Below are 57671 nucleotides of genomic sequence, written 5' to 3'. Positions count from 1 at the left end.
GCATTGATTTTGCTCAGGTCCAGCGCATTGTGCAGACCCCGTTCCACGGCTTCAACTTCACCAACCGCGTCGACTATCAGCGCGGCAATGACAACTTCATGGCCCGTTACCTGTTTAATCGCGGAAACAACTTCAACATTGATTTCGGTGATGGAGCTGCCGGCTATCCGGTAAGCGTTCCGGCGTTGAGCCAGGCCATCCTGGTAGGTTGGACGCATAACCTCTCCAGCAGAATGGTCAATGAGATGCGTGTAGGCTTCAACCGCCTCAATGTTGACTTCGGCGGCAATACCCTGGGCTCCGTTCCCACTGCTGACGCGGTAGGCACGGCGGTTTCAAGGATCACGTTCCGCACCCCCGGCTTCCTTGCTGTGGGAACCGCAAATAACCTGCCCCAGAGCCGCATCGTCAACACGTGGCAGGCGCAGGACAACTGGAACTTTGTGATGGGCAAGCACACCTTTAAAGCAGGCGTGAACTATACCTTCCAGCGTTCACCCAATGTCTTCTTGCCCAACCTCAATGGTGTATTTCAGTTCCAGAACTGGGGCTCCCTGCTGACCAACACCCCCAGGACCCTTGCTCTGGCAGCGGGTGATCCGACGCTGGACTTCCGTGAGCATGACACCTTTATTTATGCCGGAGATGACTGGAAAATCGGCCAGCACCTCACCGTGAACCTGGGGCTCACTTGGTCTTATTACGGCCAGCCCGCGAACCTGTTTAACCAGATTACAGTTCCGCGTGAGTCCAACCCGGCAACCGCCCTGTGGGCCAGTACCAGTTCACCGACCACCACAGGTGACCCGGCTAGCCCTATCAATGGCCAGGCGATTCCTCTTTCCGCCCGCACATTTCCAACCTTCCCGGCGCCCAAGAACAGCTTTGGTCCGAGCGTAGGCTTCGCCTATTCTCCCCAGTGGGGCGGCTTCCTGACCGGCAATGGAAAGACAACCATCCGCGGCGGATATCGTCTGCTCTATGACCCGCCGTTCTACAACATTTACATCAACATGTCGTCTTCAGCGCCGGAAGTGTTCCTGCAGTCATTTAGCGGAGCCGCGGCCGCCAGCAAGCCGCTGCCTGCGGTCCCGAACGGCACGAACGTACGGTCACTCTATAGCAGCTTCCTGGCGAAAGGCGTCTTCGATCCGCGCCAGTTTGCGGACACCAGCTTGTCTCCGGACTTCGGACCTGATCGTGTTCACTCCTGGTCGTTGGGTTTTGAGCGCGAGCTCAGTAAGAATTCCGCCGTCGAAGTTCGTTACGCCGGCAACCACGCACTCGATCTGTTCCAGAGCGTCAACGCAAATCCGTTCGTTGCCGATCTGCTGACGGATTTCCCGAACCTGGTGCCGGCTGGCATAACTCCTTGCCCGGCCAGTCAGGCGGTTGTAGCCTCTGCTGTCGGACGAGTTAACTGCAACCAGGGCATCCAGCGCAACCGCATTAACGGCGGCAGCTCGGATTACAATGCATTGCAAACCGAATTCCGCGCCAACAATCTGTTCAAACAGCTGACAATCCGCACCGGTTACACGTTCGCCAAGACGTTGGACAATGTGTCCGAAATCTTTGCGACGTTTGGCGGCGCCACGACTGTTCCGTTTGCACAGAATCCGTTCAACACCAATTCCGGGGAACGTTCGTTCTCAGGTCTGGATATTCCTCACCAGTGGACAATCACCGCTACGGAAGAGATTCCCTTCTTCAAAGAGCAGCACGGGTTTATTGGACACGTGCTGGGAGGATGGGTAGTGAATGCTAATTATGTTCTCGCCTCCGGACAGCGCTACACGCCTGCACAACTGGGTGATGCCGCGTTTGGCTCGAATGGCGACTATTTTGACGCGAACTTCCTCATCGCCTTCAACGGCGGCGGCGTCGATCAGGCACGGCCATTCCTGGGCAACCTGAGCGCTCCGCAAACCAGCGTCGGCGTGTTCTGCGGTGATCTGCCCACGGTGACTGGCATTTCTTGCCCGGCCGGCTTTACTGATACTTCATTGATCAGTATGACGGCTATTGGCCAGACTTGCTTTAATAACTCCAACAACCCTGCCACCCCGACCACACCCTGCAACTTCGTGAACGTCACGAATAACCAGGTGCGGTTTATCATCAATGCTGCCACGGCGCAGGGTGTGTTTGGCACGCCGTTTGGCAATACTCCGCGCAACGTGGTGCAGGACGCGATTTCCAACGTCGCCAATGCATCGGTGTTGAAGCGCTTTAGAATAAGCGAACACAACTCGTTTGAATTCCGCGCCGATTTCCAGAACGTATTTAACCACCAGAACTTCTCCAGCGTTGATCCGTTCCTGGATGACGCAGGACAGTTTGGCTCGTTCAATGGTTTCGGTGATCCCAGGACCACAGCTACGGCCTATCCGGGATTCAATGGCGGTACTCGCCGCATCAACTTTGGTTTGACCTACCGGTTCTAACTTTCAGTTGATGTAACGAACCTTTCAGCCCGCCAGTTCGCTGGCGGGCTTTTTTATTGTTTCTCTGCCAATCAAATCCTGCCGCTTTTAGTAAAATCATCTCTGATGAGCAGCAACGGTCTTTCTTCCGGCACAATCAAGTTTCCGATCTACCTGGATAATCACGCCACCACGCCGCTCGATCCGCGCGTGCTGGAAGCCATGATGCCTTTTTTCACCTCGCGCTTTGGCAACGCTGCCAGCAACAGTCACTCCTTCGGATGGGAAGCCGCTGCCGCCGTGGAAAAAGCCCGCCGACAGATTGCCGCCTCAATAGGCGCATTGCCCCAGGAAATTGTTTTCACTTCAGGAGCCACTGAAAGCGATAACCTGGCCCTGAAAGGCGTGGCGGAAGGTTGCCGCGAAAAAGGCGACCACATTATCACCGCCGTTACGGAGCACAAGGCGGTCCTTGATAGTTGCAAGCATCTGGAAAAAAGCGGCTGTCGTGTTACGTACCTGCCCGTTGGCCGTGACGGCCTCATTGATCTCGACCAACTCAGAGATGCGTTCACGGATCGCACGATCCTTGTCAGCATCATGGCCGCCAACAACGAAACAGGCGTAATCCAGCCTATTGAAGAAATCGGCCGCCTCTGCCGTGAGCGCGGTGTGCTTTTCCACTCAGACGCCGTGCAGGCTCTGGGCAAGGTCCCGCTGGATGTCAACCGAGCCAATCTTGATCTGGCCTCCCTGACAGCGCACAAGCTTTATGGGCCCAAAGGTTGTGGCGCACTTTACGTCCGCCAGAACGTAGCCGGGCAGCTTGTTCCTTTAATCGACGGCGGCGGCCATGAAAACGGGTTGCGTTCCGGCACCCTCAATGTTCCCGGCATTGTTGGCTTTGGCAGAACTTGTGAAATCGCCCATGCAGAAATGCCGGAAGAGAGTTGCCGCATCGCTGGCCTGCGTAACCGTCTTCGCGATCGCCTTGTCGCAGGACTGGATCAAGTAACCATTAACGGATCCATGGAGCACAGGCTACCTGGTAATTTAAATATGAGTTTTTTGGAGGTTGACGGTGAAACACTGTTGACCGGTTTGAACGACGTTGCGCTTTCCAGCGGATCAGCGTGCTCCTCCGGCAAGACCCACGCTTCCTATGTTCTCAAGGCACTCGGCCTGAGCGACGAAGCTGCCGGAAGCGCGATACGCTTCGGCATTGGACGTTTCAACACTGAAGCAGAGATTGATTACGTTGCCGGCCGGATAATTGAGCTGGTAAAGAACCTTAGGGAAGTTTCTTCCTTGAAGTAGGATCTCCGGAGCGCACTTTTTTTTGAAGTCTCGAGCGGAGCTTTTTCCGCAGTCCCGAGCGGAGCGAGGGATCACTATGGCCTTCCAGGATCTCCCGGTCCTCCACGATGCCCAACAGTCCTTTGCATTTGCGTTCATTTGTCGGGATGCGTGGTCCTTGAAATCTCCATTAGCCAAAGGGTTCTCTCGCTCCGGCTTGAGATTACACTCCCACCGGCTGCGGCTCCGTTACTTTCGCCTCTCGCAAAAACTTGGCTGCTTCCTCCGGAGGTGTCGGGTTGATATAGAAACCGGTGCCCCACTCAAATCCTGCCGTCTTCGTTAGTTTGGGGATAATTTCCAGGTGCCAATGATAGAAGTCATTGGTATTTTCCTGCATGGGTGAGCTGTGCACCACCAGGTTGTAGGCTGGATTATCCAGCACGCGCACTGCCTTGCTCAGTACCGTGCGCAGCATGCGGGCCAGGTTCTCATACATCGTGGAAGGCGAGTTCTCAAACGCAGACTCATGCCTCTTGGGCAGGATCCACGTCTCAAACGGAAACCGCGGCGCGTACGGGCATAGCGTCACAAAATCTTGGTTTTCCGCCGCAACACGCACCTGCGCCTCTGTTTCCTGCCGGATGATGTCGCAGAAGATACATCGCTCTTTGTTGGCAAAATAACGCCGGGCGCCCTCAAGCTCTTCCACTACCTGCTTGGGCAGGATCGGCAGCGCGATTATCTGCGAATGCGGGTGCTCCAGGGACGCGCCGGCGGCTTCCCCATGGTTTTTAAAAACCAGGATGTATTTGAACCTTCGGTCCTGCTTCAGGTCCAGGATGCGGTCGCGAAACGCCCACAGCATGTCTTCCACGCGTTTTAGTGGCATGGTTGCCAGGGTTTCGCCATGATCGGGCGTTTCGATCACAACTTCATGCGCGCCTACGCCGTTCATCTTGTCAAACATTCCATCCGCTTGCCGGTCCAGATCGCCCTCAATTCCCAATGCGGGAAATTTATTGGGCACCACGCGCAAGTTCCACCCGGTGGTGTCCGGTCGCGTGTTCTCGCCGGGGCGATAAGCCAATATTTCTGGCGGCGTTGTGCTTTCATTTCCAGGGCAGAACGGGCAGAATCCGCCCTTTAGAACCACACGCTCGCGGGAAAAATCTCCGGGACGCTTGGAACGGTCAGTGGAAATAATCACCCAGCGTCCGGTAACAGGGTCTTTTCTCAGCTCAGGCACGGCTACTATCTTACAACTCTCACCGTTTATGGCGAAGGAATAGACCTGCCGGGCCAGCGTCGCGTCGTCTTTGCTACAATTTCGGTTTGCCTCTTCGACTCTACAATACGCTCTCCGGCAAGGTGGAGGAGTTTGCTCCAGCCGCGGACAATACCGTTCGCATGTATGCCTGCGGCCCCACCGTGTATGACTACGGCCATATTGGCAACTTCCGCACGTTTATTGCAGTCGATATCCTGCGTCGCTTCCTCCGCCAGAGCGGCTTCAAGCTACAGCACGTCATGAACATTACTGACGTGGATGACAAGATCATCCGCAATGCGGCGCGCGACAAGAAGACAGTCCAGGAGTACACGCGCAAATACGAAGAGGCATTTCTGGAAGATATGGGTTCTCTGAACATCGAGCGTCCGGAAAAATTGGTGCGGGCCACCGAACATATTAAGGAAATGGCGGAATTCATCGCCAAGCTTGAAAAGAAAGGTATTGCTTACCGCACTGAAGATGGTTCCTATTATTTTCGCATCGCCAAATTCCCTGAGTACGGCAAGCTCTCAAAGAAAGATTTCGCCGGCATGGAAGATGGCGCGCGCGTGGATGTGGATGAGTACGAGAAAGACAGTGCCCGTGATTTTGCCCTGTGGAAAGCCCCTAAGGAAGGCGAGGCCTTCTGGGAGAGTCCTATCGGGCCGGGGCGTCCAGGCTGGCACATCGAGTGCTCCGTGATGTCAATGAAATATCTGGGCGATAGTTTTGATCTGCATGCCGGCGGCGAAGACCTGACCTTCCCGCATCATGAAAATGAAATCGCGCAATCAGAATCGCTGACCGGCAAGATTTTTGCACGCCACTGGATGCACGTGCGCTTTCTTCTGGTGGAAGGCGAGAAGATGTCAAAGAGTCTGGGCAATTTCTATACTCTGCGCGATCTGCTGGTAAAAGGCCATAAGCCATCCGCTATTCGTTTCCTGCTCACTTCAGTTCCATACCGCAAGCAGCTGAACTTCACGTTTGCCGGCCTGGAGCAAGGCGCAAAATCCGTGGAGCGGCTGCGCACTTTTGATGCCCGTATTCGAATGTCTCAGCTTCCTGCGGGGAGCAATCCAGTTGCGCAGGAAGCGGCAGCCCAAGCTAAAAGGGAAATGCGCGCCGGCATGGAAGACGACCTGAACACCGCGTATGCCTCGGCGGCGATCTTTGACATGGTGCGCGAAGCCAACATCCTCGCTGATCGCGGCGAACTTCGCGAAGGCGACAAGACGCCCCTGCTGGAAGCCTTGCACCAATTCGATGAAATCTTTGCGGTACTGAAAGATGATGACGCGGAAAAGATGAAGGCCGCCATGGAATGGGCCCGGTCCCACGGCATCCTTAAAGACTCCGATATCCCAGATGCTATCTCAGATGCCGACGTTAATCTCCTGATCGAAGAACGCAATGCCGCCAAAAAAGCCCGCGACTTCGCTCGTTCCGATGCCATCCGCAAGCAGCTTGCCGACGCTGGGATCCTGGTAGAGGACACCAAGGATGGAACAAGATGGAAGAGGAAATAATGAAATTTGGTAAATGGGTAAATTCGTAATTTGGTAAATGAACACCGAAAAAAACATCGACAATCCAGCTTTTCAATTACCCAATTACCAAATCACTCAATTACCAATTCCCCTCAGTCTCCCGCCACATTCACAGTCTTCGGGCAAGTCTCTTCGCTCACTGGGATATCAATGGGTTCATGCTTTAGTCGTGACGTGTTAACGAGCGCTACCGAGGCGATAATAATCGCCGTCCCCAAAAGCATGTAAAGATCTACATGCTCGCGCAAAATAATCCAGCCCAGAAAGACTGCCACAATGGGATTCACGTACGCATAGGTCGCCACCTTTGGCGTAGGAACATGCTCCAGCAGATAAATGTAGGACGAGTAACCAATCCACGATCCGAACACCACAAGATATGCAATGCCGCTCAGCGCCGGTGTGCTCCAGTGAGTTTTCTGGAACTGTCCAGTCAGCAGCGCGATAACGCCGTTTATGGAACCCGCCAGCGTCATCTGCCAGGCAGCGGAAGCAAATACATCTACCGTCAGGTTGAAACGATGGGAAAACACTGATCCCAATGCCCAGAAAAACGATGCCCCAGCCAGAATCCCTGATCCAATGAGCTCAAGGTGACCCAGGTGCGTGCCAGCGGTAATCCGCGGCCACAGCAGCACCAGCAAGCCGACAATCCCTACCGCCAGCCCGATCAACCCTTTGGCGGTCATGCGGCCCGCGCGGAAGACCCATGCCTCAATCATTACGACCCAAATCGGCACCAGAGCCACGATCAGTGATGCCAGCCCACTGGAAACATACACTTCCCCCCAAAGCACTCCAATGTTGCCCGTGGAGAGCAGCAGAATCGAGATCACCAGCAGTTGCTTCAGGTCGCGGCGCGTGAGGCTGATTTTTCTTCCCATCAGCGCGCAGGCCACCAGCATGATCGGCCCCGCAATCAGATAGCGGACAGTCCCCGCCACATAGGGCGGCATGTCCCGCACAATCACCCGCATGGCCAGATAGGTGGAGCCCCAAAGGACATAGAGCAGGGCAAACGCCACAATGATTCGTGACCGATTTTGTGGGGCTGCAATCATGAGTTATCTATTCATCATGTGACGCTTCTGCCAGTCCTGTCGATGCGAAATAACTGGAAGGCACGAATCAAGCATGGAAATGCACTCTGGTAACCGTCAACCGCGTGCCATTTCGCGGTTGTTTTCAGGCTATAATAGAGATGCACATGGCTTCACGCAGCACATTGTGGTTCGCAACGCGCACGCCCAAGCGGTCTCTCGCGTGTTGGGTGGATTTTCTTGTCTGCCCTCGCCGCTACCTGGCTGTGCTGCCATCGCACGCCCGCGCCAACCTTTTCGCCGGCGACTAATCTTCCCCTACGTCCTCACTCTTTCATCGGCCTGAATGCTGTTAAACCGCTCAGGACCGAAGGCATCCACACGCAACCACTGAAAAGAGGATGAACATGGCAACGCAGACTATTTCCGCCGCCGGTCCCAAGATTCGCACCAAACTGCCCGGCCCCAAGGCGCAGGCCGTCCTGCAGGGCGACGCGCAGTATATTTCCCCTTCGTACACACGCTCCTATCCGCTGGTGGCCAAGCGCGGCCGCGGCGTGATTGTTGAGGACGTTGATGGCAATGAATTCCTGGATTTCTCCGCCGGGATCGCCGTAGTTTCCACCGGACACTGCCACCCCAAGGTCGTGGCGGCAATCCAGAAGCAGGCCGCCGAATTGATTCACATGTCCGGCACCGACTTCTACTACGAAAGTATGATCACGCTGGCGCAGCGCCTAAGCAAAGTTGCCCCCATGAGCGGCCCGATCCGCGCTTATTACGGCAACTCCGGCACAGAAGCCGTGGAAGCTGCAATGAAGCTGGCCCGCTATCACACCAAGCGCCAGGGCATCATCGCCTTTTACGGCGCGTTCCACGGACGCACCATGGGCGCGCTCTCACTCACCGCGTCCAAGGCGCAGCAGCGCCGCCGCTTTTTCCCCGTGGTCCCGGGCGTGGCGCACGTGCCATATCCAAATGTCTATCGCAAACCGGAAGGTATGACGGCGGAAGAACACATTGCTGAGTGCGTAAGCTTTATTGAAGACCGCGTCTTCAAGACCATCATGCCCCCGGAAGAATGCGCTGCGATCTTTATTGAACCGATCCAGGGCGAAGGCGGATATCTGCCTGCTCCTACGAAATTCATGCGCGAATTGCGCCGCATTTGCGATCAGCACGGCATCCTGCTCGTTGCCGATGAAGTCCAGAGCGGCGCGGGACGCAGCGGAAAATGGTGGGCCATCCAGCACACCGGCGTTGAGCCGGACATCATTACCATCGCTAAGGGAATTGCCTCCGGTATGCCGCTGGGCGTGATGCTGGCCCGCGCGGAACTTATGGACTGGGTCCCCGGATCGCATGCATCGACATTCGGTGGGAATCCTGTGTGCATTGAAGCTGCCATGGCGACCATGGACGTTCTGGAAAGCGAAGCCATCAAGAACGTGGAAGTTGTCGGCGAGCACATGATGAAGCGCCTGAGCGGCTGGGTAAAGACTCATCCCATGGTCGGAGACGTGCGCGGCCGCGGCCTGATGATCGGCGTGGAAATCGTAAAAAACAAAAAGACCAAGGCTATCGCCCATGACGAGCGTGACCGCATTGTTGAACTGGCATTTGAGCGCGGCCTGCTGTTTCTGGGCGCCGGTGAAAATTCCATCCGCATTGCGCCGCCGCTCGTTGTAACACAGGAACAAGCGGACATAGCCATGGACGTGCTGGAAGAGTGCATTGGCATCGTCGAGAAAGAAAACAAATAAGGACCCAGCCGCGAATTAGCGCGAAAACGCGAATCAAAAACAAGATTTGATATGATTCGTGTTCATTTGCGTTGATTCGCGGCTATCTTTATGTCTTCTTCAGGCACGCTTACCCGGCTCACGCTTCGCGCTCTTGATTCCTTCGCCCGGCTCTTGCCGCGCAAAGATTCTGGCCCGCAGCATCTCCACACCGGACGCCGCGGCGAGGAAGCCGCATACTTCCATCTACGCAAGCATGGCTACGTGATTATCGCGCGCAACTACCGAAGCCCGCGCAGCCGCAGTGAGCTCGACCTGGTTGGCTGGGACGGCTCAACCTTGTGCTTTATTGAAGTTAAGACCCGCACCACGCGCAACATAATGCCCGCAGAAGCCGCCGTGGATGCGGACAAACAGCGCGATCTCTCCCACGTGGCCCGTGAATTCCTGCGCAAGATCAAGAAAGACGCGCCATTCCGTTTTGACATTGTGAGCGTTTATTTCGAACCAGGTCTCGAGGCGGATATTGAGTTATTCAGAAACGCTTTTGTGATTGGCTAAGCCCGCCTTGCCTTCACCAACGGGTCATTAGATTTCAGTCCCATCGCAGGGCAAGATTTCGGCTGGAAAAGTCCACCATCAGGGTCTTCTGGCTATACGCCCGGAAGTAGCCCGGAATGGCAGTGTCATGGTCGTAGATTTGTCCTTCAGCGTCCACCTGTATGCGTACAGTATGCCGCCCCGCCGTTACCGGCAGCGTGATACCCAGGCTCTCATTCGCCGTGGGATTATGTGAAGACCTCAGCCGGGGACTTGCAATACCGTGCAGTTCATCGTGATAACGCAGGTCGCCATCCACCCATATATAAATCTCGCCGCTCTGGAATGGATACTGTCCCATAATCTGCAGCGTTGCCGGCTTTGAATGGTTAAAGCTCAAAGCCAAAAGACCGGCGCCGGCGATCAAGAGAAGTACTGCCGCCGTTAGATAGATCAGCAACGTTCTCCGGCTCCGTCCGCTTTTCTCTGCCGCGGCCTGAGGGGCCCGCGCAGTGGCCACGCCCGTTGCCGCATTCCCTTGCGATGATGAGATCACACCAATGTGCGGAACGACTTGCGTCTTCGCCGACTGAACTACCGAGCTCGGTTTCTTTCCTGCGCTCAGATCGTCCAGGTCTGCCGCCATTTCGCTGCCGCTTTGGTAGCGCATGGCAGGATCTTTGGCCAGCGCGCGGCTTAACACATAATCAACATCGATATTAAGCCCCGGCTCGATCTCGCTGGGCGGCGCAGGCTCCTTTGTTACCACCTGAACGCAGATTTCAGTGAGCGTATCGCCATCAAACGGCTTCACGCCGGTCAGTAGCCAGTAAGCAATCACGCCCAAAGAAAAAAGATCTGAGCGCCCATCCACTGCCTTGCCGTTGAGTTGCTCCGGAGACATATATGCTGGTGTCCCCACAACATGGCCGGGCAGAGTTGTTTCTGCCATTGCCACCTTGGCAATGCCAAAGTCTGCTATCTTCGGCTGGCCTTCAGCCGTAACCATGATGTTCGCGGGCTTGATGTCACGATGAACAATTGCCTGCCTGTGCGCGTAATCCAGGGCTTCAGCAATCTGCCGCAGCAGTTTTAGCGCGATCTCGCGTGGCAACTTCGTTGCCGCTGTCGCGGCAACCACACGGTCCAGCGAATCGCCTTCAACGCACTCCATCACAATGAATGGCGTGTGCGTTGCCTCGTCCTCACCCACATCATAGATGGTCACAATTCCCGGATGTGACAAGCGCCCCGCAGCCTGCGCTTCCCGGAAGAATCGTTGACGGTAATGTTCGGCATCATGCTTGGATGAAGCCGGAACCGCGATCGTCTTGATGGCCACTGTGCGGTCGATTTTTGGGTCGCGCGCGCGAAACACTGCGCCCATCGCGCCGCGTCCAAGCTCAGCGACGATCTCATAACGGCCTAGTTGGTGCATCGTTTCCATCGCGCAAATTGCCTTTGGGGGGACACCGGAATATGGCTCGGAATAGGCCCTAAACGGGGATTGCGCCGATCATAGCACGGGACATCAGCGCTATCTGCAACTTGGGCTAAACCGTTGGTGTATTGTCCGTTAGCGCAAAGAAAGGATTTTATGTGCTGCTGGCCGTGTCGTGGCTGTCCTGCTTGTTCCCAGCGGAGCGCAGGTCAAGCGCCAGGCGCAACACATAATGAACACCGGATATCGTAGTCAGGGCCACCGTGGCGTAAATGCTCCAGCGCTTCCCAAGGCGGGCCCAGTTTGAAAAATTGATCTGGTAGATGAGCGCCAGCGGCACACTCAAAATCTGCACCGCTGTGTTTGCTTTTCCGAACCAAGTCGGACGGAAGATCCTCATCGTTCCAGTGGCGTAGAGCAATGTGCAGACAATCAGGATGATAATGTCACGGCTGAACACAAGGATGGTGACCGGCCAGCGAATAATATGCGCTATTGAGAGCATCAGGAACATCGTGCTCAGCAACAGCTTGTCGGCAATAGGGTCAAGATATTGGCCCAACGTGGTTTTCTGTTTCAGCACGCGCGCCAGCAAACCGTCCAGGAGGTCAGTGATCCCCGCAACCACAAATATTCCCAGCGCCCAGGCATATTTCTGCTGCTGGATGGCCACCACCACGAATGGAACAAAGATCAGACGCAACAGCGTGAGCAAATTGGGCGCGGACTTCAGTTGGCGAAGCATCACTGCGGGTCCTGAAAAAATTTAGTCACATCAAATCCGGTCTTCGCCGCAAACTGATCCGCCAGAGACGGCAATCCCCCATTGCGGGCATCCACTTCCATTCGCTGCACGCGATGCATAGGGAAGAAAACGGTGTTGGCCGCCGTGGCTTCGCCTGCTTTTACCATCTGCATAAAATCGTCAAACGACTGCAAGTCCACTCCGCGCAAGCTGGCCCCTGCTGGCGTCAACGCCAATAGCATGCCCCAGAATTTTTCTCGCGGATTTTGCAGTGTAACCAGGACGAGCTGTCCGGAGTTCATTGTTTCTCGGGTCCTTGGGTGCGCCAGCGGCTTAAGCAGATTGCATGGGAAACGCACTTAAGGTTATCACGGGGCGGACCTAAGCGTTAACCGGTCTGGAGTTGTATTAGAGTGCTTCCGCACAAGGGGAACGGTTTCTCTACGCAGGAGGTTGACGCATGAGACCTCATCTGGCGCACCTTGTATTGGTTGCACTTGTGTTGCTGGCAAACACTTTCCGGCCGCGAACGCGATGACAGGAACCAGACGCGCCCCTTCATCGTGGATCTTTGGGCCAATGGGGATTGACGGTGAAGTGGTTTCGGGCGATCCACACAAACCCGGCGGCATTTATGTGATCCATATCCGCGAGCTGCCCGGGATGATTGTTCCACCCCATTTCCACCCTGAAGACGAGCACGTAACTATTGTCCAGGGCAAATGGGAGCCGGCCCATGGAGAAACCTTTGACCGCTCCAAGCTTCGGCCCTTCACGGTGGGTGCGTACAGCTTCATGCCCAGGCAAATGCCGCATTTCGCCTATTCTGAAGACGGCGCGATCCTGCAGGTTTTTGGCGTGGGACCGTTCAAACAGACTTTTCTGGGCGGAGAAAAGATCCTCAGCAAGTCCGAATGACCGTCAGGCCTTCAAGTTCGCAATCGGAGACAAAGTACGGCACAGCCGGGGTGAAGGAGTCGTCCTCGACGGGTGGGCCTGCGGAACAATCGTGCAGTACGAAGTTCAAAAAGGGGATGGAACGCTCTTTATGGGCGTGGAGGGAGATTTCGACCGCCGCTAAAGTCAGATGAGACTGCGCAGCTACACGGCTAACCTGCTGCCGGTACGAAGCGCGCTGCAGCCGCAGCCCTGATACATTGCTCGGCCATTCTTGCCGCGCCGGCGATATTTGGGTGCCCCACCGCTGATAGCAACACCTGGTTCTTCTGTAGATCGCCGGCCCCCACCAGTTCGTACGCCACGCGGCGTTCCGCCAAGGCGTGGTCCGGAGCCTTGTCTGGATCGTTCGATTCGCATTCCCACAATAACGACTCCGGCGCATATGCCGCGTTGGCTTCTTCCATGCCGGAATCGACGAAGATGGCACGTTGCGAGCCTGCCTCGCGGTTCACATGCTCCACAGCGCTCCGAAAAAGGCCGGTAGAGAGCTTCCAGAAGCGCACGCAATGCTCCACCACTTGATTGCGGAACAGGTCAGCATGAAAAAGTGGGCCAAATTTCACCCCATGGACCAGTGAATACAGGCTTTCCACGCCTTCAGCGCGGCTCAGATGGCTCAACGCGGGATAGTATCCAAGAAGCAGAATCCGGGCATTTGGGAATTTCTGCGCTGCCAGTTGCAGGATTTCCAGCAGATCGCGTCCGCAATGGTTGCGTATGTGCAACTCAAGCTCGTATTGAGGGATCATGGGATTGAAGACGCGCTGGATCTCCACGTCATTGATGCCGCCATTCATCAGCATCCATTGCACGCTCGCGGGATCGCCATTGAATTCCTGGAGCTGTTGCAGGATCGTTGGGAAAAAACATGGGACTTCGGCGGAGGGCATCGTGACCGTATATGAATCACGAAAACCAATTTTGGCCCCGGAATGGGCCAGCATCTCCATCTCCACACCTAAATGCTCCGCCAGGATGCTGGCGGTCTTGTGCTCATGCGCCAGACCCTGGCCCCAGAGAACCGAATCACCAATAACCAGAAGATTTTTCATGCCGATGGGGTCAGTCTATCAAGGTTTCTGCGAGATGGGACGCCAGCTTTTTCGAGGGGCATTTGGGCGAACTCTCAGCAAGAGATGTTAGAATAAAAGACGCCATCCTGTATCTCTAGGCCCGTAGCTCAGTTGGTTAGAGCGCTTCCTTGACACGGAAGAGGTCGATGGTTCGAGTCCATTCGGGCCTACCACTTAACTCATTGAATCTGCTGGGTAGGCAGCGGCAGTTTTTGGACGGATTGGCGAGATTCGTCAACATTAGTCAACAATTCCCCTAATCTCTGAACTGCCTCGCGCTGATGCGCGGGAATCTCGAATGTGTAGAAGTCGAGCGTGGTAGAGAGTTTGGAATGCCCTAACTGCGCTTGCGCGTCTTTCAGACTCCCGCCCACGAACTGCAATAACGTTGCGTGAGTCCGTCTGAAGGTGTGCCAGCTCAGCCAGGGAGCGCCGATCTTCTTTCCGGCGGGTTTTAGCTCTCTGTGAAGGATGTTTGTATCTCCGTACGGAGTCCCGTTGCTTGTCTGAAAAACCAGTCCGGGGCCGTCCGGGGTTTGTTGCTTTGCCCGATGCCGTTTCAGTGCTTCCACACACGGCAGGGGCAAAGGAAGTGATCGTTTGCTGTTTTTGGTTTTTGGAGTGTCCATCTGACCGCGATAGCACCTCTGGCTTACCGATAGGACGGAAGAGGAAAAATCCACATCCTCCCACCTGAGACCTAGAATCTCTGCGACTCGTAAGCCTGTGAGAAGCGCCAAAAGAACCATTGTGCGATAAGGCTCTCTTAGTGCGTCCAGCAGCACCGGGATTTGTTCCGCAGTGAGAATGTGCCTCTGTTTCACTGGTTTGTATTCCGGTAATTCCACTCCGCTTGCAGGATTTTCGCCCGCGAAATAGTTCCACTTTTTTGCTGTGGCAAAAATTTTGGACATCAGGTTTTTGAAAAGGTCGGCGGAAGCCGAACCTAATCCGCTCTCCAATTTCTTGAGCGCAAACGATTGAATGTCCAGAGTGCCAAGTTCGCAAAGGCGATATTCCCCAAAAGCAGGTAATAGATGGTTTTTGAGTGTGCGGCGATAACGCGTCTGGGTTGGCAGTTTCAAGGTCGGAAACACATTCGGAATAAAATACCGTTCGACAAATTCCCGAAAGAGTATTGTCGAATGGGGCGTGATCTTCCCTTGATTCAGCGGGCGCAGGAATTCCTCTGCAAGTTTCCACGCTTGTCGGCGTGTAAACTGGCGAACCGGGCCGATGACCTTGGAAGCCAATCGCCGGCCAATCGTTCCGTTTTCCTTTATGTAATCCTCCCGCCAAAGCAACTCCCAAACCTGATTTATTTTGCCGCGTATTCGCAAACTTCCTTTTTGATAGCGACGGCGTGCCATCTCTTTTTGCCAGCCTCCTAACTGGTCTGGCTGCCGTTGCTTTTCCGCGATTGGAAGTATATTCACGCTTATTCCAAAAAGAATTAAGAAATGTTTTTTGTTTTTGCAATTGGCCGCACGTTTTTTGCGTGCTTTTCCAGCATTGATAACAAAGCATTTACTCGCTCTTGTAATGCTGCCGCGATTCGCCTTGAGTTGCGATCCGCAGAGAACAATCCGCTCTTTGCTTTCAGTTTTTTGATTTGCTTTTTGAGTTCGTCAATTTCGGTGAGTATTGCGCCGATTTCAAACGGGGATTTATTTTCCCGAATTCCTTTTGAATTTCCCTTTTTCAATTGACGCACGAGTTTTGCAAGGCGGGAAATTCCTGTTTTGCGCCTGACAAACGCCTGGACTCCGCACTCGTCACAAATGAAGTATCGCTTCCCGTTTTTGTCCTTCCTTATTTCGAGGTCGGCTCTGCACAAGAAACATGGAAGATGAGCAGTCAAAGGGAAATCTCCCCAACGTTACGTTGCAGACCTCTCTTGAGCAGTCCATCGGCTAGGTTCGCTCTGCGCGGAATCCACTTAACAGAAACCTTCAGAGAATTTCTTCGAATCAGTCCTTTGATCTCAGTCAGCAATTCGCGCAAAGCGGAATCATGCACCTGATAACGTCCATTAAATTGTTCGGAGACAATTTGAGAATCTGTAAATACAAGGGCTGCGCTCTTTGGGGGTAATGAGCTGAGGGCCGCTAACAAGCCGTTGTATTCTGCTTGATTATTTGTCAGATGGTCTTTTTGAATAATTTCGCTCTTTCCGCTCTGCGGCTGTATCCACGCAAAACCAGAACCCTTGCCGTCTGGCCTTGCTCCGCTACCGTCAATGTGAATTTCAATGGGAACTGCATTTTTCATCTGATTACCTCTTTCTTCTGTGGAAGCCCGCGTGATAAAACGCCTTCTCGACAGGAGCACTTTGCACAAGGACAGTTTTTCCGGGAGCGGGCTTAGGAGTGGTCAGAGAGGAATCCATTTCGCCGACACGGAAATTCCAGTCGCACTTGTGTGCATCTCGGCCGATGTAACGCGAAATGTAAAACGCTGCTCCGCGTTCAAATGGGAGAATTCGATTCCATCCGGCTTTTTCCTGCACCCACTTCCAAAGCTCAGTACGTGAGTAACGGTCAAGCCCGCAAGCTGCCAATATTGCGTGTTGATGAAATCGGCCCCCGATTTCCCCAAACTGATCGGCGACCACATAGTCCACTCTTGTTCTGAGGTCGGATTCGAGATGGTTCACAAAACGCGTAAAAAAATTGTGCGCGAAGTCGGGATGCGGGCGGCCATTGCCACTAGTCGGAAAACCTCTCCGCCAGGGATAGTTGCGAGTGGCGTAAGTGATCGTTCCAAAAATCTGCCATTCTCCTGATACTGTTCTTGTTCCTAGCTCATCAATCCATTTCCCCATTGATTGCGCAAAGCAGCTCTTGCAAGTACACCCGTCCTGATGTGAATTCCTCAAATTCGGCCCACCTTTGGACACACCTGGGGGAATCAAGAATGGGAACAACTGTCGGGGCTTCGCCCCGAACCCCACCAAGGGGCTTCGCCCCCTGGACCCCCAGACAGACTCTTTGCCTCCAACCCCGGCAGTGCTTTACTTTCGTAGAACCCCGACCAGCATTCATGGCCCCTGCTGCCGTACGTTGTCACCCGTCGAATGGTCTGTCAGTCCTTCGTTGCGGGTTCTAAGGTTGAGCAGGGGCCGTGAATGATGCCCCAGCCCTAGGGTTATCAAAACGGAGGCTTGCGCTACCAAAAAGAAAGAAAAGTAGCGGAAGGCGACCCAATATCACAAAGAAAAGATTCTTTTGTTTGAAGGGTGATTAGGATTGTTGCATTCGCCGCGCCTGCCGTACCCGTTCGATGGAGGTACTGAAAGTCAGCCCATATTCCATTCCTGCCATGGCCTCCGCGAGCAACTTCGCACGAGTGGCGGGGCGTTTGCTCCGTCTCTTTAGGGTAGCGTCATGAAGTGCGAGTTCAAATTGCTTGTAGTAACTGAGCAAAAAGCCAGCAGCTTCCGGGTGATCCGCTTGCCAAAACATCACAGTTTCGAGCGCGGTCTTCTTCGTTGACTGTTCCAGTTGAGAGAGGATTTTTCCTATCAGAGGAGATAGAGAGTCGGCGACCTGGATGAGCCTGGGATAATCAGCAAGTTTCAACTTCGGCTGGCGACCTTGCGTACCCTTGAATGTTTCTGCCAAGTCCAGAAGAATCTTCCGTAAAGGAGAAAGATCGAATAACGAAAAAAGAGCCTTAGCTTGCTCGCGTGTCATGCCGTCGCGGGACTCAAGCTTTACAAGCCACGATTTCAAGCTCACTTTATCGTTTGTTTCGATACACCGTAAGAGGTCGATTCTTGCCTGTTCTGGAATCTCAGGCATACCCCAGGAACGCGCCACAAGTGACATGTATTCGGGATGAGACCACCCCTTGTTCAGCAGCCAGCGGAGAGTTGTGCTCTCTGAACTGAAAAATCTTTCTACAAATCGGTCTATGACATCCTCAGCTTCCGCTTCGGTGAGCAGGTTTACAGCCTGAGCAGATTGTTCAGAGTGGTCGGGCACGAGACCGTATGCTAACCTCTGATCCGGTAAAGAACCAACAACTGTGTCATAGCAGCGGGATTATACGCGAGTGGAAACTCATTAGAATGGCATTTTGTCGCATGGCTCCGAGAAAAACTCAAGTTTTAGTCCCTTCAAAAAGGTGGAACGGCTTTGAGTTTGTCTGTAAAAAATTGAAGGGAACGTGAAGCGTGTTTTTTTGGCGAGCGGGAACCAATCAGTTGCCACTTGAAGCCGACGTTACATTTGATTCAGGAATTCCAGCTAGTTTTTTCAGGTGAATGACACTATGCTCATAGTTAACAAGTCGTGTAAGAAGCTGCCGAATCAATAACGCCTTTCCAAAAGCGACCCCAATAATGGCGCTAGACAACGGTACCGCAGCAATCTTGTTATGCGTCATGAAAGACAATAAAAAGAAGATCCCAGTCCACAAAACCGCGGCATAAATAATCGAGACAATATTCCACAGGAAAAAGAGAATGAGCTGATAGCTGTCATTGTGAAGACGCTGCAAAAGGGCAAGGTCTCTTGCGAACTGCTGCTGATTGTATTCCTTGAATTTGAGCGGGCGCTCACGAAGGAATCGCTTGATTTCAGATGCATATATGGAAACGAGCGAGCTAAAAACAAACAGAATCAACGTAAAGACGATGGGATGATTCGAGGGCCATTTAATCAGCGAGTCCATGCCGCGCAATATACCACGGTTTGTCTTCGGCTATGCTCTTTTGTGTGCTGTATGCCCGAGACGGCGGGGAGATTCGCGGGATTAGGTAACCTTCTTTGGGTAGCCACTAAAACCAATACATTTTCTGACGTCATAACACCATTGAGCTAGCTGGAAATTTCCTGCACCGTCATATTCCTTGCTGGGTTCATGGGTCTTGTTGTTTACTGCTAAGGAATTAAGAGGCGGCCACCCTTGTTCATCGCACCATTCCGCGATGTCACGCAGAGGTTGGCCAATGTCTCTCCAGCCGATATGCGCATTTGTACCAATTGCCTGATAGGCGATAATCGCTTTTTCTACAGATTTCTGATTTACGTTTTTAGGCTCGCGTCGAAATCTCCTTTGGTGCTGAAGCAGTGCATTCGCTAGCTTCACGGCTCTGTCGCTCATGTGATGTGCCATAGATTTGCAGCCTTTCTTGTTGGCCGCAATTTTATGCTGCCCCCAAGTTACTCAGCAAGGGCAATCGCGCCTAGATGACTTTTATTCCAGATTTGTTGCTTGAAGAAAAAACCCGCCTGAGTGGGGCGGGTTGATTCTTTCCTTCGGCTTTTTTGTTCTTGCTATCTCTTGCGGCTAGATTTCTTGCGCTGTTTGGCGAGTTCCTTTTTTCGCTCTGCGGCCTGAATGAAAACGTCGTCAGGGTCTCTGAGACGTTTTTCTTCCGCTTGACGCACTTTGCCGAAACGGCCCCAGTCGTCAAGTTCGATTTGGTGCAAGGTCTCCAAGAATTCCTGATTACATTCTGCTTGTAATTCTTGGGTGAATCCTTGAAACAATCGGGTAGATTTGGACCTGAAAACTCCGGTTCGCTGCAACGTGTCGCAGTGTCCTACGATTGCTGCAAATGAGGAGTTAAGCTGGTATAGGGTGTGATAAATTTCTACTTTTTTGGTAACGTCAAGATCAGCCAAGGTGCCTCCACGTAGGTGCTTTGGTCAGGGGCGCGTTTCGGTCTCACCACCAAGCGCGTCCCGCTGTTTTTCATCTCAGGAAAGACCTTCCTAAAGACAGTTTCAATGTTGCAGAAATTGGCGACGAACTCAACAGAAAAACTCGTCAACAATTCGTCAACAAAACTCGTCAAAAAAGCGGTGTTTTGAGGGGTACTGCAATGCGGAAAACAACGGCAACCAAAGGGTTTTAGGTTAGTGACCTCGTTTTTGACACGGAAGAGGTCGATGGTTCGAGTCCATTCGGGCCTACCACTTAAATCATTGAATCTGCTGGGTAGGCATTGGCAGTCCGTCCGCAATATCAGATGACTTTAGACCAAATGCATTTTTCGGATTGGGTAACGCTCGGAGGAGAGTGCGTCTCTATTGCCTATGATCGGGTCGAAGATGATCCGCACCGAACAGGTTCTTCGTATTTATTCGAAATTAAGGATGCAGCCCACAATCGCGGTCAGAGACTTGTGCAGCTATATCATGCAGGGCGACCCGTTAAGCAGGGGATTGCTTCTGATATTGAATACAAAATAGGCATCAATGTAATTCGTCGTGCGCTGGATTCAAGAGAGCTGGATTTCGATGCTCCCTTCGATGAGGTCCAGTATAAAGAACTGAAAATTAAAAACTCTGATTTCGAGCCTCATGCCAAAGTGACGGATGCCGAACTCATGCAATACATAATGCACAAGGCGTATTGGCTCGGTTATAAGCTGAATCCTCGTGTGGGCTTATACACTGCGGAGTATGAAAATCATACTGATTACGATTATTTAGGAATTGAATATAGTGATATAAGGCGCGTCATTTGGCTTCTTACGCAACGGCGCTTGCTGGGTGGGAAAGGACAGGAGCGCGATACCCCACATGTTACTGAGAAATTGGTGAGCCTCTATGAGTCCAGTCATGGGACAAAGCTCGCCAGTGAATATGTATTTCCCAAGGGAACACAGTGGGACGCATACAAAGCAATTAAACAAATTCTGCAATCCGCGAAGCGGGAGATTTTTATTGTCGATAATTATATGAATGGTGATGTTCTTGATATGGTTGCGGCATTGCCTCACAAAATCAAAATTCGCTTGCTCACAGGAAAGGCCAATCCTGATTTTAAAGTTTCTGTCAGCCGTTTTAGAAGGCAATATCCGCAGCACCAAATAGAAGTACGCAAGCATTCTGCGGAAATTCACGATCGAACAATTTCGGTTGACAATGCACAATGGTACGCATTGGGGCATTCTCTCAATGGATTTGGTGGAAAACTGTCGCTGATAAATAAACTTGAAGATGTCAATGCCATTCAAACCCTTCGGAATACGCTTGAAAAGATATGGGCGGCTGCTTCATTAATTACATAATTTGCAATATGGAAATATTGGGATGGGTAGATACATGGCGAGTGGCTTTCTCCATGAGGCGTTCGATTTAATTGTTTGGGGAAGAGTGTATCGCTATATTCATCAGGCGAAGGATCGGCACGCGCAGCATGTTCCTGGCTTGCGCCATCGTGAAAAGGGCCATGAATGGTATCAATGTTTCGGCAGCAGTTGGGATTTTGAAAACCAGTTCCCGATGTGGCGACACACCGAGATTCAAAAATTAAGAGAGCGCGCGGGACCAGAGGCCGCTGAGGAAATGATGGCTTCGGATGCTCACGATTTGATTGACCGTACCTGGGATGACCTCTCTTCCACTGAAAGAACATACTGCGAGGGGTTATTCGTGTGGCTGATTTATAACCCAGATATTCTCTATTCTTGGGCTGGTGTGGATGTAATACATGGGCGCATATCCCGCGTTATTGGCGACGAACTGGTTTGGGAAGGTTCACCAGAAACAATCATCGAATATCGTGCACTACGACGTCGAATTTCCAAAAATCACAAACACCGCCTCGCAGAAGTGCTAAAACAGTGTGGAGATCAAAAGGCAGCTAGAGGAAAAATGCTCTATGTCCATCTTGAAAGGGAAAGCATTTTTTGCGGTCGGCCACAAGCATTTGGGAAAATCTAGAACACTCGCGTTCCTCACTAGCGGCAAACGAAAGCGATATTTTGAAATCAGGGAATCGAATTCTTTGTAAGGCGGATGTCCAATGACGATGTTCGGCATAGCTTCTTTTCGTTATTGAAGCGCCTTAAGCCTGAAGATCACGCTCACTTGTTGATAACGCTGTGTCCCACTTTTACGAATAAACGACAACGGACAAAACTCATTGCTGTTCTCATGGATTTTCGCAAACGGTATGAGCTGGTCTTCTTTGTATTACGTCATAATTTTAAGCGCCCCAAGAAGCTTATAAGTGATGAGGAAATTGAAATGCTCGAGAAATTTGGAAAGGTAAAAACCTTCATAGCCAAGGCCGAAGCCGCCAAAAGAGCAAGGGCATTTAAGAAATTTATACGGGCGAATATATGAACCTCCTGTTTTGATCTCTACCGCACTCTGCAAAAACTCGTCACCGAAACCGTCAATTTTCGGGGGCGTCTCATGATTGCGGCCTTAGAGAGGCGATTCGTGACGCTTCTTGCTATCACTCATGTTTCGATTTAATATGAGCGATTGAGTCCTCTGTCGCTCGTATACATCGATTTTGTGAGCGATAGACGGGCCTTCTATCGCTCATGACCTGGAATTGGCAAAAATCGGATTGGCCGGAGTTCAGCTGGGAAGCGGCTCGGCTGGCACTGGCGGAAAAAGAGTTCTTGATAGCCGGCGGCAAACTCGCGGGCACGGTCAAGCACCTGGACAAGGAAGAGCGCGAACACATTACCGTGGACTCGATGAGCACGGAGGCGATAACGACCTCGGAAATCGAGGGCGAACTGCTGGACCGGGCAAGCGTCCAATTTTCCATACGCAAGCAGCTTGGCTTGGCCGCCGACAAACGGAACGTGCGGCCCGCCGAGCGGGGCGTTGCCGAAATGACGGTCGATCTATTTCGTTCGTTTGGCGAGCCCATTTCCAAAGAAATGCTTTCTGGCTGGCACCGCATGCTGATGAGCGGCCGCCGTGACCTCACAGATGTCGGCCGCTATCGCACCGGCAGGGAGCCGATGGAAATAGTTTCCGGGCCTCTGGGAAAGACAAAAGTGCATTTCCAGGCTCCACCGGCGGACCAGGTGCCCGGCGAGATGAAGCGATTTATTGCCTGGTTTAACCGGACTGCCGCGGGAGGACCAGAACCCTTGCCTGGGCTCACCAGGGCAGGAACCGCTCATCTTTACTTTGAATGCATCCATCCGTTTGAGGACGGAAATGGACGAATTGGGCGCGCGCTGGCGGAGAAAGCGCTGGCACAAAGTCTGGGCCAGCCTACGCTTACCGCTCTGGCGGCGACGATCCTTGCACGGCGCAGAAGCTACTACGATGCGTTGGAAGCCGCAAACAGACAAACCGAAATCACCGGATGGCTGGCCTGGTTTGCAGGCATAACGATAGAAGCCCAGAGGCGAACGCTTGCCATGATCGAATTCCTGATCGACAAAGCCAAACTATTTGAGCGCCTGCGGGGACAGATGAACGAAAGACAGCAAAAGGCATTGCTCCGTATGTTCAAGGAAGGCCCGGATGGATTCAAGGGCGGACTTTCAGCGGGCAAGTACGCCAGCATCACCGGTACGTCCCCGGCTACTACGACGCGCGATCTTGCAGATCTTGTCGAAAAAGGCGCATTGGTCCGCATGGGAGAATTGCGACATACTCGCTATCAACTCGGCATCCCGCTCCATGCTTCCAAGCGTATTGAAGTCAATGATCGGGGTGAGCTGGTGGAAGTATAGACTTTTCAACCCCTAGTGGATTGAGATGATTGCTTTCATCGTTATCGCCAATCGATAAGAATTTTTTCCGGAGACAACTGCCATGAGCCAAACAAATGAAAGCCTCCAGAGACTGTATCTGGAAGACCTTCACGTGGGCCAGCGATTTGTCTCTGGCAGCCACTACATGGATGAATCTCAAATCAAGGAGTTCGCGCGACAGTTTGACCCGCAGCCTTTCCACCTTGATGAAGGAGCTGCGAAAGCCAGCATATTTGGCGGACTGGCCGCCAGCGGATGGCACACTGCCGCCGTCGCGATGCGCCTGCTCGTGGATGGCGGTCTGCCGCTGGGCAACGGCATTATCGGCCTGGGCGGCGATCTGGCGTGGCCCAAACCAACGCGTCCCGGTGACACGCTGCACGTGGAAAGCGAGATCCTGGAAATAGTGCCTTCACGTTCCAAGCCAAACCAGGCCATCGTTAAAGTGAGAAGCATCACGTCGAACCAGAATGGCGAAGCGGTACATTCATTCACTTCAAAGTGCCTGGTATTCAAACGCCCGCAGTCGCCTGAGTGATGATCCTGGCGCTGCGCTAGAATGCTTGGGTGAAAAACAGTGTTCGCGTTGTCGCAAAAGTCCATCGCCGCTTCAAACCCATCATCGTTATGTGCCTGTCGATTGGGGTCGTCTCATGGACGTGCACACATCCATTGATCGCAAGTGCATTTCAGAAAGGACCAGCCATGAGTCATGCCAGTGGAACGTTCGAAGTAAAACTTGTGCCTCAAACAGATGACAAGAATGGCGACGCCACACTTGGCCGGATGACAATTGACAAGCAATTTCACGGCGATCTGGAAGGAACCAGCAAAGGCCAGATGCTCACGGGCATGACCGACGTGAAAGGGTCAGCCGGTTACGTGGCAATTGAGAAGGTAAGCGGAACATTGAAAGGCCGCACCGGCACTTTCATCTTGCAGCATACGGGAACCATGAACCGGGGCTTGCCGCAACTGACGATCACCGTGGTGCCTGATTCCGGAACGGGCCAACTGGCAGGAATAACCGGAGATTTTAAGGTCATCATAGCCGACGGCAAACACTCGTACGAGTTCGAGTACACACTGCCTGAATCTCATTGAGTTGCTCGACCCGCCGGAATCGCTATTCAGTCGGCTACTTGTGAATAAAGCGACCAAATTCCCACGCCGGCATCTAAATTGTCTCTTCACTGGCGATTAGCGAAAGCAGTTCTGAATAACTGAACGTAGGTTGTTATGGCGAAACCGATTTTGCTTTGTATTGACGACGATTCTGATGTTTTGCGAGCCATTGAACGCGACCTGCGTTCGCATTACGGCGCCACTTATCGTGTGCTGGCGAGTGATGCTCCTGAAAAAGCTTTGGAACTCTTGAAGCAATTGAAAGTGCGGAATGACAACGTGGCCCTGCTCCTGGCCGATCAGCGCATGCCCAAAATGGATGGCGTCGCTTTTCTTCAGGAAGCAATGCATCTCTTTCCCGACGCCAAGCGCGCCTTGCTTACTGCATACGCCGATACGAATGCCGCCATCAGCGCCATCAACCAGGTCAACATCAATTATTTTTTCCTGAAGCCCTGGGACCCGCCGGAAGAGCACCTCTATCCGCAATTGGATGATCTGCTCGATGATTGGCAGGCTTCTTACCGTCCCACGTTTGAGGGAATCCGTGTGCTGGGCACCCGATGGTCGCCGCGTTCTTATGAGCTGCGCGATTTTCTGGCGCGCAATCGAGTTCCCTATCAATGGATTGACGTGGAAATTTCCGCCAATGATCCTGAAACCAAGCGGTTGCTCGAGGCGCTTGGCTCCGAATCCGCAAGCCTTCCGGTTGTGCTGTTCCCTGATGGCACAAAACTTCTTGAGAGTGTTCCGGCTGAAGTCGCGCAGAAAGTAGGCTTGCGTACTCGCGCGCAGACTGATTTTTATGACCTTGCAATCATCGGCGGCGGGCCTGCTGGCCTGGCTGCTGCGGTTTACGGCGCGTCTGAAGGCCTGCATACGGTAATCGTGGAATGCGACGCTCCCGGCGGCCAGGCAGGTATGAGTTCGCGAATTGAAAACTATCTCGGCTTTCCGAACGGCTTGAGCGGCGGCGACCTTGCGCGTCGGGCCGTGGTGCAGGCCAAACGCTTTGGCGTGGAAATTCTTTCGCCGCAGGAAGCCATCGGCGTTCGGACGGAAGGCTCTTATCGCATCATCAAGCTAAAAGACGAGAGTGAAATCTCCTGCCACGCCTTGATGGTGGCCACAGGAGTCCAGTGGCGCAGGTTGGATGCTCCCGGCATTGATCGCCTTCAGGGCGCTGGAGTTTATTACGGCGGCGGTTCTACTGAAGCTCTCTCCTGCAAGGGTGAAATAGTTTACGTGGTTGGCGGCGCAAACTCAGCCGGCCAGGCCGCAATGAATTTTTCCAAGTATGCTGAGCGTGTGGTGATTCTGGTGCGCGGCGCTTCTCTTGGCAGCACCATGTCACAGTATTTGATTGAGCAGATAGAGCAAACACCCAATATCGAGCTTTGGACCCACGCCAACGTCGCAGAAGCGCATGGTGAAACTCACCTGGAAGAAATTTCTGTGCTCTGTTCAGATACAAACAAAGTTGAGCGTGTGCCCGCCACTTCAATGTTCATCTTTATTGGCGCTCTGCCGCGGACAGACTGGCTGGGCGACCTGGTGGAACGAGACGAGCGTGGCTTTATCCTGACCGGCCCTGATCTTATGTGGAATGGCAAACGCCCAAAGAGTTGGGCTTTGGAACGCGATCCGTTCCTTTTAGAAACGAATATTCCTGGGCTGTTCGCCGTGGGTGATGTCCGGCACGGTTCAGTCAAGCGCGTCGCTTCTGGAGTCGGCGAAGGCTCTGTGGCGGTGCAATTCATTCATCAGTACTTGAGCAAGGTATAGCATGGTTCAAAAATCAGAGCTGCTTCAGGTGCCGGTATTCGCTGATTTGCCGGATGATCAGATTGACTGGTTCATCAGCCAGTCACAGGAACTCACAGCGAAGGCAGGGGAAACGTACATTCATCAGGGCGACCCCGCGGACTCGATGTTTGTATTCCTTGATGGACAGTTGCAAAGCCGGGGGGAATTTGGCGGCGAGACAGTTTTCTTTAACAGCAAGGCCGGCGACATCGGGGGCGTGCTGCCTTTTTCCAGAATGAAATCCTACCCGGTGACTGGACGTGCGATTACTGATGCTCGCGTGCTGCGTTTTCCAGTGGCAGCTTTCCCGCAGCTCATACAGAAAATGCCTGAGCTTACGCAACGGCTTGTGGGTCTCATGTCTGACCGCATCCGCGAAACCACACGCGTTGAGCAACAACGGGATCGGCTGGCTGGGCTGGGCAAGCTTTCCGCCGGGCTGGCCCACGAGCTAAACAATCCTGCATCGGCCGCTAAGCGCGCCACCAGCCAGCTCCGCGCCACCATGAAGCGCATTAAGGACGCGAGCCACGCGCTGGGTGCGCACGATCTCACCGCCGCACAGAGAGCCGAGATCGAAAAGCTGGAGGCTTCACTTGTCCAGCAGGACGGGCCGCCGCCGGATACGCTCACCATCAGCGCGCTGGAGGAAGAAATCGAGTCCTGGCTGCGCGCTCACGAACAAGAGGATTTGTGGCAGCTTGCGTCAGATCTGGCACATAAAAACATTCAGCCCGCGGCTTTGGATCGTTTATTCGCTACGCTCGATGCTGACACTGCGCGTGCCGCCCTGATGAGGATTGCAGCTTCCATGGAGATCGCAAACCTGCTGAACGAGATTGAAAACAGCACCTCGCGAATTTCCGATTTGGTCCGTGCAATCAAGGAATACACCTACATGGACCAGTCTCCCATCCAGAACGTGGACATTGTCAAAAGTCTGGAAACCACGCTTACAATTTTGAACCACAAGCTCAAGCGCGGAGTCACAGTCCAGCGCGACTACCAGCGCGTTCCCTTTCTGGTGAATTCCTTTGGCAGCGAGTTGAATCAGGTCTGGACCAACGTTATTGACAATGCGATTGATGCGATGGGCGGCCAGGGCGAGCTTCGCGTACGCACCTATCGCGAGGACGCGTGCGTGGTCGTAGAGATTGCAGACAATGGTCCAGGAATTCCAGATAAAGTTTTGCCGCACATCTTTGAGCCATTTTTCACGACCAAAGGGGTTGGCCAGAGCACAGGACTGGGATTGGACACCGCTTCGCGCATTGTACGCAAGCATCGCGGGCAGATTCAGGTGAACTCAAAGCCGGGAGAAACGCGCTTTCAGATATGGCTTCCGCTGGCGGAAGCACCATCTAACTAGCGTTTGCGCTCTGCTGCATTTTTGATTTCTGCATAGCGAAAGCAGGTCACTAGATGATCATTCACCATTCCGACCGCCTGCATGAATGCGTAACAAATGGTCGGGCCAACAAACTTAAATCCGCGTTTCAGCAGGTCACGGCTCATTTTGTCGGATTCTTCTGTCCGCGCCTGTATCTGGGATGATGCGCTGAGCGCATTGACGATTGGCTTCCCACCGACAAATTGCCAGATGTACGCATCAAAGCTACCGAATTCTTTTTGCACGGCCAGAAAAGCTCGCGCATTCTGAACCGTCGCCGAAATCTTCAGCCGGTTGCGGACAATGCCAGGGTTCGACATTAGCTGCTTCGTTTTGTTCGCATCGTAGCGTGCGATGCTTTTAGGATTGAAGTTGCTGAAGGCCCGCCGATAGGCATCGCGCTTGGCTAGAATGGTGGACCAGCTCAGACCCGCTTGCGCGCCCTCAAGTATCAGGAATTCAAACAACACGCGGTCGTCGTGCTGTGGCACGCCCCACTCAGCATCGTGGTAGGCCATCATTTGCGGCGTGGTCGCCCAGGAACAGCGTAGTCTTGCATCCAACGGCTCCTGCGGCGTATTTTTTGCAGGCATCGTCTTACCGCGCCTGCCCCGTTAAGACGCGGGCTGCCACAGGCCTCATCTCAACTTCCATGCCGCTGAGCACGGCATTGCCGGAAAGCGGATCGCGGCGGTTCTCATCCATCAGCGCGTTCAGGTTGGCGCCGGGATTTGCAGCAGCCACTTCAAGTTGTGTGCCGGGTTGATCGTGGCCCCATCCGTGCGGAAGGCTGATAACTCCCGGCATCATCTCGTCGGTAATTTCCACGTCCGCTTCAACGGAGCGGCCGTCATGCGCGATGCGCGCTCTCCCGCCGTCTTCCAGACCGAGCCGCGCAGCATCCTTGGGATTCACCAGGGCAATGCATCGCGCCGCGCCTTTGGCCAGGACGGGGAGATTGTGCATCCAGCTATTGTTGCCGTGAAGCTGGCGTCGTCCAACGATCACAAGATCCGGAATCGACCGTCCGAAATCAGCCGCTGGCCGCTTGAGGTCATCAATCAGCATGGCAGGTGCGAGTTCAATTTTTCCTGAGGGCGTTCGCAGCATCTCCGGTACGCGCGGTTCGAGCGCGCCAAGATGGATTCCGCCTTCCGCCGCTTCAACTTTATCCAGGTTAAGTCCATCCGGCTTCATGCCAAACTGATCGCCGTAAGGCCCGGCGCGCAGACCGAGATCCAGCAACCGCTCTGCGCCGCGCCGCTGCGAACCTGCTTGGAAAACCTGTTCGGCAAAGGGTCCGGCTGTGCGTCGCAGATCGTCCATCAGCAATTCATCGTCAATCTGGTTGATGTCTGCCGTAGCGCCTTTTCCTTGAATAATCCCAATCAGCCGCAAGAGCACTTGCCACTCTTCAGGACGGTCAGATGTGCGAGGGAACACAGGATGGCTGTAACGAGCGTGATTACGATAAGAAAGCTGCGAGAACGCCACGTCATAATGCGAATCTTCCAGCGGTGACGTTCCCGGCAAAATCACGTCAGCATGGCGTGAGGTCTCGTTCAGATAAATGTCCAGACTCACCATGAATTCCAACTGGTCCATTGCCGCCGCAAGACGCTCGCCGTTGGGCGATGACAGAGCTGGGTTGCTCGCTACCGTTATCAGCGCTTTTACCTGGCCCTCGCCCGGAGTCTGGATTTCCTCCGCCAGGCAATTCATGGGAAATTCGCCCAATACTTCCGGCGCTCCAGAGACGCGGCTCTTGCGTCTGCCCGTGCCCCCCCCTTTGCCCATTCCCGGCTTGCCCATGCTGTTCGATTGCAACGCAGCCGCTTTGGGAAACATGGCGCCGCCCGGCTCGTCAAAGTGTCCGGTAAGAATGTTCAGCACGTCGATCAGCCAGCTGCACAGCGTTCCATACTCTTGTGTGCACGTGCCCACGCGTCCATATACCACCGCATGTTTCGCAACCGCCAGCGAGCGGGCCAAAGCGCGGATTGTTTCGGCAGAAATTCCGCAACGGGCAGAAACTTTTTCCGCAGCAAAGCCGGCAACAGCGCTTTCGAGCACTTCAACGCCGGCAATATGCTCCGCCAACCGGCCAAGCCTTACCAACTTTTCCGCGAAGAGAGTATGCACCATGCCAAGCAGCAGAAATGCGTCGCCGCCAGGACGAATAAAGATATGCTCATCGGCTACGTCGGCCGTCTCGGTGCGCCTGGGATCGACGACAACCAGCCGCCCGCCACGCGCACGCAGGGCCTTGGCCTTATCGCGGAAATTCGGCACAGTCCAGAGACTTCCATTGGAGACCATGGGATTGGCGCCCAGCATCAGCAGAAAGTCAGTACGCTCGATGTCCGGCACAGGAATAGAAAGGAAGTCACCAAACATCAGGCCGCAGGAAAGATGCTTGGGCATCTGGTCCAGCGTGGATGCGGAAAAAACATTCTTCGATCCCAGGGCTCTACCGAGACGCGGCGCATAAAGCAGCAGCGCAAGTTTGTGGACAATGGGATTTCCCAGCGTCAAAGCGACCGAATCCGCTCCGTGTTTGGCGATGATCGGCGGCAAGCGGCGCTCAATCTCCTCGAAAGCCTCATCCCATGTGGCTTCCTCAAAGCGTCCGTTGCGTTTGATCAACGGTTTGCGCAGGCGGTCAGGATCTTCATGCAGGTCCTTAAGCGCCACGCCTTTAGGACAGAGATAGCCATGGCTAAAGACATCGGCAGCGTGCCCCCGAATGCGCTTCACGCGGCCTTCAGCCACGGTAATTTCAAGGCCGCAGCAAGCTTCACAAAAAGGGCAGATCCGATGGTGGACGGTTTCGTGGTTTTCATTGGTCATCGAACTCCCTCCTTAGACAGACGAGATGGAAGCACGCTTAGATTGCAGATGCAAATTCAACACGTCCAAGGTAAAGATTTTAAGGACTCTTGTAAACAGAGTCTAAAGCTGTGGCAGGGATGGGCTGCAAGACGGTACCATTATCACGCAGGCTCATGACTTCGAAATCACAACTTGTGTGTACCGGGCTTTTTGGCAGTGGTTGCAAAGCCTTTGGTTATGGACTATGAGAGATTCTGGCTCCGCGTAAAAAGCAACGAATAAGCGACACATTGTGATCCGTTGCCTTAGGCCGCCAAGCCATAAAACGATTTGATGGCAGCTATCAGGTCTTTTAATTGGCCCGTGACTGTGCTGATGGAATATGCTAAAAAGTTAACAACTGCTCGCACGGATCCGCATTGGCCCAATAATCAAATTCAAGCTTGAAGGAGCTTCATGGCAAACGAACTGCGCAATTTTCTCGCTCTCTCCTATGACGAACTGGAAGACATGAATCTGCAGGCGAAGGAGCAGCGCAAAAACCGCGTTGCCATGCACAAAATCCAGGAAGGCCGGCTGAAATACCTGACCGATGAGAAGCGCATTAAGGCCGTCACCGTGCTTTTCAGCGATCTTGAAGGCCGCCTGCACATGCTGGATTATGACAAGAAATTCCTTCTTAAAAGCTGGGACAACCTGACTTTTGACGGGTCGTCCATTCGCGGTTTTACAGCACAGCGTGAAAGCGATCTTCGCCTTGGTCTGGACTGGAGCTCGTTTTACTGGGCGCCGTCAGACGTTTTTGGTTCCGGCAAAGTCCTGGTCTTTGGCGATGTCATCGATAAAGGCGGCACGCCGTACAGCGCCGACATTCGCGGCAATCTTAAAGTCTTTGCCGCCGAAATGCACCAGAAAGAGGGCTACACGCTCAACGCCGCCAATGAAATTGAAGGCTTCCTCTTTCAGGGCTCTGACGCCGAGCGTCGCTACCATGAGACCAACAAGTTCGAGTACGTGAACACCGGCGGCTACTATCATTCTCTGCCCGGCGATCCGCTGCGCACGTTCATTGACACCACGGCTGAAGTGCAGCGCGCCATGGGCTTCCAGAATGAGAAAGACCATCCTGAGGTGGCCCCCTCGCAATTTGAAATCAACTACAGCTATGGTGAAGTTGTGGCCGCTGCCGATCAGATACAGCTTTATAAGCTGATCTGCCGCCAGGTCGCCACCCGCATGGGCCTCACGGCTTCATTCCTGCCCAAACCGGTCGTCGGCGTCAATGGAAACGGCATGCACACCAACGTTTCCATCAGCAAAGACGGGAAAAATCTTTTCTGGGACCCCAAGGGCGAAGAGAAGTTAAGCAAGCTCGGTTGGGCTTTCGTAGACCGCATTCTTACGCACGGCAATGACATTTGCCTGATGCTCAATGCCAGCGTGAACGCCTATCGCCGGCTTGATCCGCACTTTGAAGCGCCGAACCAAATCAAGGCTTCGGCGGTCGATCGCGGCTCCATGGTGCGCATCCCGATCGGAAACGAGAAGAGCATGCGCGTTGAAGTACGTTCCGTCGCGCCGGACGCCAATCCTTACATGGTGATGATGGCCGTTTTCAAGACCGGAATCGCGGGCGAAACGTCCAAGATCAAAAACCTGCGCCAGGCCGAGCGTTACCTGCCGGACAACATTTATACGGCCATGGAAAACTTTCGCTCGTCCAATTGGACCAGCAAACTGATGGGCGGTGAAGACGTGAAGACGCGCTACGCAGACCTGAAGCAGGCTTCAGCCGACCGTTGCCCGCGACTGTTAGGAACGTTTGTGAAATCTCCGGAAGTGCAGTACCACCACGACGTTTACAACCAGTTTTTGTGGAACATGTTCTAGATTTTGCCTTGTCCCGACCGGAGGGAGGGAACCCTATCGAGTTCCCTTTCCACGGGTTTTACACGCCCTGTAGCAGCTTCGATATTGTTATTTTGAATCCTCGGGCCAACGTCTCAAGCATCGGAAGAGACGGGCAGACCTTGGCATTTTCCCACTCTGATATGTTTCCCCTGTCAATTCCAAACTGGTGCGCCATCTCGCCCTGGCTCAGTCCGGCTTGCTCTCGCAAATAGCGGAGCCGCTTGCCAACCCGAACCGTGATATTTTCCCTTGACACATTTAGATTGTCGCCTGTAGGATTCCTCCGACCTATCGGTTACCTCCGACAGGTTATCGAAGTGAACACCATGCAAAAATGAAATTCCATGAAATCAAAGGCAAGACAATTCAAGCCATAGAACTCTTCGTTTCTCCCGATGGCGACTGCATCATCGACATAGGCTTTCAGGACAAGACTTCGCTCAGCCTCATTGTCGAGCCGTGCGTTGTAATTAAGCCTGTATTGGCGGACTGGAAACCTGCGAATATAGACCACTCAAGCGGTGGCGGCCTGTTCAGAGCAGATCGTCTCGCCCATAAACGCACTTTCTCTATGGATGCTTAGCAGAGGTTTCTACCGGCAAACCGTTTTTGCTCCATTCAAAAAATGAAGCGTCATACATGCTGGGATCGTAACCAAGATATTTCGCCACAAAGTAATCGAAGGAAGATTGCATGCCTGTTCGGCAATAGGTAACCAGAGGCTGGCCTGCTGCGGCGTGGGCTTGTTCATACATACGCCGCAATTCTGCTTCCGGCTTCAGCACAGGATTCTGGCGGCTTACGAGCATGTCCATCCAAAACAGGCCTTTTGCTCCGGGAATGTGTCCGGCTTTGGCAACATCCTCTGAGAGTTGCTCCCCGGTAAACTCTTTTGTTGGCCGAGCGTCCAGCAGGGTCACGCTTCCCGGCTTCTTTTGTGAAAGGTCGCGCACGGTTTTTGTATCCACCAGAATTTCCGGCCGCGGTGAAATCACAAGCGTTCCGGTTTTCGACTGCGGCATTTCCGTTGATAGTGGCCGTCGTTCCGCAGTCCACTTCTCCAAGCCGCCATCCAGAAGCGCAACGCGCGCCGCGATACCCAGATAGTCGAGAGTAAAGTACGCTCGCGCCGCGAACAGATTGGAGCGTTCCCCGTATAAAACTACCCGCGACGAGTTGCTGACCCCGGCTGCTTCAAAAACGTGTTTCAACGTCTCCACTGGTGGCAGTTCGGTGGGGATGCCGTCGCGTGTTACCGCAATGTCCTCCAGCTTAATCTGTCTTGCGCCGGGGATGTGTCCTTTGGAATAAAACTCCGGTGTGGAATTGACGCAAAGTACGACTACGTCCGGCTCACTCAAGTTTTCTGCCAGCCATGCGGTAGTGACCAGCATTTCAGGCCGCAATTTCGGCGCCGCATTGTTCTGGGCTGTCACAGATGGCGCGTGCATCATCGTGAGCGCCGCGAGAATAAGTCTTCTAAACATCGAGCCTCCTAGCGCAATGACGTGCCCACCACCAGCGGCAGCTTGCTCATATGACTCCACTCATGAATCGATCCGTCAAACATGGCTGCGTCATAACCCAAATATTTGGCGATGAAATAATTATGCGAAGCTTGCAAGCCGATCTCGCAGTATGTAACCAGTTTCTGTCCCGGCATAATGCCTCTGGCGACAAAGAGCGCTTTCAGCTTGTCTGGCGGCAAAAAGACAGGATTGTTCTTGGCGTCGACCAGCGTTTCCTGCCAGTAAATATGCACCGCTCCCGCGATATGCCCGTCGGTATAGCGCTTGTCGGGCCTCGAATCCACCAGAACAGTGGTCTTTGTTGGTTGCTCAGAGAGTTTCTTTACTTCTTCCATCATGGCGCGAACTTCAGAGTGAACATGTGGAGTGAAATCGCCCCTGGTAATTTTCGGCGCATCCTTAGAGAGCTGCCGATTTTCCTTGCGCCATTCATCCAGGCCGCCATCCAGCAGCGCCGTATGCTCGCCGTGGCCCAGATAATCCAGGGTGTAGTAAGCGCGTCCGGCCATCGGATACCAGGCCGTGGTATAGACCACCACACGCGAGTCATTGTTTACGCCCAGCTTTTCAAAAGTATCTTTGAGCTTTTCCATCGCAGCAAGTTCGGCATCCTCGCCTTCAATAAAGTCTTCCAGCGCCAGCAAGCGAGCGCCGGGAATATGGCCTTTATCATATTCTGAGCGCTTGTCAGCGACATGCAGGACGATCACTTTAGGATCATTGAGGTGCTCGCTCAGCCACTTTGCTGAAACGATCATCTCCGGATGGACTGCTCCATCGCCAGATGTTGCATACGCGGTTGGGGAAAATACTCCAAGGGCCACAACACATAGGCCGAGGCTGCGAAACAATTTGTTGATCATAGGTCGGTATCTCCATGTCCATATTCAAGGGTCGATGCACCACGGATATAGGACAAATGAAGGACATCTGCTTTCTCGACTTTCAGCTTTGTCAGCGCAGCGACTTACCCTGCACCAGTGGCTGGTTGTTTACATCCTTCCATTGATGAATCGAGCCGTCATACACCGCCGCGTCATAGCCCAGATACCTGGCGATGAAATAGTTATGCGATGCCTGCATCCCGACCTCGCAATAGGTCACCAGCTTTTGCCCAGACTTAATGCCGCGCGAAGCAAAGAGCTCTTTCAATTTATCCGGGGGCAACAACACCGGCTTCTTGTTCTCATCTACAACGGTCTCCGCCCAATAAAGGTCTACAGCGCCTGCAATATGGCCATCGGCATAGCGCTTCTCCGGCCGCGAGTCCACCAGCAACTCAGATTTTTGATCTTGCGCGGAGATTTTTTTCACGTCATCCATCATGGCGAGAACTTCAGGGTGAACATGCGGGGTAAAGGTGCCGCGCGCGACCTTGGGTTCCGTCGTTTCCAACGGACGCTTTTCCGCTTTCCACTCAACCATGCCGCCGTCGAGCAGTGCCGTGTGATCGCCATGCCCCATGTAGTCCAGCGTGTAGTATGCGCGGGCGGCCATGGGATACCAATCGGTGGCGTAAACCACCACGCGCGAATCGTTGCTGACACCCAGCTTCTCAAATGTCTCTTTGAGTTTTTCCGGAGACGGCAGCTTGGCATCTCGGCCTTGCACAAAGTCCTCGCCTAGCAGCAAGCGTGCGCCGGGAATGTGGCCCGCATCGTAGCTGGCGCGTTGTGGTCCCATGGATGCGGCCACTTCCAGCACAACAACTTTTGGATCATTCAGGTGCTCGCTTAGCCACTTGGCTGAAACGATCATTTCCGGATGAACTGCTCCATCGGCAGGCTTGGCCGGGACGGAAGAAGAAAGGGCTATAAGGACAATAGCAACCCCGACTCCACATTGAAGCAATTTTCGGATCATAACGTGCCTCCAAAATTCAATCTGCTGGCGCGAGACTTGCGTTATATAGGACAAATACAAGGTCGAGGGTAATATACAGGTTTGGACGGGGCTCGCGCCGTGCCGTTAGCGCAAGAGGGCTTCATTCATTTCATACATATAAGGTGCCAACCATGAAAAAACGCGCCGCCATTCTCCTGCTGGTCGCCGGATTGCTCTCCGCCTGGGCATGGGCCCAGTCTCCGCTGGATGATCTCCGCAAAAGGGCTGAAGAAGCGCTGGGTAAGAAGAGCGGGCCCACCGACGAACGCATTGCCGCCGGATTGAAGGAAGCCCTGAGCGTGAGCACGCGGAGGGCGGTAGCTTCAACGGGGCGCGTTGACGGGTTCCTGAAGAATGCGGCCATTAAGATTCTGCTGCCGGAAAAACTGCGCAACGTTGGCAAAGGCATGCGCCTCATGGGCATGGGGCGGCAGGTGGACGCCCTTGAGATCGGTATGAACCGCGCCGCAGAGCAGGCCGCACCGGCCGCCAAGCAGATATTTATCGATGCTGTAAGTAAGATGACAATCGCAGACGCGCGCCAGATCCTTTCCGGCGGCGATACAGCAGCCACAGAGTATTTCAAGACCGCCAGCACGGAACAATTGACGGCGGCCTTTTCCCCGATTGTGCACCAAGCCATGGAAAATGTGGGCGTTGTAAGGCAATACAATCAACTGATGCAGAACCCGATTGCCGCGCGCGTGGCGGACAGTGAAGGCTTCAATATCGATCAATATGTTGTCGGCAAAACCATGGACGGGCTCTTTTACGTGATGGGTGAAGAAGAACGCAAGATTCGCAAGGATCCCGCAGCGCAAACAACGGCCCTGCTGCGTGAAATTTTCGGTAAGAAGCAAAATCCATAATCCCCCAACCTCTCCAGTCACGCCGCTGGGTGTAGAATTTCAGGAAATCCCGGGCCCACAACTTAACTGGAGAAGCCGACGATGAACCTCCTCCTGATACATATCCTGGCACTGCTCGTGCTTTGCGGATCGATCTCCGCGCAGCAGCATGCCATGCACAGTCAACCTCCCGCCAAGAAAGCCACGCTGATGACAGGGCTGGGAGATTTGCACCATCCTGTTTCAACCAGCAATCCAGAGGCACAGAAATTTTTTGATCAGGGAATGCGCCTGATCTATGCCTTTAACCATGAAGAAGCCGCTGGATCTTTTGAGCGCGCGGCTGAACTCGACCCCAATATGGCAATGGCCTACTGGGGTCTGGCAGAAGCGGTGGGACCAAATTACAACGATCCTGCCGATCCAGACCGTTACAAGAAAGCGCATGAAGCCATCGCCAAAGGTGAGGCGCTTGCGGTCAATGCATCGCCTAGTGAAAAAGGCTATATCGCTGCAATGGCGCTACGGTTTCCGGCAGATCCAGCCGCTGACCATCGTCTAGCGGCGGAGCGTTACCGCAATGCCATGAGCGACGTGGTTAAGCAATTTCCAGATGACCTGGACGCGGCGACGCTTTTTGCTGAAGCCGGCATGGTCCTGCATCCCTGGGGCCTGTGGCGTCCGGATGGCACGCCTGAAGGCGGGACTGAGGACATTATTGCCGCGCTGGAATCGGTGTTGCGGCGCGATCCCAATCACATGGGCGCAATCCACTATTACATTCACGCTGTAGAAGCTTCTCCGAATCCGGAGCGCGCGCTGGCTGCAGCCAATCGGCTGGCTGCACTCGCTCCGGCAGCAGGCCACTTGGTTCACATGCCCGGACACGTTTATATCCGCACCGGCGATTTTGAATCAGCGGTAAAAACCAACCAGCTGGCAGCGTCCGCCGACCGCGCTTATTTACAGGCCAGTGGTTCCGGAGGCTTGTATGGCGCAATGTATTACAGCCACAACCTGCACTTCATTGCCGCATGCTCCAGCATGAATGGCAATTACGCTGAAGCCCACAAGGCCGCAGAAATGCTGGCGGCGCACGTAGGACCGATGGTAAAAGACATACCACCCCTGGAAGGATTCATGACAGTGCCTCTTGCAGTTGAGGTCCGCTTCCAGAAGTGGGACCAGATACTGGCGATGCCGCAGCCGCCGGCCGCCATGCAAACCACCACGGTCTTCTGGCATTTTGCTCGCGGCATGGCCCTGGCGGCAAAAGGCAAGGTGGCCGAAGCTGAAGCCGAAGATCACATCGTGCGCGAAGCCGCGGACAAAACGCCGCCGGACCAGGTGTTTGCCATGCCTGTAAATAACAAAGCCAAAGACGTCTTGAACATTGCCACAAACGTTCTGGGAGCAAAGATCGCGCAGGCAAAGCATGATTCAACGGGTGCAATTTCACTGTTACGCCGCGCGGTCGCCATCCAAGACACGCTGAAGTATGACGAACCGCCAGACTGGTTTTATCCAGTGCGCGAGTCCCTTGGAGCAGTCCTGCTGCTGAATGGGAATGCAGCGGAGGCGGAGAAGGTGTTTCGCGAAGACCTGGACCGCAATCCACGCAATCCACGGTCGCTCTTTGGTTTGGCTGAAGCGTTGCGAGCGCAAAACCGCGCCTATGATGCGCAGTTTGTCGACAAGCAATTTCAAAGCAACTGGAAGAGCACAGAACTTAAATTAAAAGTTGCCGACCTGACTTAGTGGAAAGCACAGAAGAGATTTACTTCACGGCGACGGCGATGTTTACCGTCGCCGTAAATTTTATGCTTGTGCCATCGTAGTATTGGCTGATTGCCTTCAGCACCGCTGCGTCGATTTCCGGGCGCCGGTCCGCCGGGATGGACTGGATCAAAGATGCGAACGGTACAGCCACATCCTGAAAATATTCCCAGACTTCTTCCGGCGTGCCCATCCAGGTCCAGGGTACCGTTATCATTTCTTCCTTCGCCTGCGAAAAGCCAGACTGCCGCAGCGCTTGTGACAGCACGCCTTTGTTCCCCAGGGCAAACATTTTTCGTCCTGATTCCGGCACGACAACGCCGGGCAGCATACGCAATACTGTGCCGATGGTCGTTTGAAAATAAGGCTGCTCCATGGGTCCCCAGACTAGCAGGATGGCCTTGCCCGCGGGCTGAAGGACGCGACGCATTTCGCCTAATGCGTGCGGCAGGTCAGAAAAAAACATGACGCCCAGACGCGACGTAATGCGATCAAAGGTGTTGTCAGCAAATGGTAGATGATGAGCATCCGCCTGCTGGAAGGTGACGTTGGACAGGCTGCGCTGTGTGGCGCGCTCTGCAGCAATTTTGAGCGGCGCCGGGGAAATATCTATGCCGACAACTTCTCCCCCGCCAGCCAGGTCGCTGGCTAACGATATCGACGGCTCACCGGTGCCGCAGGCAATATCGAGCACGCGCATGCCTGGTTGAACCTGCGCTGCTGCCACAATAGCGCGGGTCATGTCATTGCCCATGGCTGCCGACTGGCGACGCCATTTCTGGCTTGCGTTGGCACGGCCAAAGCTGTTCCAGTCTGAGTTCTCTCGGGGCGCGGTCACATTGCTATTATGTCGCATCCTGGCCGCAACAGCCATTCAGGCGAACTATGCCTCTTCTAAAAGTCGTGCGCCTTTGAACTGGAGCGCATTGCGCCCTTCATGGCCCTTTGCCGCGTCTGTATCTTGATGAGTGCCTCCTGGAAGGCCAGTTGATGGAAAGTTTCGTCGCGGCGTATTTCTTCAAAGCGGTGCGCCACCTGCTCATCGCCGTCTTCGCGGGCTTCTTCGGCAAAACGCTTATAAAGCGTATCCACTTCAAAAGATTCTCCGGCGATTGCGTCCGTCACATCCTGTTCGTCGGTCCCCACAAGTTGCAGCAGGTCTGCCTGCTCGGTGAAGTGCTCCATGTATTCCTGGTCTGCGGTCTTATCGAACAGGTCGGCCAATTCGTTGCCGCCGTTGGCGCGTGCATGTTTGGCAAAGAGTTTGTATTTGGCAAAAGCAAAAGCTTCACCCCGCATGGCTTCCAGCAGGTTTGTACGGCTACGGGCGGAGATAGCGTGCTCAGCAAGATTTTTCTCTGTCATAATGGTCTCCAGCACCTCAGTATGGCTGGCACCGCCTTCCGGGAAATGTGCTGGCGGTCACCCTTGGTTGTGACTTACCTCACACCGAATACTCTCGTATAAGGCGCAAATTTGTTAGAGGAGAATTTTTATGAATGCACCACGCATGGCAAACCAGGTTCTCGATAACGTAGCCGAGATCGCGGAGAAGGCGAAAGACCTTTCGGCCAAAGTAAAAGAGCGTCTGGATGACACGTATCATGATTTGGATCGCACTGTCAGGCGCGCAAAGGCTGCGACGGAAGATCGATTGGATGATGTCCGCCAGCAAGTAAAAAACCGTCCTCTTACCTCGGTTGCGGCGGTTGCCGCGGGAGCTTTTGCCGTGGGAATCCTGACGGGATGGTTACTGGGCCGCAAAACGCGGTCTTAGTGCAAGCTGCATGATAATTTCCATTGAATGTTAGTGGCGCTCCGCATATGGCACAGTATGTAGCGGAGCGCTTACTTGTGCCTTGATTCAATTGCTGGTTGCCAGGGCTTCTTCCAGCGCAAACTCTTCCAGCAGGTGCGGACGCATCGCCTTAAGCTTGACGGCCATTAGTTCTTTGCCCTTTGCCGCAATGTGCTCCGCGCTGACCTCAAATTCCTTGATCAGCTCCCACGGAGCGCCGCTATCTCCAAACCGATCTTGCACGCCAATTGCGCCTGTCAGGACGGGCTTGCCATAAAGCTCTTTGCTGGCGGTGATGACGCCACTGACGCGCCATGCCAGCGCGCCTATCTGGTGTTCTTCTGCCGTTACGATGATTCCCGTTTCGCGGGCCGCTCGCACCACTGCGGCTTCGTCCAGAGGCTTGAGCGTATGCATGTTGATCACGCGGGTTTCATAGCCAAATTCATTCTTTAAGATCCAAGCAGCGCGCATGGCTTCAGGCACCATGGGCCCACAGGCGAGGATGGTCAGATCTTCATCCTCGGACACATACTCCTCCGCCAGAACATGCTCAAAGGCATCGATCATCCTGCCTGATTCCCGCCGCAGTCGCAGCACGTTGGCCTTGCCCACAACAAAAGGCGCATCTTCTTTCGTTACGACTGGCGTGGCTTCACGGGCAAAGCGGATGTACTTTGGTCCCACATGATTCAAGAGTAGCGTGGTGGTGGCCTTGCGTGTCTCAACGGCATCGCAAGGCGCCACCACGGTCATGTTCGGCAGGCTCATCATTGCTGAACAATCTTCCAGCGCCTGGTGCGTTGCGCCGTCCGGCCCAACGCTTACGCCGCCATGCGCGCCGGCAATCATCACGTTGAAATTTCCGTAACAGACAGAAGTGCGGATCTGATCAAGGTTGCGCGCCGCGGCAAAAGTGGCGTAGGTGCCAAAGACGGGCAGCTTGCCTTCGCGCGCCAGACCCGCAGCAACGGAGGTGGCCGACTGCTCGGCAATTCCCATGCTCAGCCAGCGCTTCTTTCGCTCAGGATTGTTGGCGTAGAACTCATTAATGGTGATGGAACCGCTGATGTCCAGACCCAGGCAGCAGACACGGGGATCGTCGCCAGCGGCACGCAGGGCTTCTCCAAAACCAGCGCGTGTCGGACGCATTTCAACCTTCATGGTCGGCGCGGAATTCCACCAGTAGCCGGAGCTGAACGTTGGCATTTTTATCTCAAGTCTGGTATCCACCTTATCTTGAAAGGTCCGTGCGGAAGCAAGCAATTCCGTAACGGGCAGCTTGCCGTCGAGATGGAGTTCTGCCAGGGCTTTCTCCAACTCCTGGATGTTGGGTGCGCGGCCATGCCATCCCGGCTGGTTTTCCATGAAGCTCACGCCTTTGCCTTTGATCGTGTAACAGATCAACACCGTCGGACGGCCGGCGGGCACCTGCTTCACGCACTCCAGCGCTTCGACGATCTCCTCCATATCATGCCCATTCACACGCAACACGTGCCAGCCAAAGCTGCGATATTTTTCGTCGAGAGGATCAATGTTCATTACGTCGGCCACAGGACCATCAATCTGGAGCTGGTTCTGGTCGATAATGCCGATCAGGTTGTCCAGTTTGTAATGCGCGGCTTCCATGGCCGCTTCCCAGATCTGGCCCTCCTGCTGCTCGCCATCGCCCATGATGCAAAAAGTCTTCGCCGGAATGCGGTCCATCTTCTGTGCCAGCGCCACGCCCACGGCCATGCTCAGTCCCTGCCCCAGCGATCCGGTGGAAACTTCAACACCGGGCAGTTTCATGCGATGCGGGTGCCCCTGAAACGCCGAGCCAAGCTTGCGCAGCGACATCATGTCTTCTTTATCGAAGTAGGCGGAGAATGCCAGGCCCGTATAGAGCGCAGGGGCTTTGTGCCCGGCAGACCAGATAATGCGGTCGCGCATCTTCCAGTCTGGATTCCGGGGGTCGTGCTCAGCGCAGCGGAGATAAAGCGCTGCGGCAACGTCCATGATAGAAAGCGTCCCGCCGGCGTGGCCTGAACCCGCCGCGCAAAGGGCTGTTAAGCTATAACCGCGCATCAGGGCAGCTTGTTCCTTCAGCTCGTCGATGGAATGTTTTGTAAGAGTCTTGCCGTCAGCTGAGTCGATGATGGCCATTCGAATTTGCCTCAATGGGGTGCGCAAAAGGCAGAGCGCATACCGTGAGAACCATTGTGACGAGCCGCCTCACGAGGCGGCAGTGATGGCTATCACACGCCCGCTAAGCGTATGGATAATCAAGGAAATGGGGCCTATTCCCGCGAAAGCACCTAGTGGTGGCCCAATACTGGATGGGGAACATACGTTGACTCAAGTTCGGCGATTTCCTGCTGCGTAAGCTTGAGGCTGACTGCTGCCACCGCATCCTGCAGGTGGTGTGGCTTGGACGCTCCAACAATCGGGGCAGAAACTTCAGCTTTGTGTAGGAGCCAAGCTAGCGCGACTTGCGCCGGCGGAACGCCACGGATCTTCGCCACCTGGGCCACACTTTCTACAACTCGGTCATCGGCTTCCTGCGTGTAGAGCTTCTTGGTGTAATCATCTTCCCTGGAGCGCACGGTTCCGGTTTTGCGATTCCCAGCAAGCACGCCACGCGCCAGCGGACTCCAAGGCAGGAGGCCCACGCCTTCTGCCCGGCACAAAGGGATCATCTCACGCTCTTCTTCACGATAGAGCAGGTTGTAATGGTTCTGCATCGTGACAAAGCGCGTGATTCCAAGACGATCCGAGGTATGCAGCATTTGCGCAAACTGCCAGGCAAACATTGACGATGCGCCGATGTATCGCACCTTGCCCGACTTCACCACATCATGCAACGCGGTAAGCGTCTCTTCGATCGGCGTCTCATAGTCGAAGCGGTGGATCTGGTAGAGATCAACATAATTTGTGCCCAGGCGGCGCAGGCTGTCGTCAATAGCATGCATGATGTGCTTGCGCGAGAGGCCTTTCTGGTTGGGATCATCGCCCAGCGGAAAGAAGACTTTAGTCGCGATCACCAGTTTGTCACGCGAAGGCCCAAAATCCTTCAGCGCCCGACCCAGTACCTGCTCACTGGCTCCAAGGGAATACATGTCCGCCGTATCAAAAAAGTTGATTCCGGATTCGAGCGCCTGTTTGATAAACGGGCGGCTCTCTTCTTCTTCCAGCACCCACTGCCGCCACTTCTTTGTGCCGTAGGTCATGCAGCCCAGGCATATCCGGGAAATCTTTACGCCGGTAGAACCAAGGTTCGTGTATTCCATTTGCGCCTTTCGTCAGAAACGCTCTTCATGCTTTCAGGATGCGGCAAAGCGAACGACATATTCCTGATTTTCAGGCAAAACGTCAATCCACTTCAACTTTCTCAAAGCCCATCCCCAGGAGCAGTGTCGTTACGGTGGCGCGCGCATTGTCTCGGGCGTTAGAAATGATTCCGCCGAGCGCCGCTTCTTGAAGCAACTCGCCTTCTGCTTCCTGACGAACTTGCGTCTCAAGGTTGGGATCAACCCGGACAAGAAGCCCAGTGTTGCGGGAATATACTTTGGTACGCGCGTTGTCCAGGCGCGTAATCAGAATCTGGGGATTGGGCAAGTGGATATGCACCTCTTTGCCCTGAATCTTGATGTCACTACTTTTCAGGCGGCTGAAATCAATGCCGGCCACAACCTGGCCATGGACGATCATCATTAATCGATCGCCGGCGATGAAGTCAGGCAGGATCGGATTGTCTTTTTCGCCCGTCACGATCTTGTCCATGTTGAAGACCACGGTTTCCATCCTCTGCAAGCGCTGGATACGCTCAATCACGCTGCCCTCACTCGTGATGCGCACGTTACGTCCGCTGAGCAGCGACCAAAATGCCGCCAGCGGGCCTGACTGCACTCGGGCCATAAGAACGGCAAGCAGCAGGGCGATAACTGCGCCTATCAAGAGGCCGGGCAAGAGCGCCGGGCGAGGCCTGCGCAGGGCAGGATTCGTTGATGTTTCCGTCATGGAGCTATTGTAAGTTGCGGCAGGTTAACCGGGACATGACGAAAGGCCGAAGGGTTGAGCCGGACACCGGGAGAATCCTGGCTAGGGGTTCCGCGGCTGACGCTTGGTCAATTGCTGGTAATAAGCTGCGGCATTGTCCTTGAACGTGGCTTCATAGTTTGAGTATTGGCGAAAATTCTTATATGTGTCCAACGCTAGCGAGGCCTGAATGCGCTCCAACGGCATGCCTTGGCGATACATGCGAGCCACCTGGTCCCGAAGCTCGGCCAGATAATTGCGAAACCGCTGCAACTCACTTTTTGTGGCCAGCTCAAAATGTCCGGGAACAACGTGCTCTAACGGCAATGCCAGCATGTGATCGAGCGCGGTGATCCAGTTTTCCATGTCGCCGTCATCCATGGCGGGACAGGAGTTAGTGAGAAAGAGATCACCTGTTGCAATTGCGTGTTCGTCAGGAAAGTAAACAATCAGATCGCCTTGAGTATGAGCCGGGCCGGGATGGTAAATCCGCACTTCGTGTCCATCGAGATAAAGCACAACCCCTTGCGGTCCTGCCGTTTCATTGACCGAGCTTTCCTGAGCCGGCTTTGCTGTTTGTGAGCGCGTGAATGCCGTGCTGATGATGATCGCATCCGGGCCCACCACGCTATTGCCGCCGCGATGATCGGGATGGTAATGCGTGTTCACGATCCATCGAACAGGAGCTGGGGAAATTTTGCGGATTTCATCCAGCAGCTTGCGGCCTTCCTGCGCGTTGAGCCCTGTATCGACGACAAGAATTCCCTGCTCGCTGACGAGGAACGTTGAATTGGCACTGGCATCGTTATCAGAGATGTATGCGTAGAGGTCGGGGCCGATCTTGTGGACCGAAGCGGCGTGGCCAAGCGCCGGAAAGCATGACGCAACCCAAAGAAGCAACGTTGAAAGAAGTCGCTTATGCAAGAGCATATAAATTAGCGGTACGCCACGATGAACATCCGCCGGAATGGAAACAGCACTTTTCCCTGGTCGTTGGGCCTGTAGGCTTCCTGAATTCCCTCCAGGCACAGTTCTTCAAAAAGCTGGCGCTGCTCTGCATCGGGCAGGCGGTCAAGGTAAGGGCGCATGGCGGTGCTTCGAATCCAGTCGAAGACCGCCTTGGGCCCATCCATCACATGTTGATATTCGGTTTCCCAGATATCCACGCGGCTGGCATGTTTGCGCAGGACATCGTAATAAAAAGCGGCTGGATGCACCGTTAACGTGCCGGGCACCGCGGCCATCACTTTGGCCCAGCGAGGATCGCCATTCAGCGCAGCTTCTCGAATGACAGAATGCGCGGGCGAATGGAAATTGTTTGGCATCTGCACGGCCAAAGCTCCACCGGGCGTCACACCATTGATCATGCCGCGAAAAAGTGTCGCATGTCCCGCCACCCAGTGGAACGCAGCATTGGAAAATATCAGATCGACTGCAGGTTCGGGGTTCCAGGTTTCTATATCGCCCAGCACCCACTGCCAGTCAGGATGTTTGGCTTTGGCCTGGGCCAGCATTTCTGGCGAATTGTCCACGCCGGTGATGGCGGCATCGGGCCAGCGCTGGCGCAATTGTTCCGTGCTATTGCCGGGCCCGCAGCCCAGATCGACAATGCGGGCAGGAGTCTCCAGATGAATTTGCGCAATCAGATCGGCCGCTGGGCGCGCGCGTTCGTCGGCGTACTTCAAATATAGATTGGGGTCCCAGACGGGCATCTGCTCAAAGACTTTAATTGCGAGCAGCAGGAAGAATCAAGGCCTGCGCAGAATCCAGCGACCTTCCTCGTTTTCAAAATAAGCCAGCTTGCCATCAATGCAACAAAGAAATGTCGCGAATGTTCGACCGACAATCTCGCCAAGAACTTCGTTGAGATTCATTCTGCGCGCATCTAACTCCAATTCGTCGGATACGACCCAACACTCATCGGCTGCGCCGGATTTCTTCAACAGTATGGAAATGTCTGCTGGATTCTGCTCCGAACTGCGAATAGGAACAATGTAACGCGGATCCAAATGTTTGAAATGACAAAACTCATCTGTAAGCTTACGGCGCTTACGGGAATTGGCGAGGCCTTCAAGATAGCGCTCACGCCGTTCTCTCATGAAAAAAGCTCTGATAAGTTGTTCTTCTTCCCTGGGAAGAGGCACGCATGCCCTCATGTGCTGGAATGTTTAGCGTCTAAGCTGTCACAGCGTTCGCTTTTTCTAACTCAATGGCCGCGAGCATGGCATTGTCCTCAGCAAATTTGAACCACAAAGCGCCGAGCTTCTGTGCTTGTTTTTCTTCAGCCCGGGCCAGCGCTTCAAGGTCAGGCTTGGTGACAACTTGCAGGCCTTTGCGTTCCAGAAATTTTTGCACCTCGGCAGCACCAAAATTGCTTTCGCGCGCTGTCTCCAGATATTTCAGCACATGCACCGCTCCGACTTCAGCGTCGTGCCGCGCGATGCCCACAAGGCCATCACTGGCTTTGCGTGCCCAGCCCACGGCATACATTCCTTCAAGCACCTTGCCGCTTTGCGGATCAAACAACTCATAGGCTGCGCGTTTTGGATCGGTCTGGTCTGGGTTGATGACGTAGCTATCGCGGCTATAGGGCAGGCCAACGGCAGGATCGGCCACGTCACCGATGGCAAAGATCATTGTATCCACATCAAGGGCGGCGGATTTCTCCGTGGCTTTGCAGGCGATGCTGCCGTCACGCTCGAAAAGAACATTTTCGGCAACCGTAAGCCGGTCAATACGACCGCAGGAGTCGGCATGGATGGCCTGCGGCGAACACAAGAAGCGGAATCGCAGGCGGGCCTTGCCTGCCGGATGCTCCGCGGCGGGCGTAGCCAAAACAGGAAAAGTCTCCTCGGCCAGCTTGCCGATGTCTTGCCCGATGGCGGAAAGCTGCGGCTGGATACGGCGCAGCTCTTCATCAAAGGCTTTGCGGTCCAGAAACTCCTCAATGTAATCAAATTCTTTTTTGTCGAACTTCGCTTCAAACGGCCCACGCCGCGCCACCACCACAACTTCTTCGGTGGTCTTTACGGGAGCATCGATCAGGAGCCAGCGCGCAATATCCACCATGACGTTACCCATGCCGACGATCGCAACCCGCTTGCCGGTAGAGAAATCGCGCGAGGTAAATGGCGGAAGAAGGTTGTAGCTGTAAACGAAATCCTTGGCTGCGTAAACTCCGGTGACTTCTTCGCCCGGCAGGCCGAGCTTCTTTGTTCCCTGCGCGCCAATGGCAAAGACGATTGCTGATGGGCCGAACTGCTGCAAATCAGCAATGGAAACCTCAGCCTGAGTTGATACCGGCACATGGCCGAAGTAATGCACGTTGGGAAGGCTTAGCACCTTGGCAAACTGCTTGCGCAGGCCAATCTTCATCTTGTCTTTGGTGGGATAGATGCCATACTCAGCCAGGCCACCGGGCTTGATGTCGCGGTTCAGAATGATGACCTGATGTCCGCCCTGTGCGATTTTCTGGGCGGCAAACATTCCTGCTGGTCCTGCACCAACCACAAAGACAGTCTTCACGCGTCTTCCCTCCAACGATTTTGCACAACTTAAATCAAACGCAGGCATTACCCAATGCGCGTTTGAAACGGGCTTTAATAGCGGCAGCTTCCTTATTATCCCTTACCATTCGTGCCCATGCTCGCCCAAGTTTCATACATTTTCCAGCGGGCAGCCACGTCTTCGCGTGCTTCCTCAAGCAGCTTTTTGGCCTCTTCCGGGTGCGATTGCCGCAGCATGCTGTAGCGCGTCTCATTGTAAATGTAGTCTTCCAGCGGCACTGAAGGCGCTTTGGAATCGAGTTGCATAGGGTTCTTGCCTTCCGCGGTGCGCCGGGGATCAAAGCGGAACAGCGGCCAATGTCCAGACTGCACTGCGAGCTTTTGCTGGCTCAGTCCGTGCTTCATGTCGATTCCGTGAGCAATGCAGGTGGCATAGGCGATGATCAATGACGGCCCGTTGTAAGCTTCGGCTTCGTTAAAGGCCTTGAGTGTTTGCATGTCCCCCGCGCCCATGGCAACGCGCGCTACATAAACATTGCCGTATGTCATGGCAAGCAGAGCCAGGTCTTTCTCAGCTGTCGTTTTGCCAGCCGCTGAGAAGCGCGCCACTGCGCCACGCGGTGTGGCTTTGGAAGTCTGCCCACCCGTGTTGGAATAGACTTCGCTGTCAAGGACTAGAATATTCACGTTTTCGCCGGAAGCAAGCACATGGTCCAGGCCGCCGTAACCAATGTCATAGGCCCAGCCATCGCCCCCAACGATCCATACATTGCGCTTGACCAGCGAATCAGCCAATACCGTCAACTCACGGGCATCGCGGTCTTGCGGGCTGAGCCGCAGGAGGTTCTTGAGCAACTCTACCCGCTGACGCTGCTTGCGTATGCCCGCTTCATTCGACTGATCAGCCTCGCAGATCGAGGTCGCCAATTCAGGCCCAATCGTTTCGGTGAGCCGCATTACCAGCTCACGCGCGTACTCAGCGTGATTGTCTTGCGAAAGGCGGATTCCCAGGCCAAACTCTGCATTGTCTTCAAACAATGAGTTGGCCCAGGCGGTTCCGCGACCGTCATTGTTGAACGTGTAAGGCGTTGTCGGCAAATTGCCGCCGTAAATCGATGAGCACCCGGTGGCATTGGCAACGATGGTGCGATCGCCAAAAAGCTGTGTCATCAGCTTGATATATGGGGTTTCACCACAGCCAGAGCAGGCACCGGAAAATTCAAACAGCGGTTGCAGGAGCTGCACATCCTTTACCTGACCAAAGGAAAGCTTCTCACGATTAAATTCCGGCAGGCCCAAAAAGAATTCCCAGTTTTTTGCTTCGCGCTGGCGAATCGGGGGCTGCGGGACCATATTCAGCGCTTTGTGGTTCGGGTCCGTCTTGCTCTTGGCCGGGCATACATCAACGCAAAGAGTGCAACCGGTGCAGTCTTCCGGTGAAACCTGGAGCGTGTACTTCATTTCCCCCAGATCTTTCCAGCGTGCCGGAGCGGAAAGGAACGATTCAGGCGCGTTGACAAGCTTTTCATCGTCATAGACCTTGGCGCGAATGACAGCATGGGGGCAAACCAGCACGCACTTGCCACACTGAATGCACAGTTCCTTGTCCCACTCAGGAATTTCCAGAGAAATATTTCGTTTTTCCCACTGCGCAGTGCCTGACGGAAAGGTGCCATCCACAGGCATCTTGCTTACGGGCAGAAAATCGCCATCACCCTGAATGATTGGGCCAAGCACTTCACGCACAAACGCGGGAGCCTGCTCAGGAACCGGAGGCTGGAGATCGATAGTGCTTAAGGACTCCACGGGAACTTTGACTTCGAACAAGTTTTCCAGCGTCTGATCGACGGCGGCAAAATTCTTATCCACCACAGCCTGGCCGCGCTTTCCGTATGTCTTGCGGATGGCACTCTTAATGGCCATAATCGCCTGAAAACGAGGCAGGACGTTGCTGATGGCGAAGAAGCAGGTCTGCATGATGGTATTGATTCGACCGCCCATGCCTGTCTCGCGTGCGACTTTGTAGGCATCAATCACATGGAATTTGAGCTTACCGGCAATAATTTCTTCCTGGATGGTGCGCGGCAGATGGTCCCAAACATCGTCCGGGCCAAAGGGACTGTTCAAAAGAAAAGTTGCACCCAGCTCGGCGCATTTCAAAAGGTTGAGCCGCTCCAAGAATGAAAATTGATGGCATGCAATAAAGTTAGCGCGCGTAATGAGATAGCTGGAGCGAATGGGCCGCGGCCCGAAGCGCAGGTGCGATGTGGTCATCGAACCTGACTTCTTCGAGTCATACACAAAATATCCCTGCGCGAAAAGATCGGTATCTTCACCAATGATCTTGATGGAATTCTTGTTCGCGCCCACGGTCCCATCCGCTCCCAGCCCATAAAACAGAGCTCGCACTGTATCTGGTTCCTCGGTAGAAAATGCAGGATCATAGTCGATGCTGGTGTGCGTGACATCGTCAACAATTCCAACCGTAAAATGGTTTTTGCTCTTCTCTTTTGCCAGCTCGTCAAACACGCCCTTCACCATGCCCGGCGTAAATTCCTTGGATGAGAGGCCATATCGGCCGCCGATCACCTTCGGCATCGGCTGCACCAGGTGCGTTGACTGCGACTCAGCCTCACTGAGCGCGGTGACAACGTCCATATAGAGCGGCTCTCCCACCGCGCCCGGCTCCTTGCTGCGATCCAGCACGGCGATAGCTTCAACCGTGGGAGGCAAGGCATGCAAAAAGTGCTCAATGGAGAAAGGCCGGTAGAGCCGCACCTTGAGCACTCCAAATTTGGCCCCGCGGCGGTTGAGGTGATCAACCGCCTCTTGCGCGACCTCTGCGCCGGAGCCCATAAGCACAAGAACCTGTTCCGCGTCGGGAGCGCCAACATAATCAAACAGTTTGTATTGGCGACCGGTCAGCGCGGCGAATTTGTCCATGGCGTTCTGCACGATCGTTGGCGCAGCAAGATAGAAGGAATTGGCCGCTTCGCGCTCCTGAAAGTAAACATCAGGGTTCTGCGCCGTGCCGCGAATGAAAGGATGATCGGGCGAGAGTGCCGCCTCGCGATGGCGGCGCACCAGATCGTCACTGATCATGGCTTGTATGTCTTCCGCCGAAAGCTGTTCTACCTTGGCGACCTCATGCGAGGTCCTGAAACCATCAAAGAAATGCACAAAAGGAATACGCGATTCAAGCGACGCGGCGTGCGCGATCAAAGCGAAGTCCATGGCTTCCTGAACGGAATTGGAAGCCAGCATTGCCCAACCGGTTTGGCGAACAGCCATCACATCCTGGTGATCGCCAAAAATGGAGAGGGCGTGTGTGGCCAGCGAACGCGCCGCAACATGAATCACAGCCGGGGTAAGCTCTCCGGCAATCTTGTACATGTTGGGAATCATCAAGAGCAGTCCCTGCGCGGAAGTAAACGTCGTTGCCAGCGAACCACCCTGCAGGGCCCCGTGCAAAGCGCCGGCAGCGCCAGCTTCACTCTGCATTTCAATCACGCGCGGCACTGAGCCCCAGATGTTCTGCCTGCCCTCTGACGACCATTGGTCCGCCAGTTCGCCCATAGTGGATGAAGGCGTTATGGGATAAATGGCAATTACCTCATTGGTCTGGTGGGCCACGTAGGCTGCGGCTTCATTGCCGTCGATTGTGACTCTGGGTCTGTTCATAAGAAGTGGTATGGGGCCGCCGATGGGTGCATACGGACGACCCCATTCCTCTCAGTTGCGTCAAAGGACGCTTGTTACCTTCTATACTCGTGCAACAGTAGCAGATTGACTGTGACGAAGATCACGCAAGCGGGAACCCGCTGAAATAGAGGGGATTGCGGTTCAGCGATGAATCAGAGGCGCGGCATCGCCCGGAAAAATTTAGCTCTTTACCGGTTCGACTGGCGCTTCTTCCGTCCGGATCGTAGGTCCGGCGGAAACCTGCAGGCGAAGGCTGGGATCGCGCTCCAGCGCGTCAAGGATTTCACGGGTTACACGATTATCGATCTCGCCAGCATGCTCCAGGTCAACCGGATAGCGAATCACCACTTCAAGCGCTGTTTGCGTGAGATGGAGCCGGCTCTCCGGACAAAAAGCCGCGATGGTGGAGTTTAAGGAACGTTCAACATTGCGTCGCTGCACTTCCATCCGGTCTCGATACTCAGCAAAAACTTTGTTCACGGCTTCCATCATGCGCTGTTCCACCTGGCGATAATGGCCCTTTGGGTCGAGTGTAAGCGTGATCTCATGCCAGAGAAAATTGGTTCCGGGAATTTGCTTGAACATGCCCGAGTTGGCCTGAAACACCACAGAATTGGAAAACGCTACGACACGTCCTGTGGGAAGCGGCGCCGGACCGCCAGTAACTTCCATTAACTGCAGCCGCACCAGTCCGATATCGACAACATCACCGGTGACCCCCGCGATGTTCACGCGATCACCCACGCGAACGCCGTACTTGCCGATCAGGAAAAAATAGCCGGCAACCGAAAGAATGACATTTTGCAGCGCCACAGCGATGCCCGCGGTCATCAGGCCGGCGAATGTAGTAATGGCGCCGAGTTCGCTGACAACCGCCGTCGCAATAATAATGGCCATGAGACACCACAAAACGATGCGGCGAATCAGCAGGAACTGGTAGCGGCGGCGCACGTCTGGAATGTAACGGAACGTGGCGCGTTTCCAGACTTCCGAAACCCCCAGCACCACGCCCAAAACCAGAGCCAGCACGGCGAGCCGCAACAGCAATCCCTTGAGTTCAGCCTTGTACTGGCTATCAACGGCGTTACGCCAATTGGTGGTCGAACGCTTGTAAACATCGAGCAGGATTGACTGCTTGCCCAGGGGCATCAGGCTCGCCGAGACCTGCTTGAACTGCGCGGTGAGTGCATCAAGATCTTTTCTCTGCTGTGCCAGCACCTTGGGGTCCTGCGAATCCGGCTGGCCCGCCACATCATCACCTTTTTGGGTAAGCTCTCTGATTTTTGCCACGAGCGGCGCGCGCAAAGTTTTTGAGCTTTGGTAAAGCGCATCCGTCTGTCCCAGGTTGTCGTCCAGCGCACGCAGCTTGCGCCGCAGGGAAAACAAATCCGTAGCCAAGGCCAGAATGCCCGTGGGCGTTTCCTTGCGTTCACGCGAAGCGACCACCGCCGGGGAAGTGGAGTTGTTTGCGGCTGAGTTTGAGCCGGTCTGTTCCTTGGTTTCGGCAGAAGCTATGGGGATAGTGCGCGCCAGCTCTTCTACCTGTGAGAGAAGACTGCCCGAGCCCAAGCCGCTCGACGCCGTTCCAGTGGCAAACTGAAGCATGCTACGCAGAGTGTCGCGGCGTGTCTGGAACAACTGGAGCTCGCCTTCAGTCTCTGAGATCACGGCAAGCAGCGTGGTGCGTTTCTTGCCGGTTGCAGTCTCTAGCTGTTGGTGAAAGTTATCCAGTTCCTGTTGCAGGCCTTTTACCTGCTGGTCAGCCTTGCTGGCCGAATCAATCAGCCTTTGATACTGGGAGGGCGCCTGCGCCGTGTTTGCTCCGTGCTCTGTCGGGCTGGCCAGCGCCTGCGCGCGTGCGCGGGCATAATCGAATGCAAGCTTTACCACTTGATCTGCCAACTGCCGGCTGTCATTGAGAAAAAGCGCGTCACTGGGTTCACTCACCAACTGCTGCTCGGCTGTGAGCTGCCGGGACCACACGATGGTCTGATTGAGAAAAGAAATAATATCTTCAGCGCTGCCGGACTGGACGGCATTTGCGTCTTTTTGGGACGCACCATTGCTGAATTGCGCGTGGCTGAGGATTCCGCCGAGAATAAAGATGGCCGAGAAAATCAAAACCGATTTTCTGATTGTGCGAGCCTTAGCTCGCGTCATCATAGGCATATTGGAATTGTATTCGAGGGCTGCGGCAGTTGCATGACGGCCGAAACCCGCATTGACTGCTCTGGCAATGAGAGCTCAAGGGCAATAAAAAAGGGTGTTCCGATGAACACCCGTTATAACTATTTTCCCTTGTTGAAGTTCACGGAGACTTGGCTCCGCTAATCTGCTACTTTTTCTTCTTTTTCTTGGCTGCTTTTTTCTTGGTTGCCATGAGTTGAATGCCCTCCTTAAGAAGATTTAGTTGCTTTGGAGCCCGATCTCACTCTTTTGAAGCCCAACGCATTGTACCGTTGGATGCTTACACACAAGATATTGAGGTACTGATGTTGCATTGTCAACAAAAAAATGCATGTCGGAATGGAGACGCTCGCATTCTGCCTTCAAGTGCCCAGCAGACAGGGCAATGAGAAACAATTCAAGTTTGATTTTCGACAAAAGCTTTGCTGCGGCGAATCTATTTGTGTGGCGGCTCTGACACCTGAGGGAACGCCGTGTTTTTATCGAAACAGAAATTCACGAACTGCGGCGTATAGCGCCGGCTTATGGCAGGAGGAGTGTCCTCCTTCTTGATCTCTTCAAACTTGAAATCGATCTTTCCGTCCTGATGGACGGTGCCCAGCAGGTAACCGTACACCTTGGTCCGCGCTTCTTGTGCGCGCCGCGCGTCCGGCGGCAACGCATAACGCACAGCGCCGGCGGTGCCAACGATCCAACCCGGCAGTTGGCCGCCGTGGTGCTCCCAATATTCAGAGTTGAAGATGCCGCTCATGTAGAAATGCGAGTGGCTGGCCAGAAGATAAACATTTTTGCTGGTCTTTTTCTTGAAATCCAAGAGATCGGTATAAACACGGCGGCCACTTTCAACGCCCACCAGCCAATCGCTCATGCTGTGGCCAATGGCAACGCTATCCGGCAACGCGGCATGCATGCCCGCGACAACCGCGCGGACTTCAGGGTTCGAAGAAGCGCGCTCCAGAACTCCTTCTAGCCACGTCACCTGCCTCGGAGAAAACTGATCAAGAGTGGCGTTATCCAGATAAATAAAATCGACACCGCCCTGTATCCAGTGAAAGTATGTGGTGGGAGTGGTGGCACGCGGATTATCCGCAAGCCGCTGGTTCTTGAGTGGAGCAGAATCAAGCCACTGAGCGAATTTTTCCGCAAACTGGTCACGGGTTTTAGGCGGCGTAGTTTCATGGTTGCCAATGCCCACAAACACCGGCATGGAACCAAACGCGCTGATCTGGTGCTGGATGAAGTCATCCCAGGCATCTTTCAGGTATTCATCCTTCTGAATGGTCTTGCCGCGATGCTCCGGGCTGGCCTGATAATCTTCATCAATGCCATAGATGGCGCGCAGGTCGCCCAGATGCCAGTAAAAAGCAGCCTTATGCTTTGCCGCACTGGCGGCAAGAGAGGGCACCACTACGTCGCCACAATTGCGTGAGTCACCGGAAACGGCAAAAGTCCAATCCGATGCGTCCTGCTGGTGACGCTTAGTCTGTGCCACTCCCGCAGATGCAAGCAGCGCCATAAGCACCGCTAACCTGATCATTTTCATTCATTGACCTCAAGGCCGCGCCAGAATCAACTCGCGATCGTAAGATCAAATCTAATTCCAGTCTTTGCGGATGTGCAACTAGCGATGCATAGACCGATTGAGGGTCCTTGAGCTTTCATCAAAAAAAACTCCCGGACCCTCACTCAGAAATACGTGGTGCGACTAGAGCCACTGCAGATCAGGGCGAAAACGCTTGTGGCAGCTTTGACAGGTGCTATCAAGGTGCATGAAGAAGTTGATCACTTCAGGAGAATCATGTTTTTTCGCCGCGCGGCCCAGTTCTTCCGCCACACGAGAAAGTTGCAGGCGTCTTTCTTCAAAGAACTTCACGTCGTCACTGCTCCAACCCTGGTCTTTATAGATGGCTTCGTAAGCAGAAAGGTCCCTGGACATGTCCACGATATGGGCAGAAGACGTAGCGATAGTATCCATCTTTTGCGCATCAAGCGGACGATCATGCCACACGGTAAAGCTCAGGAAGGTATATTCCTGATGGATGCGGGCCTGCATAAACTTCCGCAGATCTTCGCGGTTCTGCACTGCCGGATGCGTTCCAGCAGGCACTGAAGCGGTTACATGGCCCGTACGCAGCCTGTAACCGGCAAGCGCAAGAATGCACGTGAACAACGTTACCAGGATCCCCACTCTGATTCTGCTCATTGCCGGCCCGGTTCTCCCTTGGAATGCACATCAGCTTCCGGATACATGGCAGGAGCTTTCATTTGTGGCAGGGTCCCATTGAGCGATTTCATGAATGCAACCAGGTCAGCTTTTTCCTGGGCGGTTAGATTCAGCTTGTAGATCAGCTTTGATTTGTTCGGCGCGTCGCCGCCGCCGCGGTCATAAAGTTCGATGACTTCCTCGAGTGTGGCGCTGGAGCCATCATGCATATAAGGCGACGTAAGCGCGATGTTGCGCAGTGTCGGCGTTTTGAATGCATTGCGATCTTCCGGGTTCCTGGTGACTGCGAAACGTCCCACATCGTCAGGACTGCCGTGTGCGGGCGCTATTCCAAGATTGTGGTATTTGTTATCGGTAAAGTTTGGGCCGTTATGGCATTCCGAACATGCCGCCTTGCCGATAAACAAGATCAGCCCGCGCTTCTCGGCATCAGAAAGGGCGGTCTTATCACCTATTGCGTACCGATCAAAGCGCGAGTCTGGCGTAACCAGCGTGCGCTCAAAAGCAGCGACCGCCCTGGTAACGCTATCGAGCGATGGCGAACCGCCGAAAATATTCTGGAAGTCATGACGGTAACCAGGAATGGAGCTGAGACGATCAACCAGATGCTTCTCATCCAGCATATTCATTTCAGCAGGAGCAAGAAGCGGGCCTTTGCACTGTTCGTCGAGAGTAGCGGCGCGGCCATCCCAGAACTGAGCAGAGTTGTAGGCCGCGTTCAGGACAGTCGGAGAATTTCTTGGGAGTAACGCTCCCTTAAAGCCCTTGGCGCGAGGCAGACCATCCGCAAATGCCTTTTCCGGACTGTGGCGGGTAGCGCAACTGCTGGCCCGATCCAGAGAAAGGCGGGTATCAAAGAAAAGCTTCTTTCCCAGCTCAATCTTGGCCACCGATTGCGGGTTATCTGCCGGAATTGGAACGGCCGGCAATGCAGCCAGACCACCGGGCAGCGTTTTCAGCGTGTCCAGCATTTGAGGCGTGATCGCGGGAGGCGGCGGCCTGTGTTCTTCCGCAGAGAACCCTCTGAGACTTAAGAACAAGAGCGCACTGAGAGCAACTCCAACAGTCGTCCGGTAAACGATTTCATGTCTTGCCATAATCTTGCATGCTCCTTGCTTACTGCCTGGCCAACGCGGTGGACTGAGCGCCGGCTTCCAGATTGATGTCCGCAGTGACGGTGCCTGTGGCAGGAACGATGATCGTTTTTTCCATCATGTGTGAGCGCTGATGCCATGCCTTCAACACGTATTTTCCAGGCGGCACATCAGCCAGGGTGAAGGAATGGCCGGGCATGCCATTGGCAAAATATTTTGTGGGGACCACAAAGACCCTTGCATGCATCTGGTGGTGAATAGAGCAAAACACGTCCACGATCCCGGTCTGAGCAAATACCACAGTGCGGGACTCGCCTTTGGCATACAAGCCGAGATTGAACTGGTTTAGATGTGGAGTCTCAAGAGGTTGTTCCGATCGAGGCCGGAGCGGCTGATAGGTGGAACATGGTTGAGGCTACCATGAGGACGGTGCCAGTTGTAATGGTGAAGCCAGGGAAGAAGATGTTCGTGACGGTGTTGCGAG

The 57671-nt window shown here is 54.2% G+C and carries 55 protein-coding genes and 1 tRNA gene (1 of these 56 running past the window's edge); 21 read left to right on the top strand and 35 right to left on the bottom strand.

Features of this window, described 5'->3' with window-relative positions:
* Both LAO76_14850 and LAO76_14845 read left to right on the top strand, forming a co-directional pair.
* A protein-coding gene (locus LAO76_14850) for a carboxypeptidase regulatory-like domain-containing protein (protein MBZ5492206.1) crosses the window boundary here: on the top strand, positions 1–2447 show its 3' portion. The gene continues 1153 nt to the left of window position 1, outside the view; the window shows 2447 of its 3600 coding nt (coding positions 1154–3600); the start codon falls outside the window, past its left edge; it ends in the stop codon at positions 2445–2447.
* A gap of 135 nt (positions 2448–2582) precedes the next feature.
* Complete coding sequence (locus LAO76_14845; GenBank protein ID MBZ5492205.1) at positions 2583–3743, top strand: IscS subfamily cysteine desulfurase; 1161 nt, start codon at positions 2583–2585, stop codon at positions 3741–3743.
* 202 nt (positions 3744–3945) lie between these two features.
* Here LAO76_14845 and galT read toward each other — a convergent pair whose 3' ends face one another.
* Positions 3946–4971, bottom strand: a complete 1026-nt coding sequence (galT, locus tag LAO76_14840; GenBank protein ID MBZ5492204.1) for a galactose-1-phosphate uridylyltransferase — start codon at positions 4969–4971, stop codon at positions 3946–3948.
* Between the two features lie 86 nt (positions 4972–5057).
* Here galT and cysS point away from each other — a divergent pair, with 86 nt between their 5' ends.
* Positions 5058–6524, top strand: a complete 1467-nt coding sequence (gene cysS, locus LAO76_14835) for a cysteine--tRNA ligase (GenBank protein MBZ5492203.1) — start codon at positions 5058–5060, stop codon at positions 6522–6524.
* A 113-nt stretch (positions 6525–6637) separates the two neighbouring features.
* On the opposite strand, the gene LAO76_14830 is transcribed toward cysS, so the two are convergent.
* Positions 6638–7606 carry an EamA family transporter gene (locus LAO76_14830; protein ID MBZ5492202.1) on the bottom strand — a complete coding sequence of 323 codons (969 nt, stop codon included), beginning with the start codon at positions 7604–7606 and terminating at the stop codon, positions 6638–6640.
* 146 nt (positions 7607–7752) lie between these two features.
* Here LAO76_14830 and LAO76_14825 point away from each other — a divergent pair, with 146 nt between their 5' ends.
* The 3 genes from LAO76_14825 to LAO76_14815 all read left to right on the top strand — a co-directional run bounded on the left by LAO76_14825 (position 7753) and on the right by LAO76_14815 (position 9888).
* Positions 7753–7896, top strand: a complete 144-nt coding sequence (locus LAO76_14825) for a hypothetical protein (protein ID MBZ5492201.1) — start codon at positions 7753–7755, stop codon at positions 7894–7896.
* A gap of 96 nt (positions 7897–7992) precedes the next feature.
* Positions 7993–9348, top strand: coding sequence for an acetyl ornithine aminotransferase family protein (locus LAO76_14820; GenBank protein ID MBZ5492200.1), 1356 nt, complete (start codon positions 7993–7995; stop codon positions 9346–9348).
* A 90-nt stretch (positions 9349–9438) separates the two neighbouring features.
* Positions 9439–9888, top strand: coding sequence for a YraN family protein (locus tag LAO76_14815; protein MBZ5492199.1), 450 nt, complete (start codon positions 9439–9441; stop codon positions 9886–9888).
* Positions 9889–9922: 34 nt separating this feature from the next.
* On the opposite strand, the gene LAO76_14810 is transcribed toward LAO76_14815, so the two are convergent.
* The 3 genes from LAO76_14810 to LAO76_14800 all read right to left on the bottom strand — a co-directional run bounded on the left by LAO76_14810 (position 9923) and on the right by LAO76_14800 (position 12355).
* Positions 9923–11305: a serine/threonine protein kinase gene (locus LAO76_14810; protein ID MBZ5492198.1), complete on the bottom strand. Its 1383-nt coding sequence runs from the start codon at positions 11303–11305 to the stop codon at positions 9923–9925.
* Between the two features lie 157 nt (positions 11306–11462).
* Complete coding sequence (locus tag LAO76_14805) at positions 11463–12053, bottom strand: CDP-alcohol phosphatidyltransferase family protein (protein MBZ5492197.1); 591 nt, start codon at positions 12051–12053, stop codon at positions 11463–11465.
* Complete coding sequence (locus tag LAO76_14800; protein MBZ5492196.1) at positions 12053–12355, bottom strand: hypothetical protein; 303 nt, start codon at positions 12353–12355, stop codon at positions 12053–12055. The genes LAO76_14805 and LAO76_14800 overlap by 1 nt, the downstream gene beginning before the upstream one ends.
* A gap of 277 nt (positions 12356–12632) precedes the next feature.
* Here LAO76_14800 and LAO76_14795 point away from each other — a divergent pair, with 277 nt between their 5' ends.
* Positions 12633–12971 (top strand): cupin domain-containing protein, encoded by a 339-nt coding sequence (locus LAO76_14795; protein MBZ5492195.1) that lies wholly within the window; start codon positions 12633–12635, stop codon positions 12969–12971.
* 191 nt (positions 12972–13162) lie between these two features.
* Here LAO76_14795 and LAO76_14790 read toward each other — a convergent pair whose 3' ends face one another.
* Positions 13163–14065: a hypothetical protein gene (locus LAO76_14790; protein ID MBZ5492194.1), complete on the bottom strand. Its 903-nt coding sequence runs from the start codon at positions 14063–14065 to the stop codon at positions 13163–13165.
* A 117-nt stretch (positions 14066–14182) separates the two neighbouring features.
* On the opposite strand from LAO76_14790, the gene LAO76_14785 reads away from it, so the two are divergent.
* A tRNA-Val gene (locus LAO76_14785) sits at positions 14183–14259 on the top strand.
* Between the two features lie 6 nt (positions 14260–14265).
* On the opposite strand, the gene LAO76_14780 is transcribed toward LAO76_14785, so the two are convergent.
* The 7 genes from LAO76_14780 to LAO76_14750 form a co-directional block, all read right to left on the bottom strand.
* On the bottom strand, positions 14266–15522 hold the full coding sequence (locus tag LAO76_14780; protein ID MBZ5492193.1) for a site-specific integrase: 1257 nt from the start codon (positions 15520–15522) through the stop codon (positions 14266–14268).
* A 17-nt stretch (positions 15523–15539) separates the two neighbouring features.
* Positions 15540–15947 carry a hypothetical protein gene (locus tag LAO76_14775; protein MBZ5492192.1) on the bottom strand — a complete coding sequence of 136 codons (408 nt, stop codon included), beginning with the start codon at positions 15945–15947 and terminating at the stop codon, positions 15540–15542.
* Entirely contained in the window at positions 15944–16357 is a 414-nt protein-coding gene (locus LAO76_14770; GenBank protein ID MBZ5492191.1) for a reverse transcriptase-like protein, read from the bottom strand. Before LAO76_14770 ends, LAO76_14775 begins: the two co-directional genes overlap by 4 nt.
* A 971-nt stretch (positions 16358–17328) precedes the next feature.
* Complete coding sequence (locus tag LAO76_14765) at positions 17329–18072, bottom strand: hypothetical protein (GenBank protein MBZ5492190.1); 744 nt, start codon at positions 18070–18072, stop codon at positions 17329–17331.
* A gap of 217 nt (positions 18073–18289) precedes the next feature.
* On the bottom strand, positions 18290–18763 hold the full coding sequence (locus LAO76_14760) for a hypothetical protein (protein MBZ5492189.1): 474 nt from the start codon (positions 18761–18763) through the stop codon (positions 18290–18292).
* A gap of 81 nt (positions 18764–18844) precedes the next feature.
* Positions 18845–19207, bottom strand: coding sequence for a hypothetical protein (locus tag LAO76_14755; protein MBZ5492188.1), 363 nt, complete (start codon positions 19205–19207; stop codon positions 18845–18847).
* Positions 19208–19368: 161 nt separating this feature from the next.
* The gene (locus tag LAO76_14750; GenBank protein MBZ5492187.1) at positions 19369–19719 is read right to left on the bottom strand and encodes a hypothetical protein; all 351 of its coding nucleotides are present in this window, start codon (positions 19717–19719) and stop codon (positions 19369–19371) included.
* Positions 19720–20042: 323 nt separating this feature from the next.
* Here LAO76_14750 and LAO76_14745 point away from each other — a divergent pair, with 323 nt between their 5' ends.
* The 8 genes from LAO76_14745 (at position 20043) to LAO76_14710 (ending at position 27858) form a co-directional block, all read left to right on the top strand.
* A complete protein-coding gene (locus LAO76_14745) occupies positions 20043–21113 on the top strand; it encodes a hypothetical protein (protein MBZ5492186.1) in 1071 nt (356 codons plus the stop codon).
* A 34-nt stretch (positions 21114–21147) separates the two neighbouring features.
* Positions 21148–21768: a hypothetical protein gene (locus tag LAO76_14740; GenBank protein MBZ5492185.1), complete on the top strand. Its 621-nt coding sequence runs from the start codon at positions 21148–21150 to the stop codon at positions 21766–21768.
* A 75-nt stretch (positions 21769–21843) separates the two neighbouring features.
* The gene (locus LAO76_14735; protein ID MBZ5492184.1) at positions 21844–22173 is read left to right on the top strand and encodes a hypothetical protein; all 330 of its coding nucleotides are present in this window, start codon (positions 21844–21846) and stop codon (positions 22171–22173) included.
* Between the two features lie 206 nt (positions 22174–22379).
* The gene (locus tag LAO76_14730; GenBank protein MBZ5492183.1) at positions 22380–23537 is read left to right on the top strand and encodes a Fic family protein; all 1158 of its coding nucleotides are present in this window, start codon (positions 22380–22382) and stop codon (positions 23535–23537) included.
* An 82-nt stretch (positions 23538–23619) separates the two neighbouring features.
* The gene (locus LAO76_14725) at positions 23620–24096 is read left to right on the top strand and encodes a MaoC family dehydratase (protein ID MBZ5492182.1); all 477 of its coding nucleotides are present in this window, start codon (positions 23620–23622) and stop codon (positions 24094–24096) included.
* Positions 24097–24263: 167 nt separating this feature from the next.
* Positions 24264–24662: a DUF3224 domain-containing protein gene (locus LAO76_14720; protein ID MBZ5492181.1), complete on the top strand. Its 399-nt coding sequence runs from the start codon at positions 24264–24266 to the stop codon at positions 24660–24662.
* Positions 24663–24797: 135 nt separating this feature from the next.
* The gene (locus LAO76_14715; protein MBZ5492180.1) at positions 24798–26468 is read left to right on the top strand and encodes an FAD-dependent oxidoreductase; all 1671 of its coding nucleotides are present in this window, start codon (positions 24798–24800) and stop codon (positions 26466–26468) included.
* A gap of 1 nt (position 26469) precedes the next feature.
* On the top strand, positions 26470–27858 hold the full coding sequence (locus LAO76_14710; protein ID MBZ5492179.1) for a cyclic nucleotide-binding domain-containing protein: 1389 nt from the start codon (positions 26470–26472) through the stop codon (positions 27856–27858).
* Here LAO76_14710 and LAO76_14705 read toward each other — a convergent pair.
* Both LAO76_14705 and LAO76_14700 read right to left on the bottom strand, forming a co-directional pair.
* Positions 27855–28400 carry a DNA-3-methyladenine glycosylase I gene (locus tag LAO76_14705; GenBank protein MBZ5492178.1) on the bottom strand — a complete coding sequence of 182 codons (546 nt, stop codon included), beginning with the start codon at positions 28398–28400 and terminating at the stop codon, positions 27855–27857. The genes LAO76_14710 and LAO76_14705 overlap by 4 nt on opposite strands.
* A gap of 76 nt (positions 28401–28476) precedes the next feature.
* Positions 28477–30729: a molybdopterin-dependent oxidoreductase gene (locus LAO76_14700; protein MBZ5492177.1), complete on the bottom strand. Its 2253-nt coding sequence runs from the start codon at positions 30727–30729 to the stop codon at positions 28477–28479.
* 438 nt (positions 30730–31167) lie between these two features.
* Here LAO76_14700 and LAO76_14695 point away from each other — a divergent pair, with 438 nt between their 5' ends.
* Positions 31168–32601, top strand: a complete 1434-nt coding sequence (locus LAO76_14695; GenBank protein ID MBZ5492176.1) for a glutamine synthetase family protein — start codon at positions 31168–31170, stop codon at positions 32599–32601.
* 58 nt (positions 32602–32659) lie between these two features.
* Here the strand turns inward: LAO76_14695 and LAO76_14690 are convergent, their stop codons facing one another.
* Complete coding sequence (locus LAO76_14690) at positions 32660–32878, bottom strand: helix-turn-helix domain-containing protein (protein MBZ5492175.1); 219 nt, start codon at positions 32876–32878, stop codon at positions 32660–32662.
* Between the two features lie 78 nt (positions 32879–32956).
* On the opposite strand from LAO76_14690, the gene LAO76_14685 reads away from it, so the two are divergent.
* Positions 32957–33205 (top strand): hypothetical protein, encoded by a 249-nt coding sequence (locus LAO76_14685; GenBank protein ID MBZ5492174.1) that lies wholly within the window; start codon positions 32957–32959, stop codon positions 33203–33205.
* Here the strand turns inward: LAO76_14685 and LAO76_14680 are convergent.
* From LAO76_14680 to LAO76_14670, 3 genes are all read right to left on the bottom strand, one after another.
* Complete coding sequence (locus LAO76_14680; GenBank protein MBZ5492173.1) at positions 33192–34109, bottom strand: sulfurtransferase; 918 nt, start codon at positions 34107–34109, stop codon at positions 33192–33194. The two genes, LAO76_14685 and LAO76_14680, sit on opposite strands and share 14 nt — an antisense overlap.
* Positions 34110–34117: 8 nt before the next feature.
* A complete protein-coding gene (locus tag LAO76_14675) occupies positions 34118–35014 on the bottom strand; it encodes a sulfurtransferase (protein MBZ5492172.1) in 897 nt (298 codons plus the stop codon).
* Between the two features lie 91 nt (positions 35015–35105).
* Positions 35106–36014, bottom strand: a complete 909-nt coding sequence (locus LAO76_14670) for a sulfurtransferase (GenBank protein ID MBZ5492171.1) — start codon at positions 36012–36014, stop codon at positions 35106–35108.
* 152 nt (positions 36015–36166) lie between these two features.
* Between LAO76_14670 and LAO76_14665 the strand changes: the two genes are divergently transcribed.
* Both LAO76_14665 and LAO76_14660 read left to right on the top strand, forming a co-directional pair.
* A complete protein-coding gene (locus tag LAO76_14665) occupies positions 36167–36904 on the top strand; it encodes a DUF4197 domain-containing protein (protein ID MBZ5492170.1) in 738 nt (245 codons plus the stop codon).
* 81 nt (positions 36905–36985) lie between these two features.
* Positions 36986–38641, top strand: a complete 1656-nt coding sequence (locus LAO76_14660; GenBank protein ID MBZ5492169.1) for a hypothetical protein — start codon at positions 36986–36988, stop codon at positions 38639–38641.
* A gap of 19 nt (positions 38642–38660) precedes the next feature.
* Here LAO76_14660 and LAO76_14655 read toward each other — a convergent pair whose 3' ends face one another.
* The gene (locus LAO76_14655; protein ID MBZ5492168.1) at positions 38661–39533 is read right to left on the bottom strand and encodes a methyltransferase domain-containing protein; all 873 of its coding nucleotides are present in this window, start codon (positions 39531–39533) and stop codon (positions 38661–38663) included.
* A gap of 20 nt (positions 39534–39553) precedes the next feature.
* Positions 39554–40024: a rubrerythrin gene (locus LAO76_14650; protein ID MBZ5492167.1), complete on the bottom strand. Its 471-nt coding sequence runs from the start codon at positions 40022–40024 to the stop codon at positions 39554–39556.
* 130 nt (positions 40025–40154) lie between these two features.
* Between LAO76_14650 and LAO76_14645 the strand changes: the two genes are divergently transcribed.
* Positions 40155–40436, top strand: coding sequence for a hypothetical protein (locus LAO76_14645; protein ID MBZ5492166.1), 282 nt, complete (start codon positions 40155–40157; stop codon positions 40434–40436).
* Positions 40437–40523: 87 nt separating this feature from the next.
* Here LAO76_14645 and LAO76_14640 read toward each other — a convergent pair whose 3' ends face one another.
* The 14 genes from LAO76_14640 to LAO76_14575 all read right to left on the bottom strand — a co-directional run.
* Positions 40524–42602 carry a transketolase gene (locus LAO76_14640; GenBank protein ID MBZ5492165.1) on the bottom strand — a complete coding sequence of 693 codons (2079 nt, stop codon included), beginning with the start codon at positions 42600–42602 and terminating at the stop codon, positions 40524–40526.
* Between the two features lie 152 nt (positions 42603–42754).
* A complete protein-coding gene (locus LAO76_14635; protein MBZ5492164.1) occupies positions 42755–43726 on the bottom strand; it encodes an aldo/keto reductase in 972 nt (323 codons plus the stop codon).
* Between the two features lie 82 nt (positions 43727–43808).
* Positions 43809–44456: a DUF4230 domain-containing protein gene (locus LAO76_14630; GenBank protein MBZ5492163.1), complete on the bottom strand. Its 648-nt coding sequence runs from the start codon at positions 44454–44456 to the stop codon at positions 43809–43811.
* An 81-nt stretch (positions 44457–44537) separates the two neighbouring features.
* Complete coding sequence (locus tag LAO76_14625) at positions 44538–45374, bottom strand: MBL fold metallo-hydrolase (protein ID MBZ5492162.1); 837 nt, start codon at positions 45372–45374, stop codon at positions 44538–44540.
* A 35-nt stretch (positions 45375–45409) separates the two neighbouring features.
* Complete coding sequence (locus LAO76_14620) at positions 45410–46186, bottom strand: methyltransferase domain-containing protein (GenBank protein ID MBZ5492161.1); 777 nt, start codon at positions 46184–46186, stop codon at positions 45410–45412.
* Positions 46187–46222: 36 nt separating this feature from the next.
* Positions 46223–46618, bottom strand: a complete 396-nt coding sequence (locus LAO76_14615; protein ID MBZ5492160.1) for a hypothetical protein — start codon at positions 46616–46618, stop codon at positions 46223–46225.
* A gap of 31 nt (positions 46619–46649) precedes the next feature.
* Positions 46650–47999, bottom strand: coding sequence for an FAD-dependent oxidoreductase (locus tag LAO76_14610; protein MBZ5492159.1), 1350 nt, complete (start codon positions 47997–47999; stop codon positions 46650–46652).
* 95 nt (positions 48000–48094) lie between these two features.
* Complete coding sequence (nifJ, locus tag LAO76_14605) at positions 48095–51661, bottom strand: pyruvate:ferredoxin (flavodoxin) oxidoreductase (GenBank protein MBZ5492158.1); 3567 nt, start codon at positions 51659–51661, stop codon at positions 48095–48097.
* A gap of 201 nt (positions 51662–51862) precedes the next feature.
* Positions 51863–53803 carry a mechanosensitive ion channel family protein gene (locus tag LAO76_14600; GenBank protein ID MBZ5492157.1) on the bottom strand — a complete coding sequence of 647 codons (1941 nt, stop codon included), beginning with the start codon at positions 53801–53803 and terminating at the stop codon, positions 51863–51865.
* Between the two features lie 502 nt (positions 53804–54305).
* A complete protein-coding gene (locus LAO76_14595) occupies positions 54306–55412 on the bottom strand; it encodes a hypothetical protein (GenBank protein MBZ5492156.1) in 1107 nt (368 codons plus the stop codon).
* A gap of 162 nt (positions 55413–55574) precedes the next feature.
* A complete protein-coding gene (locus LAO76_14590; GenBank protein ID MBZ5492155.1) occupies positions 55575–56072 on the bottom strand; it encodes a cytochrome c in 498 nt (165 codons plus the stop codon).
* Positions 56069–57190, bottom strand: a complete 1122-nt coding sequence (locus tag LAO76_14585; GenBank protein MBZ5492154.1) for a c-type cytochrome — start codon at positions 57188–57190, stop codon at positions 56069–56071. Before LAO76_14585 ends, LAO76_14590 begins: the two co-directional genes overlap by 4 nt.
* A gap of 19 nt (positions 57191–57209) precedes the next feature.
* Positions 57210–57488 carry a hypothetical protein gene (locus LAO76_14580; GenBank protein MBZ5492153.1) on the bottom strand — a complete coding sequence of 93 codons (279 nt, stop codon included), beginning with the start codon at positions 57486–57488 and terminating at the stop codon, positions 57210–57212.
* 44 nt (positions 57489–57532) lie between these two features.
* Positions 57533–57671: IS481 family transposase (locus LAO76_14575; protein MBZ5492152.1), on the bottom strand; the 139-nt coding region annotated here is incomplete at its 5' end.

The sequence above is a fragment of the Terriglobia bacterium genome (assembly GCA_020072645.1).
Lineage (GTDB): Bacteria > Acidobacteriota > Terriglobia > Terriglobales > Acidobacteriaceae > Angelobacter.
The sequence above is the reverse complement of the archived record's forward strand: the minus strand, read 5'-3'. Positions and strand labels throughout refer to the sequence as shown.

Coding starts and splice junctions, on each gene's coding strand:
- LAO76_14830 (MBZ5492202.1), bottom strand. CDS start 7,606: ATGATTGCAGCCCCACAAAATCGGTCACGAATCATTGTGGCGTTTGCC.
- LAO76_14825 (MBZ5492201.1), top strand. CDS start 7,753: ATGGCTTCACGCAGCACATTGTGGTTCGCAACGCGCACGCCCAAGCGG.
- LAO76_14820 (MBZ5492200.1), top strand. CDS start 7,993: ATGGCAACGCAGACTATTTCCGCCGCCGGTCCCAAGATTCGCACCAAA.
- LAO76_14815 (MBZ5492199.1), top strand. CDS start 9,439: ATGTCTTCTTCAGGCACGCTTACCCGGCTCACGCTTCGCGCTCTTGAT.
- LAO76_14810 (MBZ5492198.1), bottom strand. CDS start 11,305: ATGCACCAACTAGGCCGTTATGAGATCGTCGCTGAGCTTGGACGCGGC.
- LAO76_14805 (MBZ5492197.1), bottom strand. CDS start 12,053: ATGCTTCGCCAACTGAAGTCCGCGCCCAATTTGCTCACGCTGTTGCGT.
- LAO76_14800 (MBZ5492196.1), bottom strand. CDS start 12,355: ATGAACTCCGGACAGCTCGTCCTGGTTACACTGCAAAATCCGCGAGAA.
- LAO76_14795 (MBZ5492195.1), top strand. CDS start 12,633: ATGGGGATTGACGGTGAAGTGGTTTCGGGCGATCCACACAAACCCGGC.
- LAO76_14790 (MBZ5492194.1), bottom strand. CDS start 14,065: ATGAAAAATCTTCTGGTTATTGGTGATTCGGTTCTCTGGGGCCAGGGT.
- LAO76_14770 (MBZ5492191.1), bottom strand. CDS start 16,357: ATGAAAAATGCAGTTCCCATTGAAATTCACATTGACGGTAGCGGAGCA.
- LAO76_14760 (MBZ5492189.1), bottom strand. CDS start 18,763: ATGGACTCGCTGATTAAATGGCCCTCGAATCATCCCATCGTCTTTACG.
- LAO76_14755 (MBZ5492188.1), bottom strand. CDS start 19,207: ATGGCACATCACATGAGCGACAGAGCCGTGAAGCTAGCGAATGCACTG.
- LAO76_14740 (MBZ5492185.1), top strand. CDS start 21,148: ATGGCGAGTGGCTTTCTCCATGAGGCGTTCGATTTAATTGTTTGGGGA.
- LAO76_14735 (MBZ5492184.1), top strand. CDS start 21,844: ATGTCCAATGACGATGTTCGGCATAGCTTCTTTTCGTTATTGAAGCGC.
- LAO76_14730 (MBZ5492183.1), top strand. CDS start 22,380: ATGACCTGGAATTGGCAAAAATCGGATTGGCCGGAGTTCAGCTGGGAA.
- LAO76_14725 (MBZ5492182.1), top strand. CDS start 23,620: ATGAGCCAAACAAATGAAAGCCTCCAGAGACTGTATCTGGAAGACCTT.
- LAO76_14720 (MBZ5492181.1), top strand. CDS start 24,264: ATGAGTCATGCCAGTGGAACGTTCGAAGTAAAACTTGTGCCTCAAACA.
- LAO76_14715 (MBZ5492180.1), top strand. CDS start 24,798: ATGGCGAAACCGATTTTGCTTTGTATTGACGACGATTCTGATGTTTTG.
- LAO76_14710 (MBZ5492179.1), top strand. CDS start 26,470: ATGGTTCAAAAATCAGAGCTGCTTCAGGTGCCGGTATTCGCTGATTTG.
- LAO76_14705 (MBZ5492178.1), bottom strand. CDS start 28,400: ATGATGGCCTACCACGATGCTGAGTGGGGCGTGCCACAGCACGACGAC.
- LAO76_14700 (MBZ5492177.1), bottom strand. CDS start 30,729: ATGACCAATGAAAACCACGAAACCGTCCACCATCGGATCTGCCCTTTT.
- LAO76_14695 (MBZ5492176.1), top strand. CDS start 31,168: ATGGCAAACGAACTGCGCAATTTTCTCGCTCTCTCCTATGACGAACTG.
- LAO76_14685 (MBZ5492174.1), top strand. CDS start 32,957: ATGAAATTCCATGAAATCAAAGGCAAGACAATTCAAGCCATAGAACTC.
- LAO76_14680 (MBZ5492173.1), bottom strand. CDS start 34,109: ATGTTTAGAAGACTTATTCTCGCGGCGCTCACGATGATGCACGCGCCA.
- LAO76_14675 (MBZ5492172.1), bottom strand. CDS start 35,014: ATGATCAACAAATTGTTTCGCAGCCTCGGCCTATGTGTTGTGGCCCTT.
- LAO76_14670 (MBZ5492171.1), bottom strand. CDS start 36,014: ATGATCCGAAAATTGCTTCAATGTGGAGTCGGGGTTGCTATTGTCCTT.
- LAO76_14665 (MBZ5492170.1), top strand. CDS start 36,167: ATGAAAAAACGCGCCGCCATTCTCCTGCTGGTCGCCGGATTGCTCTCC.
- LAO76_14660 (MBZ5492169.1), top strand. CDS start 36,986: ATGAACCTCCTCCTGATACATATCCTGGCACTGCTCGTGCTTTGCGGA.
- LAO76_14655 (MBZ5492168.1), bottom strand. CDS start 39,533: ATGGCTGTTGCGGCCAGGATGCGACATAATAGCAATGTGACCGCGCCC.
- LAO76_14650 (MBZ5492167.1), bottom strand. CDS start 40,024: ATGACAGAGAAAAATCTTGCTGAGCACGCTATCTCCGCCCGTAGCCGT.
- LAO76_14645 (MBZ5492166.1), top strand. CDS start 40,155: ATGAATGCACCACGCATGGCAAACCAGGTTCTCGATAACGTAGCCGAG.
- LAO76_14640 (MBZ5492165.1), bottom strand. CDS start 42,602: ATGGCCATCATCGACTCAGCTGACGGCAAGACTCTTACAAAACATTCC.
- LAO76_14635 (MBZ5492164.1), bottom strand. CDS start 43,726: ATGGAATACACGAACCTTGGTTCTACCGGCGTAAAGATTTCCCGGATA.
- LAO76_14630 (MBZ5492163.1), bottom strand. CDS start 44,456: ATGACGGAAACATCAACGAATCCTGCCCTGCGCAGGCCTCGCCCGGCG.
- LAO76_14620 (MBZ5492161.1), bottom strand. CDS start 46,186: ATGCCCGTCTGGGACCCCAATCTATATTTGAAGTACGCCGACGAACGC.
- nifJ (MBZ5492158.1), bottom strand. CDS start 51,661: ATGAACAGACCCAGAGTCACAATCGACGGCAATGAAGCCGCAGCCTAC.
- LAO76_14595 (MBZ5492156.1), bottom strand. CDS start 55,412: ATGAAAATGATCAGGTTAGCGGTGCTTATGGCGCTGCTTGCATCTGCG.
- LAO76_14590 (MBZ5492155.1), bottom strand. CDS start 56,072: ATGAGCAGAATCAGAGTGGGGATCCTGGTAACGTTGTTCACGTGCATT.
- LAO76_14585 (MBZ5492154.1), bottom strand. CDS start 57,190: ATGGCAAGACATGAAATCGTTTACCGGACGACTGTTGGAGTTGCTCTC.